The organism is Marinobacterium sp. BA1, assembly GCF_041155135.1.
GTDB lineage: Bacteria > Pseudomonadota > Gammaproteobacteria > Pseudomonadales > Balneatricaceae > Marinobacterium > Marinobacterium iners.
The window spans coordinates 634021-691691 of the sequence record NZ_BAAFHC010000001.1 but is presented as its reverse complement, the minus strand read 5'-3'; the positions used below and the strand labels follow the sequence as shown (position 1 = coordinate 691691).

Here is a 57671-nt window from a genome sequence, read left to right as displayed (position 1 = left end):
AGAAACCGTGTGCAGCGCCCTGCATATTCTCCCTGCGTCATTTCTCCGCTCCACTGCTCATGGTTAAGGTCTGAAGCGTGGTGGAGGTGAATTCCCGTCGATACAGGACAAAGACAATCACCATTGTCAGCAGCATGAAGCCCCAGGCATTCATGAACCAGCCCAGCACGGCAATGCTGAAATAGTAGGTGCGCAAACCGAGGTTGAAGTTGTTTGCGGCCATGGAAGCCATGGTGGCAATGCGTTCTGCGTGGGCACGCACCTGCTTTTCGGACGGGTTTTCTGCCGGCAGGGGGGCAGCACCGATCATCACCGATACAAAGCCATACTGGCGCAGGCTCCAGGTAAATTTGAAGAAGGCGTAGATGAACAGCACGATCAGAAGCAGAAGTTTAAGCTCCCATTCCTGCCGGGTTGCAACCACTACAAATGGCAGATCCTGCACCAGATTGATCGCCTTTTCAGCCGAACTCATCACCGTAATCAGACCCGCAAGCACCAGTATGGTGGTCGAGGCAAAGAACGCAACCGTACGCTCAAGATTGGCGATGGCGGTGGTATCGGCGATACGCACTTCACGCGTCATCATGCGCAGCATCCATTCGGTTCGGTACATGTGCAGCATGCTGACGAGGCAGGACGTGTGCTTGGCACGGCTGGCAGCGTAATACATATAGCCACGAAAGCAGAACAGAAACCAGGTGATTGCAAAAGCATTCAGCCAGTTGTTTTGGATCAGCAGCAGTAGTTTTTCCATGACCGGACCTGTGACTCAGTGCCTTGATTTCAAACCCTTAATCTACAGGGAATGAGGTCCTCTGTCTGTAGCTCACCGCCCGGCATCAGGAAGAACAGGTCAGATGGATTGCGGCAGCCCAGTCCGGTGGAGCATCAGCATAGGCACTGAATTCAGAGTGCTCATCGCCGGGATGGCGCAGTAGTGGTAGCAGTGCGTTCAGTGGACGGTAGTCGCCCTGATGAGCTTCGCGAATGACTTCTTCCGCCATATAGTTGCGCAAAATATAGCGCGGATTGACCGAGCGCATCTGTGCCTGACGGATCGGAGTGCTGGCCGCCTCATACTCAAGGCGCATCTCGTATTGCCGCAACCACTCCGCAACTGCCTTCTCCTGCCTCGCCAACGCAAGCAGACTGTTGGTAGAGGAGGTGTCGCCCGGCTGCCATTCACACAAGTGGCGCAGAAACCGGTTGTGATCCATCCGTTGTTCAGTCCAGATCGATTCCAGCCTGACAATCAGGTCGGCATCGTCCGACCGGGGGGCTTGCAGCCCTAGACGTGCCCGCATTCTCTTCAGCTTTGCCGCTTCATAGAGCTCTTCGAAGCGATCCAGTTCGGCCTCCAACCTTGATTTTTCTATCAGTGGCAGCAGCGCCTGGGCCAGCGCTGAGAGGTTCCACAGCACAATGGATGGCTGACGTGAGAAGGCGTAGCGCCCGGCATGGTCATTCTTGTTGGCTACATGAGCCGGTTCATAATGGTCCATGAACGTGAATGGGCCATAGTCGAAGGTCTCACCGATGATCGACATGTTATCGGTATTCAGCACACCATGCACGAAACCGTAGGCTTGCCAGAGTGCCACCAGCTCAGCACTGCGTCGCACCACTTCAGCAAACATCTGTGCCACGGGCTGCTCGGCTGATTGCAACTGTGGGTAATAGCGTTCTATACAATACTGGGCAAGCCGATGCAGATCATCATGCTGACCACTGTAATAGAAGTACTCGAAGTGCCCGAAACGGATATGGCTGGAGGTGACACGCAGCAACATGGCGCAGGGCTCCATGCCATTGCGCAGGGTGTACTCTTCACTTCCCAGCAGACACAGCGCACGTGTTGTCGGAATGCCCAAACCACACATTGCTTCTGAGGCCAGATACTCGCGAATACTGGAACGTAATACGGCACGACCATCACCGAAACGGGAAAAGGCGGTCTTGCCTGCCCCCTTAAGGTGCAGATCCAGCCGCTGCCCTTCTGGGCCAATCACCTCTCCCAGCAACAAACCGCGCCCGTCACCAAGATCCGGATTGTAGCTTCCGAACTGATGGCCAGTGTACTTCATCGCCAACGGCTCAGTACCCGGCCAGTCGACTTCACCACCACATACCTGTGCCAGCAGGCCTGGACTGACTCCACAGGGATCAAGGCCCAGTTGGCGTGCAACCGGCGGATTAAAGCTGATTAAATGGGCATGCTTCAGCGGACAAATACGTGTCGGTTGAAACCAGTGCCGCGGTAAGCGTGCATAACTGTTGTCAAATACCAGCCCGTCCAGGCCTTGCAAATGAGACATGACCACCCCCTAACGTTCAATGCCATTAACCTAGCATTTTGATCAGGTATTTTCACCCCTCAATTCCGCAGGGTTATTTTTAACGCCACGGCTGGTATTATGAGCCCCCCTTGAAGGAGACCTCTATGTGGATTGAGCTGTCTGATCTGTTCTGGCTGGCGCTGACAGCCTGTCTGTGTTTGATGTGGTGGCAGAATCTGAAGGTACGTGAGTATGCCACGCGCCAGGTACGGGCCTATTGCCAGCAACAGGACGTACAGCTACTGGATGAGAGTATCGCATTGAAGAGCATGAAACCGAGGCGCAATTCCAAAGGCCTTCTCGAACTGGAGCGCTGCTACCAATTCAGTTTCACATCAACTGGAGATGAGCGCTATAACGGCCTGATCCGCCTTAGCGGACGCCGGGTACAGGGTTTTGAACTTCCACCCCACCGTATCGGTTAACCCTTGCTTCGCAGCGCCTTGCTGATCAGACGGTCGAGCTGATTGGCAAAGGCCTGGCGGTCGGACTGGCTCATGGCCGCAGGACCGCCACTTTGTACGCCGCTGGCGCGCAACGTTTCCATAAAATCACGCATATTCAGCCGGACACGAATATTTTCTGCCGTAAACTGCTCGCCTCGCGGCGTTAGAGCCATCGCGCCCTTGTCCAGCAGCTCTGCCGCCAGTGGTATGTCACTGGTAATCACAAGGTCGCCGGCCTCACAGCGGCGTACGATCTCGTGGTCAGCCACGTCAAACCCACCGGAAACCTGGATCGCGCGGATATTCGCGGAGGGCGGCACCTTGATTGCATGATTGGCAATAAGTGTCAGCTCCAGCCCAGTCCGATCAGCCGCTCTGAAGAGTATCTCTTTAATCACCACCGGACAGGCATCAGCATCGACCCAGATCTTCATGTACTTTCCTCAACGCAACTGTCGTACACGGCAGCTGCGGCCCTTGATCTTGCCCTGAGACAGCTTACGTACCGCCTCTTTCGCCACCGGCCGACTGACCGCCACATAGGTACAAAAATCAAACACGCGAATTTTACCGACCTCATCACCCTGAAGCCCCTCGCCACCGGTCAATGCACCCAAAACATCTCCGGGGCGGATCTTCTGTTTTTTACCGATATCAAGTTGCAACGTTGCCATCGGTGGACGATAACTGCCATCAGCACGCGCGGCGGGCAAAGGCTCTTCCGTGGCAATTATATCCAGCTGAGCTTCAATGCCCGCAAGCTTGTGACCCTCCCGGTCGCTGAACAGGGTTACTGCCACACCACTCTGGCCGGCACGACCGGTGCGTCCAATGCGATGTACATGCACCTGAGACTCCTTGGCGGGACGGTAGTTAACCACGAGATCGAGCCCTTCGATATCCAGCCCCCTGGCTGCAACATCAGTAGCCACCAATACAGAAGCGCTTTGATTGGAGAACCGCACCAGGGTCTGATCACGCTGGCGCTGATCAAGATCACCGTGCAGAGCCACCGCGGCAATCCCCTCCTGCTGCAAAAAAGATTCCAGATCGCGCACTTCCTGCTTGGTATTGCAGAACACTACCGCCGATACCGGACGATAATGGTAGAGCAGTGCCGTCAAAGCCGCCTGACGCTCCTCTTCGGCAACGCGATGAAAATGCTGGCGGATGCTGCCGGACTGATGCAGCGAGGCCACTTCCACCCGAACCGGGTTGGTTAGAATACGGCTGGCAATGTCCTCAATCTCACGTGGATAGGTTGCGCTGAACAGAAGGCTTTGGCGCTTGGCCGGCGTCTGATCAACAATCGCGTCCACCGCAGCCTGGAAGCCCATTTCCAGCATGCGATCGGCTTCATCCAGCACCAGCACCTGCAACCTGTCCAGTTTGAGAGTGCCCTTGCGCAGGTGTTCCTCAAGGCGCCCAGGGGTACCGACAACGATATGGGCACCATGCTCCAGTGAGCCAATCTGTGGCCCCAGAGGCTGCCCTCCGCACAATGTCAGCGTTTTGACATTGGGGATCTGACGCGCAAGACGGCGCAATTCCTGTGCAACCTGATCAGCCAGCTCGCGGGTCGGGCAGAGCACCAGCACCTGAACATGAAAACGTGTGGGGTCAAGCTGCTGCAGCACACCCAGACCGAAGGCCGCCGTTTTGCCTGATCCGGTTCTGCCCTGAGCGATAAGATCCTTGCCGTCCAGAATCACGGGGAGACTCTCATGCTGAATCGGGGTCATCAAGTGATAATCAAGCGAGGCGAGATTGTCCAGCAGCTCGGCACGCAAGGGCAGGACTGAAAAGGGATGTTGACTCAAGGGAATACCTTCGGAATGTGTTTCTGAAGGCGCATTCTAGCAGAGGGCGGATAGGGGCGCACGGAAACAAAAAAGGCAGCCGAAGCTGCCTTTTTGAAAGAAACCCAAAGGCTCTTACTTCATTGCCCAACCGGTCACTTCAGACAGTGCCTTGCCGATATCGGCCAGAGAGCGAACTGTCTTCACACCAGCGTCTTCCAGAGCCGCAAACTTCTCGTCTGCAGTGCCCTTGCCACCGGAGATGATCGCACCAGCGTGGCCCATGCGTTTGCCCGGAGGTGCAGTAACACCCGCGATGTAAGAAACAACCGGCTTGGTTACGTTAGCCTTGATGTAGGCAGCCGCTTCTTCCTCGGCAGAACCACCGATCTCACCGATCATAACGATCGCTTCAGTCTGAGGATCGTTCTGGAACATTTCCAGGATGTCGATGAAGTTGGAGCCCGGGATTGGGTCACCACCGATACCAACACAGGTAGACTGACCGAAGCCAGCGTCAGTAGTCTGTTTAACCGCTTCGTACGTCAGAGTACCAGAACGGGAAACGATACCGACTTTACCCGGCAGGTGGATGTGGCCCGGCATGATACCGATTTTGCACTCACCTGGAGTGATAACGCCCGGGCAGTTCGGGCCGATCAGGCGAACACCCAACTCATCACACTTCACTTTGCACTGCAGCATGTCCATTACCGGAATGTGCTCGGTGATGCAGACGATCAGCTTGATGCCAGCATTAGCCGCTTCCAGGATGGAATCCTTGCAGAAAGGAGCCGGAACGTAGATAACAGACGCTTCAGCACCAGTCGCTTCTACAGCTTCCTTAACGGTGTTGAATACCGGCAGACCCAGGTGCTCAGTACCGCCCTTGCCCGGAGTTACACCACCAACCATTTTGGTGCCGTAGGCAATCGCCTGCTCAGAGTGGAAAGTACCCTGGCCACCGGTAAAGCCCTGACAGATGACTTTGGTATCTTTGTTGATCAGAACGGCCATGATTATTTACCCTCCGCTGCTTTGACTGCCTGCTGAGCAGCGTCAGTCAGGCTGGTTGCTGCAATGATGTCCAGACCGGATTCGGCCAGTTTCTGCGCACCCAGCTCAGCGTTGTTACCTTCCAGACGTACCACAACCGGTACGTTGACACCCACTTCTTTAACTGCACCGATGATACCGTCAGCGATCAGGTCGCAACGTACGATACCGCCGAAGATGTTAACCAGAACCGCTTTAACGTTCTTGTCTTCAAGGATGATCTTGAACGCTTCAGTTACACGCTCTTTGGTTGCACCACCACCAACGTCCAGGAAGTTGGCCGGGAAACCGCCGTGCAGAGACACGATATCCATGGTACCCATGGCCAGGCCTGCGCCGTTTACCATGCAACCGATAGTGCCGGTCAGTGCCACGTAGTTCAGATCCCACTCGGCTGCACGCGCTTCACGCTCGTCTTCCTGAGACGGGTCGTGCATGCCCTGCAGATCCTTATGGCGGTAAACAGAGTTACCGTCGATAACGATCTTGGCATCCAGGCAGTGCAGGTTGCCCTGGTCAGTGATGACCAGCGGGTTGATTTCGAGCAGTGCCAGATCTTTCTCTTCGAACATCTTGGCCAGGCCAAGGAAGATGTTGACGAACTGTTTGATCTGATCACCTTGCAGGCCCAGCTGGAACGCCAGCTCACGACCCTGATACGGCTGAGCGCCGGTCAAGGGATCGATGGTTGCTTTCAGGATCTTTTCCGGAGTCTCTTCAGCAACTTTCTCGATCTCGACACCACCTTCGGTGGAAGCCATGAACACGATGCGACGGCTGGAGCGGTCAACAACCGCACCCAGATACAGCTCGTTAGCGATATCGGTGCAGGTTTCAACCAGAATTTTGGTAACCGGCTGACCATTGGCGTCTGTCTGATACGTTACCAGACGCTGGCCCAGCCATTTTTCGGCAAATGCCTTGGCGTCAGCCGGAGAGTCAACCAGCTTTACACCACCTGCTTTACCACGGCCACCGGCGTGAACCTGGGCTTTTACAACCCACTTGTCTCCGCCAATTTTTTCAGCCGCTTCAGCAGCCGCTTCCGGAGTATCTACCGCGATCCCTTTGGAGACCGGCAGACCATATTCGGCAAACAGTTGTTTACCCTGGTACTCGTGAAGGTTCATGCTCTAATCCGTTGTATTTTCGGTTATACAGGTACCCCGACCAGAGTGCAGTCAGTCGGGATACACCTTTGCTCTGCAGATCGGCAAAAGCAGGATCTCTGCCCCACCGATTAACCCTTCAGGTTATCGCTTTTTGCGATTTGCAATGTGAATGGCGTGATTGTCCACGGCCAGTGCTGCTTCATGCACAGCTTCGCTGACGGTCGGGTGAGCGAACACCATCAGCTGCAGATCCTCTGCACTGGCGCAGAATTCCATCGCAATCACACCCTGAGCAATCAGTTCGGAGGCGATGCCACCGACCATGTGTACGCCCAGTATGCGGTCGGTCTCTTCGTCAGCAATGATCTTGACGAAGCCGTCAGTTGCATTGGCAGCCATTGCTCGGCCAGATGCAGCAAACGGAAATTTACCAACCTTGATTTTTACACCTTCGGACTTGAGCTGCTGTTCGGTCTTCCCGACCCAGGCCAACTCGGGGAAGGTATAAATAATGTTGGGGATGCAGTCATAGTTCAATGCAGCCTTGTGGCCAGCAATGATGTCAACGACCATAATCCCCTCTTCAGAGGCCTTGTGTGCCAGCATTGGGCCACGCACGGAGTCACCGATGGCGTAGACGCCTGGCGCATCAGTACGGCAGCTGTCATCAACGAAGATGAAGCCGCGTTCGTCCAGTTTGACACCGCTGTCTGCTGCCAACAGGCCCTGAGTCTGAGGACGACGTCCAACTGCTACGATCAGCTTGTCGAACACCATCTCCTGGTCACCGCTGGCATCAGCGAATTTTACCTTCACTTCCTTGCCATCGATGATCTCGGTGCCGGTGCAGCGCGCACCCAGCTTGATGTCCAGACCTTGCTTGGTAAGCAGTTTCTTGGCTTCCTTGGCGACATCAACGTCAGCCAGTGCCAGGAAGTCATCCATCGCTTCAAATACGGTTACTTCAGAGCCGCAACGCGCCCAGATGGAGCCCATTTCCAGACCGATGACACCTGCACCAATGATACCCAGACGTTTCGGGGTTTCATCGATATTCAGGGCACCTTCATTATCCAGAATCAGACCTTCAGTCAGCGGAGCCGGTGGGATCTCGACCGGTACGGAACCAGAGGCCAAAATCACGTTATCAGCAGCATAAACACTGCTGCTGCCGTCCTGAGCCGTTACTTCAACCTGCTTGTTGGCCAGCAGTTTGCCGGTACCCTGCAGCAGAGTCACGCCATTGGCCTTGAAAAGGCCCGCGATGCCACCGGTCAGGTTTTTGACGATCTGATCCTTGCGCGCCACCATCTGCTTGGTGTCCATGCGCACGTTATCAGCCACGATACCCTGCGCAGCAAACCCGTGCTGAGCCTCGTGCAGCTTGTGCGTGGTTTCCAGCAGTGCCTTCGACGGGATACAACCTACGTTCAGACAGGTACCACCGAGAACCGGTGTACCCTTGTCATCAACCCACTTCTCGACACAGGCAGTTTTCAGACCCAGCTGAGCTGCACGAATTGCAGCCACGTACCCGCCGGGGCCGGCACCGATAACAATGAGATCAAATTTATCTGACATTACTTAATCCTGTTTTTCACTCGTTCGATTGCGGGTCTGATTAGACATCCAGCAGCATGCGTGCCGGGTCTTCCAGCAGATCCTTGATGGTGACGAGGAATTGTACCGCCTCTTTGCCATCAATCATACGGTGGTCATACGACAGCGCCAGATACATCATAGGCAGGATCTCAACCTGTCCATTGACCGCCATTGGACGCTCCTGGATCTTGTGCATGCCCAGGATTGCAGTCTGCGGCGGGTTCAGGATTGGAGTGGACATCAGAGAACCGAACACACCACCGTTGGTGATGGTAAAGGTACCACCCTGCATGTCATCCATGCCCAGCTTGCCCTCACGACCACGTTTGCCGAAATCGGCAATAGTGCCCTCCACCTCAGCAAGGCTCATGGAATCCGTGTCACGCAGCACCGGTACCATCAGACCACGCTCAGTTGATACGGCAACACCGATATCCTGGTAGCCGTGATAGACCATGTCGTTACCGTCGATGGAAGCGTTGACCGCAGGGAAGCGCTTCAATGCTTCAGTAGCCGCCTTTACGAAGAAGGACATGAAGCCCAGACGCGTGCCGCCGTGAACCTTCTCGAACAGATCCTTGTACTGCTTGCGCAGCTCCATGACCGGCTTCATGTTGACTTCGTTGTACGTGGTCAGCATCGCCGCATTCTGCTGCGCTTCGACCAGACGCTTGGCGATGGTGGCACGCAGACGGGTCATCGGAACACGCTTCTCGGTGCGCTCGCCAGCCGGAATGTTCAGTGCCGGAGCTGCGGCTGCAGGAGCAGCGGCCGCCGGAGCTGCAGCAGGCTTGTTTTTCAGGAAGTTCTGTACGTCTTCCTTGGTGATACCACCATTCTTGCCGGTACCCGGAATTTTGGACGCATCCAGGCCGTTCTCTTCGATCAACTTGCGAGCGGCCGGACCAACCTTATCAGCGTCAGTGGTCACTTCCGCGGCAGGCGAATCGGCAGATTCGGCTGTGGGGGCCTTTTCAGCCGGTGCTGGCGCAGCCGCAGCCGCGCCCTCCTCGAAGATGGCAATAACTTCTTCGCTCAGAACAGTGTCACCTTCACCCTTGACGATCTCCTTGAGAACACCATCTGCCGGTGCAACCACTTCAAGAACGACCTTGTCGGTTTCGATGTCAACGATCAGCTCATCAGCTGAACATGCTTCACCCGGCTGCTTGTGCCAGGTTGCAACTGTTCCGTCAGCAACGGATTCAGGGAAAGTCGGCGCTTTAATATCGATGGACATGCTGTTTCCTTTATTAATGCTGCTCAGGTCTTGTATGCGAACCTGTCATTAACCGTTGATTGCTTCGTTGACCAGCTGCTCTTGCTGCTCAAGGTGAACCGAAATATAGCCTACTGCCGGTGCTGCGGCATGGGGACGACCCACACCCACCAGATGCAGCTTGGGATCATGCTGCTGCATCACATTGCGCATATGATGCTGACTGCAGTACCAGGCGCCCTGGTTCATCGGCTCTTCCTGACACCAAACCACCGATTCCAGATTGGTGTAATCAGCAATGGCATCTTTCAGGCCCTGTTCCGGGAACGGGTAGAGCTGCTCGATGCGAACGATGGCGACATCGTCCTTTTCCAGTTCGGCGCGACGGTTGTACAGGTCGTAGTAAACCTTGCCACTGCACATGACCACGCGTTTTACTTTCTTCGGATCCAGCTGATCCACTTCCGGAATCACCGGCTGGAACGTGCCTTCGGAAAGATCCTCAAGCGAACAAATCGCCTGCTTGTGACGCAGCAGAGACTTCGGAGACATCACAACCAGCGGCTTGCGCAGCGGACGCACGACCTGACGGCGCAGCAGGTGGAAAATCTGAGCCGGTGTGGATGGCACACACACCTGAATATTGTGCTCGGCACACATCTGCAGGAAACGCTCAAGGCGTGCGGATGAATGCTCAGGGCCCTGACCTTCAAAGCCGTGAGGCAACAGCATGGTCAGACCGCACAGACGGCCCCACTTGTGCTCACCGGAGGTAATGAACTGATCGATAACGACCTGCGCTCCGTTGGCAAAGTCACCAAACTGAGCTTCCCAGATTACCAATGCATTCGGCGTAGTGGTTGAGTAACCATATTCGAAGCCCAGTACCGCTTCCTCAGAGAGGAAGGAGTCATAGATATCAAAGGCTGGCTGCCCATCTGCAAGATTCTGCAGTGGAGTATAAGTGGAAGCATCCTTCTGGTTATGGATCACCGCATGGCGGTGAGAGAAGGTTCCACGCCCCACATCCTGACCGGTAAGGCGAATTGGATAGCCCTCAGCCAGCAATGTTGCATAGGCCATGGTCTCTGCGAAGCCCCAGTTGATCTCCATGGCGCCGGCGGCCATTTTCTTGCGGTCTTCGTAAATCTTCTGTACCTGACGCTGAACCGCCACCCCTTCCGGGAACTCACAGGTTTTATTGGCCAGCTCTTTCAACAGCTTGGCATCCACCCGCGTGTCACATTCGAAAGACCACTGATGGCCCAGGTAGGGGCGCCAGTCAACGAACAGCTCAGAGTTAGGCTGCAGCACCAGAGACTTGGCCACATGCTCACCGTTTTCCAGTGCCTTGCGGTAGTCCTGATCCAGCGCCTTGGATTCTTCAGCCGAGATAACACCCTCTTCGACGAGGCGAGCACCATACAGCTCTCGGGTTGTCTTCTGGGACTTGATTTTACTGTACATCAGCGGCTGAGTACCTGAAGGCTCATCCGCTTCGTTATGGCCTCGACGGCGATAGCACACCAGGTCGATAACCACATCCTTGTTGAATTCGTTACGATAGTCCAGTGCCAGCTGAGTCACAAAGCGGACGGCTTCGGGATCATCTCCGTTCACATGGAAAATTGGAGACTGCACCATTTTGGCCACATCTGTACAATACTCAGTGGAACGCGCATCTTCCTTCTTGGAAGTGGTGAAGCCCACCTGGTTGTTGATCACGATATGGACGGTGCCACCGGTCTTGTAGGCACGGGTTTGAGACATCTGGAATGTCTCCATCACCACACCCTGACCTGCGAAGGCGGCATCACCATGGATGGCAACCGGGATTACAGTATTGCCAACCGGATCATTACGACGGTCCTGACGCGCACGCACGGAGCCCTCAACCACCGGAGACACGATCTCAAGGTGAGATGGGTTGAACGCCATGGCGATGTGAACTTCTCCGCCCGGTGTCATCACATTGGATGAAAAGCCCTGATGGTATTTCACGTCACCAGAGGTTTCGATTACGCGCTTGCCTTCGAACTCGCCGAACAGATCCTGCGGATTCTTGCCAAACAGATTGACCAGCACGTTGAGACGACCGCGGTGTGCCATGCCGATCACCAGCTCCTTGGCACCGTCACGACCGGCACGCTGAACCAGCTCATCAAGGCACGGAATCAGGCTCTCGCCACCTTCAAGTCCAAAGCGCTTGGCACCGGCATAGCGTGAGCCGAGATACTTCTCGAGGCCCTCAGCCGCGACCAGACGCTCCAGAATGTGCTTGCGCTCATCATTGGTCAGTACAGGATGGCTGCGCACAGGTTCCATGCGTGACTGAATCCAGCGCTTTTCCTGTGTATCGACGATGTGCATATACTCAACGCCGACGGTAGTGCAGTAAGTTTTCTTGAGATCAGCCAGGATTTCTTTCAGCGTGCTCTCTTCGGGACCGAAAAACAGTGAACCCAGCTGAAAGCGGGTATCGAAGTCAGCTTCTGAAAGCTCATGAAAGCGCGGATCAAGGTCAGGCACCTGCTCACGCTGCATCAGGTTCAGTGGATCAATATCAGCGTGCTGGTGTCCACGCACGCGATAGGCATTGATCATCCGCAGAACGCGAACCTGTTTCTTTTCATGCTCAGAGCTGACACTGCTGCCGGATACCGGCATGGCGCGCTTTTGATTCTTGGAGAGGAGAAGGAAATGTTCCCGGATGGTGGAGTGAGGCACATCCTGCGTGATGTTATCACCAACCTTAGGGAGTCGATCGAACTCTTCACGCCATTCTTGTGGAACGGCATTCGGGTCCATCAGGTACGTTTCGTATAGTTGTTCGACATATGAAAGGTTGCCCCCATAGAGATGGGCATTCTTCCACATCTGCTCCATTATGCCATCTTGCATTATCATCTCACCCTGGCTCTGAGAGGGCACTGTAGCGATCAGGCTGCACTATTTCCTGACCCAACAGCCCGTTAACCCTCTGCTGATTACCGTTTTTTGTATCGTCCCGCAGCAACGACGGATCGCGTGCGGCCGCGGTCGATAATTCTACGCTTTTTATTGCGGCCTTAACACCGCTAGCAGGCGAGGATTCTATAAAATTATACCACATGGACGACATAGGCCTTTTGGCTATGACGCCCGAACCCTCCTGCCTGAGAACCAAAAAAAACGGCATCAAAGATGCCGTTTTTTTATACCTGAGAAAGATCAGGTTGCTTGCTGAATCAGCATGTTGCGAATTTTACCAATCGCCTTGGTCGGGTTGAGACCCTTCGGACACACGCTGACACAGTTCATGATGCCATGACAACGAAATACGCTGAACGGATCATCAAGTTCTGACAGACGCTCATTGGTCGCGGTATCACGACTGTCGGCCAGGAAGCGGTAGGCCTGCAGCAAGCCGGACGGACCCACAAACTTGTCCGGATTCCACCAGAAGGACGGACAGGCAGTGGAGCAGCATGCACAAAGAATACACTCGTACAGGCCATCCAGCTCAGCGCGCTCTTCCGGTGACTGCAAACGCTCGATCGCCGGCGGCGGCGTATCATTAATCAGGAACGGCTTGATCTTCTCGTACTGCTTGTAGAACTGAGTCATATCGATGACCAGGTCACGAATCACCGGAAGGCCCGGCAGCGGGCGCAGTACCAGCTTGTCATCCTTGACCACTTCAGACAGCGGCGTGATGCACGCCAGACCGTTCTTGCCGTTCATATTCATGCCATCCGAGCCACACACGCCCTCACGGCAGGAACGACGATAAGCAAGAGTCGTGTCCTTTTCTTTCAGCAGCTGGAGCAGATCCAGCACCATGATGTCCTTGCCACCCGGGATATCAATATGGACATCCTGCATGTAGGGAGCATCGTCCACTTCAGGGTTGTAACGATATACACTTACCAGCATCGCACCAGCCTCTTAATAGGTTCGTACTTTCGGCGGGAACGGATCCATTGTCTTGGGCGCGAAGTTGACTGCGCGCTTGCCAACGGACTTGTTCTGCGGGAAGAAGACGGAGTGGCACAACCAGTTTTCGTCATCACGCTCGGTGAAGTCGTTACGGGCGTGCGCACCACGGGACTCCTTGCGCTCCTCGGCCGCAATCGCGGTTGCTTCAGCAACTTCCATCAAGTTCTCAAGCTCCAGAGCTTCAATACGCGAGGTATTGAACGCCTGACTCTTGTCTTCAAGATGTACGTTGGCAACACGCTCACGGATCTCCTTCAGGAGGCCGAGACCTTTCTGCATGCTTGCGCCATCACGGAACACACCAAAGTACAGCTGCATGGTGCTTTGCAGATCCTTGCGCACATCCGCAACCTTTTCGCCACCAGTGCTGTTGTTGAGACGATTCAGACGAGACATCGCCGCTTCAATATCAGACTCGGTCGCTTCAGCCACGGAGTAGCCTTCACGCATTTGCTGCTCGATCTGCATACCCGCCGCACGACCGAATACCACAAGGTCAAGCAGAGAGTTACCACCCAGGCGATTGGCGCCATGTACAGATACACAAGCCGCTTCACCACAGGCGAACAAACCATTGATGATCCTGTCTTCACCGGTCTGAGCATCCGGAGAGATTGCCTGACCACCAATATTGGTCGCAATACCACCCATCATGTAATGGCAGGTCGGCACAACCGGGATCGGCTCTTTCACCGGATCTGCGGCAGCAAAGGTCTTGGACAGTTCGCAGATGCCCGGCAGACGTGAATGCAACACCTCTTCACCCAGGTGATCCAGCTTCAGATAAACATGATCGCCATTCTCGCCACAACCACGTCCTTCGAGAATCTCGAGAATCATGGAGCGCGCAACAACATCACGACCTGCAAGATCTTTGGCGTTCGGAGCATAACGCTCCATGAAGCGCTCGCCATCCTTGTTCACCAGATAGCCACCCTCACCTCGACAACCCTCGGTTACGAGGACGCCAGCACCGGCAATACCGGTCGGGTGGAACTGCCACATTTCCATATCCTGAACAGGCACACCAGCTCGCATCGCCATACCAATACCATCACCGGTATTGATCAGCGCATTGGTGGTGGATGCATAGATACGACCCGCACCACCAGTTGCCAGCACAGTTGCCTTGGACTTGATATAAACGGTCTCACCGGTTTCGATGCAAATGGCAATACAGCCAACCACATCACCATCGGCATTCTTGACCAAATCAACGGCATACCATTCATTCAGGAAAGTCGTACCGGCCTTCATATTGGCCTGGTACAGTGTATGCAGAAGCGCATGACCGGTACGGTCTGCCGCTGCACAGGTACGAGCTGCCTGTGTAGGGTTATCCGGCCCCTTGGACTGACCACCGAACGGACGCTGATAGATGCGGCCAATTTCGGTACGCGAGAACGGCAGCCCCATGTGATCCAACTCGAATACAGCCTGAGGACCTACGGAGCACATGTACTCAATTGCGTCCTGGTCACCGATATAGTCTGACCCCTTGACGGTGTCATACATATGCCAGCGCCAGTCATCGTTCGGATCAGCACTGGCAATCGCACAGGTAATACCACCCTGAGCAGACACAGTGTGAGAACGGGTCGGGAATACTTTGGTGACACAGGCCGTATTCAGGCCTGACTGTGCCAACTGCAGCGCAGCGCGCATGCCAGCACCACCACCACCGACGACGATCGCGTCGAAAGTAAGCGTACGCAGTTTAGACATGTTTTAGATACCCCACAGAATCTGGATGCCCCACACGACGTAAATAAACGCCAGCAGGCCGCATGCGGACTGGAACACGAAGCGAGCACCGGTCGCCTTGATGTAGTCAGTAGAAACAGACCACATACCGATCCAAGCGTGCGCCACCATGGACAGGACTGCCAGCAGGGTAAAGATACGCATGACCGTACCGCTGAACAGTTCTTTCCACTGGTTGTAATCCAGTTCCGGATTCATCAGCAGATAGCCGATCATAAAAATGGTGTAAGCCAGCAGTACAATTGCGGTGACGCGCTGCATCATCCAGTCATACAGGCCGCTACGACCAAAGCTTGTGATACTTGTTACCATATCCAGACTCCCGCAAGCAGGATAGCGATGCCCGCTATCACCAAAGTGACCTTGGCTGCCAAACGACCGCTATCCAGTTCTTCACAGTGGCCAAGATCCATGATCAGGTGCTTGATACCTGCAAAGAAGTGGTACAGCAGCGCTGACACCAGCCCCCATGCAATGAGTTTTGCCAGGAATGACTCCTGGAGCATCTCAGCAGCGCGGTCAAAACCGGCCTGAGATTCCAGCGACATACTTAATACATAAAGCATAAAGATGGCGCCAAAGAACAGCGCCACACCTGATACGCGATGCAGTATTGAAGTGATCGCCGGGAGTGGCATTTTTATGGTTCGCAGATCTAAATTTACAGGTCTTTTCTTGTTCACGGCTCTAGTTCACACTTTTCTGTCCAGTTGCAGGACAAGGTTGCTAGGAAGTGCTCAGAGAGTAGTACCTCGAGATGCCAGAACTGACACTTAACCAGTGGGCACGGTGCCAACTCAGGTGCGAGAGTATAGACAGATCACCCTTGGAATACAACGCGCCCAGCGCTACCTAAGGCTTAAGTCTAGTGTGAAGATCCAGACCTGCTGACTGGCTCGTATAATTATTTTCAGGTCGACATACAACTAATTATTTATTTCCCCAAAACAGCTGAATTGCTAGGAAAATTCTTTCTGTTGCGATGCAACATTTCACCCCCAAGGCTTAATTGACAATCCTGTTTCAAACTCTATAGTGGGTGGGTCCTTTTTCGGGCCATTTCCTATGAAGCGGCTCAGTAGCAAGCCGCAGCAATACAAAACAGAATGATAGGAGCCTCTGATGGCTGACAAGAAAGCACGTTTGACAGTCGATGGTCTGGACGAAGCGATCGAACTGCCGGTCTATTCCGGCACTGAAGGTCCCGACGTCATAGATGTACGCCCACTGACCGGCAAAGGCCTGTTCACCTACGACCCCGGCTTCGTGTCCACTGCGGCCTGCGAATCCAAGATCACCTATATCGATGGTGGCCAAGGCGTGCTGCTGCACCGCGGCTACCCGATCGAACAGCTGGCTGAAAAGTCCGACTACCTTGAAGTCTGCTACCTGCTGCTCAACGGTGAACTGCCCACGGCAGAAGAGAAAGATAAGTTCGTTAACACCATTTCTAACCACACCATGGTGCACGAACAGCTCAGCCAGTTCTTCAAGGGGTTCCGCCGTGACGCGCACCCAATGGCCATCATGTGCGGTGTTGTTGGCGCACTGTCAGCGTTCTATCACGACTCGCTCGATATCAACAACCCCCACCACCGCGAAGTCTGCGCGTATCGCCTGATCGCCAAGATGCCGACGCTTGCAGCCATGTGCTACAAGTATTCCATCGGCCAGCCGTTCATGTATCCGCAAAACGAACTCAGCTATGGCGCCAACTTCCTGCGCATGATGTTCGGCACCCCCTGCGCTGATTATGAAGTCAATCCTGTACTGGCTCGCGCCATGGATCGCATATTCATCCTGCATGCCGACCATGAACAGAACGCTTCCACTTCTACCGTTCGCCTGGCAGGCTCTTCCGGTGCAAACCCGTTTGCCTGCATCGCAGCCGGCATTGCCGCCCTGTGGGGACCGGCTCACGGTGGCGCAAACGAAGCAGTATTGACCATGCTGGATGAGATTGGCGATGAGGCCAACATCCCCGAGTTCATCGAAAAGGCCAAGGATCCGAACGATCCATTCCGCCTGATGGGCTTTGGCCATCGCGTATACCGCAACTTCGACCCTCGCGCCAAGGTAATGAAGAAGACCTGCGATGAAGTTCTGGCTCTGCTGGGTATCGAAAACGACCCTCAGCTGCAGATCGCCAAGAGACTGGAACAGATCGCACTCGAAGATGAATACTTCGTTGAGCGCAAGCTGTACCCGAACGTGGACTTCTATTCCGGCATCATCCTGAAAGCGATAGGCATTCCGACCAACATGTTCACCGTGATCTTTGCCCTCTCCCGCACCATCGGCTGGATCTCGCACTGGAACGAATTCCATTCCAGCCCGAACAAAATTGGTCGCCCGCGCCAGCTTTATACTGGTGCAAAGCAGCGTGATTATCCTGCCTGATTGCATTTAACCAAAAAGCCCTGCCTATGCAGGGTTTTTTTTGGTCCAAACAAACATTTAAATTAGGAAAAATTCCTACTGCTCATGACCTTTGGATAAGCTAAAGTGGTATCAGCAGGACGCTTGTACTCAGGAGGGATCCAACCATGGAACAGATATGCCAACACTGCCGCACTCTATTGAGCAGCGGAGTCCTTTCACGACACCATCTCAGCATCAGCAAAATCAGTGATAGTGAACTGATCAAATGCGATTTATGTGATGCATACCTGCTAAGCGAGCAGGACCACAGAGAGGTACTGAGTACGCGCCCAGCCACTGACGCAACATTGAATTTTCAGCATTGCACTTCAGGCGGCAGCTACAAGCAACTGCCACACTAAGGCATCCAGCCACAATTCACGCACACGCACTATACCTTACTCGACCCAGCCATTCGCTTTGCTTCAGACCAGAGCGTGCGCACCAGTCTTTTCAAGCCATCATCACCCTGAGTCAGCACGCCAACTTCAAGGCGCTTTTCCTCAAGATAACCCGCAAGCTCAACTTCCGAATTAAGACGACACAGGGATGAAAGACGGCATGCAATTTCGGCCAACTTGACACTATGCACATCCGTATCACCAGCCGCCAACCGCTGGCGGTCACGCCGACTACGCTCTTCACTCGAAATTGAACTATTGGCTGAGCCAGTCAGACATCGCACTCCGTCAGCAATTGAAGCGCCAAACGTACGCTCGACCTCTCGCAGCGTAACAGTTGTATCCTCAACCACATCATGCAACCAGGCCAGCGCTACCATCCTTGAGCCTGAGTTGTTGCAGGTCGCCACAAGCCCCGCAACTTCAGAAAGATGTTTCCAGTATGGCTCTGAAGTATGTCGAAGCCGCTGCCCTGCATGCGCCTCCATGGCAAATTCACGCACTTGCTGCAAACAGATTCCACCAGTGCTTTTACCCAACAACACCAATGCGCGAGAGCGGTCAAAAGCTTCAACATCAAAACCCACACTGGACCTGGCCTGTGAGCTGTCGACCACATCAACTGCAACTGTTTCGAATAGATCTGGACGAACTGCATCCAGATCTTCCTCCACACCTAACAGATCGCTCAAGCTTTCAAACGCTTGATCATCTTCCCTGTTCGACATACCCCCTCCTTTTCCCTAGAGTTTGTACAAGCCACATTCAGGTGCAGTGTAACAAAAAAAGCCACTCGGCATGACCCGTAGTGGCTTTTTTATAAATCTGGTAGGACTAGGCGGACTCGAACCGCCGACCCCCACCATGTCAAGGTGGTGCTCTAACCAACTGAGCTATAGTCCTAAAATGTGCTGCGTATTATATAGATGATGACTTTGGGTGCAAGCCCCTCAGAGGGTATTTTTCTTTTTTTTCATACGCCTGCATCAAGTCATTCAGCCGCCCGGGCCTGTCTGATGCTGTTGCAGGTGACGCATTAAAGCCGACTCCGGCATTGGCTTGGCAAGCAGATAGCCCTGTATCTGATCACAGCCGGCCTGCTGCAAAAATCTTAGCTGATGATCTTTATCAACCCCTTCGGCCACCACTTTCATGTTAAGACTTCGCGCCAACGCCAGCATAGCCAGAATGATCTCTTCATCGCCATGGTTTTGCCCAATACCCACCACGAAGCTGCGATCTATTTTCAGGTAGTCCGCTCGCAGGTTACGAAGATTTCCAAGTGATGAATAGCCGGTACCGAAGTCGTCTACCGACAGGCGTATTCCGGCAGCGGCAAAGGAGGCCAGATTGGCTTCAAACCTGTCATTCAAATTGATAATTGCCGTTTCGGTTACTTCCACTGTGATCTTGTGCGCCGGAATACCATACTGATCCAGTAGGCTTATCATGCAATTGGCGATTTCGTCACGCGCCAGCTGTACTGCCGATACATTAACACTAAGGTAAAAACGGCTGCTGTTGATCAATTCCCAGTCTGCCATACGCGCGATTACCTGCTCCAATTGCCAGCGACCAAGCTCAATGATCATGCCGCTTTCTTCAGCAACCGGAATAAATTCCGCCGGTGAAATCCACTCTCCCGCTTCAGTCTTCCAGCGCAGCAGCAACTCAGCCGCTACAGGCTTTAATGTCTGGGCATCGAATACTGGCTGGTAGTACATGCTGAAAACATGCTCAGGCCGCGTCAGCGCAAGTCTCAACCCCTGCTCGATATTCACTCTTCGGCTGACTTGAAAGTCCATCTCTGCATTGAATATTCGATATACGCTACGACCATCATGCTTGGCCGCATAGAGTGCAAGATCAGCCTGCCGCAGCAGGGTTTGGGGGTCGCTTTTACCCCTTGCCGTTAGAGCCAAACCTATACTGGCCGTCAAACTGAAGCGCTGGCCTGCAAGCTCAAAGGGTTCGGCCAACAGATCGGTTATTCTCTGTGCCAGTTGCGACGCCTGTTCGCGCCCCACATCCTGTACCATCACAATTGCAAATTCGTCCCCCCCCAAGCGTGCAAGGCACCCACCTGGCGGAATCAGGTTATTAAGCCGGGTTACCATGCCAATCAGCAACTCATCCCCTCGGCCATGCCCAAGCGTGTCGTTGACCGCCTTGAAGTTATCCAGATCGATATACAGCAGCGCGAGATAGGCAGGGCCATCTGGCTGCAGCCATTGACCCAACCGCGACAGCAGCTCACGCCGATTGGGAAGTCCGGTCAGGTGATCATGATTGGCAAGATAAAGCGAGCGCTGTTCGGCCGCCCTGCGCGCGGTAATATCTTCATGCACCGCTACAAAATGAGTCAGCTCTCCTTTGCCGCTTTTGATCGGCGTGATTGTCTGTTCAACCATGAGCTGCTTGCCATCACGGGTATGATTGACTACTTCACCACGCCAAACCTCACCCGCCATAATTGTGTCCCACAAGCGTCTGAAGAACAGTGCCGAGTGCTCACCTGAATTGAGAATGGCTGGCGTGCGCCCCAGAGCTTCTTCGGGCGCAAAGCCGGTCAGGCGCGTAAATGCCTGATTGACCCAGCGAATATCGCCACGGCTATCTGTAATCAACACGGCATTGGCCGTGGTACTGATCGCTGCGCCCAGCAAGTGCAGCTCATCTATCAAACGATACTGGCGGTAGCGCATCCAGGCGATCAGAACTGATGCCATAAGTATCAACACCAACACCACACCCACTATCAACCACATAGTCGCTACCGTTCTATACCAGGGTGCCAACGCCTGATTACGATCGATGGCAAGCGTTAACAATAACGGAAGCATGGAGGTAGCACGGTAGGCTGTTACATTGGCGTCAGGCTGTTCAACAGCGTGATACAGCCCCCACTCGCGTTGGCGCACCAGCTCCAGCAACTCCCCGGGTGCTGCAGCAAAGCCTTTTGCAGCGACCGGCAGCTCCACCAGCGCTCGGCCGTCATGACGATAAAGCTGCACCTGCGCCGGCAGGTTATCAATGATCGGCCGGAACAACTCACGCAACGCATCTGGGTTCAATACTGCAACAAGCCATGTCTGCTGCCCGGCCTCGGCCGAAAACAGCATGCATACCGGCAGCTTATACACTCCCTCAGGCCCGGTATCAGAGCCCAGGAAGCGCCCAGGCAGCGGCTCGGAAAAACGCAGCAATGCTGTAACAGGGGCACTTTCCGTGCAGGCAAGGGACTCAATATGACTGCCATCACGCGCTATCGCGGAGCTCGCCAACACGGTTAAGCGACCCTCTTGTCGCTGCAGCACTGCCAGCTCACGCAGCTGGGGCGTCATGGAAACCAGCATCTGCATCCGCTGCTGCAGCTCTAGCGGTTGTTGCAGTAACTCCTGACTGTGCTCCAACAGATCCTCCAGGGAGCGCAAGCGCCCCTGTACGTCCTGAACCGTTCGAGTGACACTGCTCTCAAGCGAATGCGCCAGCAGGGTGGCTTCCTTTTCCAGCTCAGCTACCGCCCGCTGTGTACCGAGGTTGACGACAACCAACTGCATCACCACCAACGTGGTAATCAGCAGCAGCCCCAACAGCAAAACAGACAAGCCCGTCTTCAGGCTATACCGGGGTTTATCATCTGCTATAGTGCTTGGCATCCCTTACTCTCTGGAGACGTTAAATGCAGGTCAAGGCACTGCTACCCCTTTCTTGGGTTGCCCTCACGACGCTATTGTGCACCAGCCTTGGCCTGAATGCACAAACGAACTCTCCTGATCGACTCAACCGGATCATGCAATCACAGACGTTGCGAGTGTGTATCTGGCCCGACTACTTTTCCATCAGTGCACGCCACCCCAAGACGGGTCGTCTTGAGGGGATTGATATCGAGCTGGCGCATGAATTTGCACGCGACCTTGATGTGGAACTTGAGTTTGTCGAAACACATTTCGGCCGTTTCATGGATGACCTGGAAGCGGACGCCTGTGACATCGGAATGTTTTCGATAGCAATCACGGACGCGCGCGCCCAGCGCATCGATTACAGTGAGCCCTACCTGGCCAGCCAGATGTATGCGGTCAGCACACGCACGCATCCTGGCATACAACAGTGGAGTGATATTGACCAGCCCGGCGCCATTGTCTGTGTGCAGGAAGGAACCTATATGGAGTCTCAAATGCGCAGCAGCCTGCAACATGCCGACATGATGGTAGTTAAAGACCCTCGAGAACGTGAGCAGGCTGTCATGTCAGGAATGGCGGATGTATTCATCACCGATTACCCTTACTCACGCAAGGTGCTTCGTTTCTATGACTGGGCTCGCCTGATTGAGCCTCCGGCATCAATGACTGAGCGCCCCTTCCGGTACGCATATGCCGTAGCCAAAGGGCAGCCTCAGTGGCTGGCACGGGTGAATCGCTTTGTCAGTGACATCAAACAAGACGGCCGCCTCAGGAAAGCAGCCGAGGCCAATGATCTTGGGCCCATTGTGTTAGAGGAGGTCGCGCCGCCTCACTGAACCAGATTGTGTTCCAGCGCATACCGCACCAGGCCTGCAGCTGTATGAATATTGAGCTTTGACTTGATGTTCTGACGGTGGGTTTCCACCGTCCGCACCGAAATTGACAGGGCACGGGCAATCTCCTTGTTGTTGTGCCCTTCCGCCAGTTGTCGCAACACCATGCGTTCCCGCGGTGTTAATTCCCCGGGCTCCTCTGCCGAATTCGCCGCCTCCGGGTCCGTGAAGTGACTGAACAAGGTCTGCGATGCACTGGCACTGAAGTAAGTACCGCCTTGGCAAACAGTTTCAATCGCCTTCACCATCTCGGCCGCAGAAACATCCTTCAGTATGTAGCCTCGGGCACCAGACTGAATCAGCTGTACCATATATTCCCGGTTGTCATGCATGCTCAGAATCAGCACTCGAGTTTCGGGTGAACGTGTACGCAGCTCACGCGTTGCCTCCAGTCCATTCATGATCGGCATGGACACATCCATCAACACCACGTCCGGCTTGAGAGACTGAACCAGCTCGATGGCTTCAAGACCATTGCCGGCCTGTCCAACCACTTCGATGCCACCCTCGTTTTCCAGCCGGGCCTGAATGCCATCAATAACCAGCGGATGGTCATCCACCAACAGCACCCTGATCGAGTCTGTCATCGCTCACCTCCTGTCTGCTGCAGGGACAAGCCAGCCAACAGTGTTGCCCCCTGCCCCTGCCGTGAAGACAGCCTGAACTCGCCACCCAGCAATTCGACCCGTTCGCGCATGTTACGCAAACCGATACCTTCAAATCGCTCCAGTACCTCGGGGTCAAACCCACAGCCATCATCCTGCATTTTCAACCACAGCTGACCGCTCTGCTGCCACAGACGTAAGCGTAGCAGCCCCGCACCTGAGTGTCGCTCCACGTTGGTCAGACCCTCTTGGACCAAGCGATAGACCGTAATTTCCACGTCCTCTGGCAGCCTTCCACCGGGCAAGCGGATATCCAGATCCAGTCGGATACCGGTTCGCTCCGTAAAGCGATCAAGCAAGCCTTCCAGCGCCGCCTCCAGGCCCAGATCATCCAGCAGAGTCGGTCTCAGGTCGTGAGAAATCCGACGCACTTCCTGAATCGCTTCATTCAGCACCTGATAGCCCTTGTCCAGGTCAGTCAATCCTTCCTGATCTCCCTGTTTCAGTTTGCGCTGCGCCAACTCAATCCGGTACAGCACTGATACCATCAACTGGTTGATGCCATCATGCAACCCCCGCGAGAAGCGACGTCGATCCGCCACGTTGGCCAGAATGGAACGATGCGCCAGCAGCCTCAGACGACTGTCAGCCAAACGATTCTCATGCAGGTTGATTGCAACTCCCAACAGGACCACCAACACCACAGCCACCGACATGATGACAAGCACGGTAAAAAAGGTGTTGCGAATGTTACGGTTGACCTCGGCACGGATCTTGGCAACCTCACGGCTGATATCATCCAGATACAGACCGGTTCCCAGCATCCAGTTCCACTTGGGCAACATCACCGCATAGCTGATTTTCTCTTCACGTGCCTGCTTGGAGGGCTTTTCCCACAGGTAGCGATGGAAGCCGCCGCCCTGTCGAGCGCGCTCCAGCAAATTGCGAATCACGTAATTGCCACGGGCGTCCTGCATGTCATACAGGTCCTGCCCGACCAGCTCCGGCTGTGTCGGGTGAACCAGATTGACCCCTTCAAGTGTGTAAACGAAGAAATACCCGTCCTGATCATCACCGAAAGTCATATCAGTCAGAATCTGCTTGACTGCACTTTTGGCCTGGGCATCATCGGGGCCTGCCGTATCAACGATATGGGCGATGGATGTCAGCGCCAGGCTGACATAGTTTTCCAGTTCTCGTTGCTTGGAGCCCAGCAAATGCTGCTCAAACAGCCGGATCTCTTCCTCTGACAGCTGACGCGCCTGATTCATGCCAAGCCAGGCAACAGCCGAGGTCACCAGCATCATCGGAAGAATGGAAAGAAGGAGGATCTTGATCTTCAGCGGCATTGAACTGCACCCGCACGGCCAGAAAAATAAAACGCCTGAACGGCATAGGGCCGAACAGGCGTTCGTTAAGTCTAAACCAGACCGTAGAACCCTGGGAACAGGAGAATCGAAATCACGATTGCCACCTGCATGATGATAAAGGGCACGACCCCCTTGTAGATGTCCAGGGTACGCACATTGGGCGGCGCAACCCCCTTGAGGTAAAACAGACTGAAGCCGAAAGGTGGAGTCAGGAAGCTGGTCTGCAGATTCATTGCGATCAAGATCGCAAACCACACCGGCGCTATGCCCAGAAGTTCTGCTGCCGGCAGCAGAATCGGCACGATGATGAAACTGATTTCAACAAAATCGATAAAGAAGCCAAGAATCAGGATTGCCAACATCGACAGCAGCAGGAAGCCCATGGCCCCACCCGGCAGATTGGACAGGTAATGCTCTACAATCTCTTCACCACCGGTATAGCTGAACGCCATGGAGAACGCCGTGGCCCCCAACAGGATGGCAAAAACCATCGCCGTAACTTTCACAGTCTCGATGGCAGAGTTGTATACCATCTTCCAGCTGAACTGGCGGTAGATCAGCGCCAGCAGCAGAGCACCTACGCCACCCAGCGCCGAGGATTCGGTCGGTGTTGCAATACCGGCAAAGATCGAGCCCAGCACCACCAAAATCAGTGCCAGCGGGGGAATAATCGCTTTCAATGCCTTGAAGACTTGCTCCCGACGTGTGCCATCGTCCAGATCCATCGGCAAGGCCGGAGCCGCTGAAGGTTTCAGGTAGGTATACACCAGGATGTACAGAACATAGGCACCGATCAGAATGAATCCAGGCATGATGGCCGCCTGAAACAGATCACCGACCGGAATCCCCATCACGTCACCCAGAATAATCAGGATGATGGATGGCGGAATGATCTGCCCCAGCGTACCGGAGGCACAGATCGTGCCGCAGGCCAGCTTTTTGTCATAGTTGTACTTGAGCATGACCGGCAACGAGATCAGACCCATGGCGACTACGGACGCACCCACCACACCGGTCGAAGCAGCCAGCAGAGCACCTACCAGTACGGTGGAAATTGCCAGACCGCCTCGTACGCCACCAAACAGTTTGCCCATGGATTCCAGCAACTGCTCGGCCAGACGGGTTTTCTGCAGCACGATTCCCATGAACACAAACAGAGGCACCGCCATGAGCACCGTGTTTTCCATGATGCTCTGGATACGGAACGGCATGAAGGCAAACATGTCCGGTCCCTCGGCATAGACACCGAACCAGAGCGCCACACCGCCAAAAATGAAGGCCACCGGGAAGCCGATCAACAGCATACCCAGGGCAACGAAAAACATTGTAATACCGATCATCGGGAATACCTTGTGCGTTAGTGCTGCATCGGGGTGTAGCCATCATCCCTGTGATGGCCTGCGAGCGTATTAACAGAATGAAGCATCATCCCGACACCACTGATGAAGGTGCAGAAAAAGGCAAAGGGAATAACTGCCTTAATCACCCAACGATACGGCAGACCACCGGGGTCGCCCGAGCCTTCACCCAGCTCAAAGGACTCGCGGGCGAAATCCACGCCATACCAGGCCACCAGCAGACAGAAGGGGAACAACAGCGTCAGGACACCGAAAAGGTCAATCCAGGCTTTCTTCTTCAGGCTCAACCCTTCATAGATCAGATCAACGCGCACATGGCCACCGACCCTCAGGGTAAACGGCACCCCAAGCATGAACATGGCAGCAAACAGATGCCACTCCAGCTCCTGCATGCCGATGGACACATCATTAAACAGGTAACGCGTGACCACGTCGTAGAAAACGTTGAACAGCATGATCACAAAAAGAACGGCAGAGATCTTGCCCAGCCAATCGGAAAAGGCGTTGATCGTCTGCTCAAGGCGTAACAGAAACATTCAGAATCCCTCGCAGCCCAAGGCTGTCAGATACATCTTCCGGATGCGGATCGAGGCTCCGCAACCGGAGCCTCGAAGAGAACAGGCTTACTCGAAGCTGTTCAGGTAGGCACGGTCTGCAATGTCAGTCCACTGACGTACCACACCCATGTACTCGGCCTGGGAGTCCAGAATCTCCTTGGCCAGCTCATCGTTGGCGGCATGCTCAGCCAGCAATTCATCGTTGGCCTTACTCAGCGCCTGGATGACTTCCGGCGGGAACTGCTTGACCTGAACATTCGGGAACTCCGCCTTCATGGTGGCCCAGTTCATACCGGACTCATGGTGCGACTGAATGGTCATGTCATAGGCCGCAACGCGCATGGCAGTGGTCAGGATTTCCTGAAGGTCTGCAGGCAGCTTGTCAAAGGTACGCTTGTTGACCAGGAACTGCAGTTCGGTTGCAGGCTCATGCCAGCCGGTGTAGTAGTAGGGTGCAATCTTGTGGAAGCCCATGCGCAGGTCCATGGAAGGCCCCACCCATTCCAGTGCATCGATGGTGCGACGTTCCAAAGAGGTATAGAGCTCACCCGGCGGAATGTTGGTCGGGTTGGCACCCAGCTTGGCCAGCACTTCACCCGCGAATCCCGGAATGCGCATTTTCAGGCCTTCCAGGTCTTCTACAGTATTAATCTCTTTCTGGAACCAGCCACCCATCTGCACACCGGTGTTGCCGCCCGGGAAAGACATCAGATTGAACGGCTCGTAGACCTTCTGCATCAGCTCCATGCCACCACCGTAGTAGAACCAGCCATACTGTTCGGTAGCGGTCATGCCAAACGGCATGGTGGTGAAGTACAGCGTGTTGGGCACCTTGCCTTTCCAGTAGTAGGACGCTGAGTGCCCCATGTCATACTGGCCGGCACGTACCATGTCGAAAACGCCAAAGGCTGACTTGTGCTTGTTGGCAGTATCGATACTGATTTCCAGACGCCCATTGGACATCTTGTTGGCCAGGTCTGCCATGCGGCGAGCCGGCTCGCTGAAAACGCCAAAATTCGTGGGCCAGGTTTCAGCCAGTTTCAGTTTGTGGACTTTCTCGGCCGCCTGAACGGGACTAACCATGACAGCGGCGCAGGCAGCAGCGGCCATCAGTTTGCGGGCAAAGGTAAATTTAAGCATTGTTGTTATCTATCCTCTGTTGTCGAGTCTGACAATGACTCAGACGAGTCATCAGCCATGACATTATCGACAGCAAAGGCACAGGCCGGTATCGGAAATACCACCCAGAGACGGGAGTGGTTCTACGCAGCCGATACCGCATACTACGCAATATGCGATACGTGTTTTTACGTAGGTGCCTCCCCTGGTCCTTCACACAGATCCACAAATGAATACGCATATTCAGGCGGGATCAGCAGATCAATGCTAACCCCATGGTCGGAGTGAATCTCAACCTGAGCATTCAGATGCCCTGCCCGCTCACGAATCCCCATCAAGCCAAAACCAGAAGTTTCGACTCCACCATTCTGTTCCGACATAAAGCCTACACCGTCATCGGCGATAGTCATACGCAGCCCGTCAGGTTCGTCTCGAAGGCGTACCAGTACCCAGCTTCCACCTGCATGGCGTGTCACGTTGGACAGTGCCTCCTGTGCGATGCGATACAAATTCGATACCAGATCAGGCTTGAGCGGCCGGCTCTGTTCAATATCAAATTCAACTGCGTAATCAAGCTGTTCCAGCAAGTTCACGGCCGGTAAACTGGTCAGACTCACACCGAGGCCAAAATCACTCAGCTCATAAGGCCTCAGCATCCTGATTCGGTTGTAGACCGTGTCATAGATATTGTCGATCAGCTCGGCGGCCAACTGCAGGTTCTGTTGCGGCAAGCGAGCCTGCTCCAGCTCCTGACGCTGCAATTGCAGGTGCATGCGTACAGCAACCAGCAGCTGCGCCATATCATCGTGCAACTCGTTCGACAGCCGCAGTCGTTCACGCTCCTGGGTTTGCATCAAGTGCTGAAGGATCTGGCGCTTTTCTTCAATGTTCTGTGACAGTCTCTGGTTGACCCCTTCCAGCGTTTGCTCTCGCTCTTTCAGGCGGTTAACGATCGCAATGATCTCTTCGCCTATAAGATTGAATTCCCGAATATAGCTTTGCGGCCAACGGGTGTTGCTCTGACGGTTGGCCAGACGGGTAAGGCTGATTAATTGCTGCAACTGCCGGTCAACCGCCGATGACAACAAAAAGGACGAGAGCAGCGAGACGACCAGTGCCAGCAGACAGCCATACAGCAGCGTTTCCGCCAGCGCATCGCGTAATTGACGCTGCGCACTGGCATCAGCCAGCAAACCTATCCGCAGCTGCGGCCCAAGCGGAGTAAGTCCGTTCGAGAGCACCAGATCTTGGGCCATAACCGAATTACTGGATTCGAGTTCCGGCTGGAGCCGACTCAGCACTCGGTCACCATCAAAAAGCGCCAAATGACGTAAATTGTCACTTTTGACCAGAATGGAGCTCAGCAAATAGCGATTCCCACCCAGGCGCATCCCCGACAGTAGCTGGCCAACGATCTTGCCACTGTCGTGCAGGTAAAGCGGCACCGAATATACGGCAAGCTGTTCACCACCCACCTCAAGCAGTTTCCAGCCCTTGTACTGAAAACTGCCATGCTGTTTGATCAGCTGTTCACAGGGCAACTGGTTAAGTTCAGGGGTATAACTGAGCGACAACAGGCAACGCCCCGACTCAAAAAAAGAGAGCGCCACAAAATCATAGCGACGGTTTTCGTGGCTTTCCTCCCACCGCTCAAAGCCGGTTTCAAGCCGGCCAGGGCTTTGGGTGTAGAGTGTTTCAATGCGGGTACGATCGGCCGCCAACGTCAAGACTTCGGTTTCAATTCGCTGCAGATAGTCCGTTACACGCTCTTCATAGCGCAGAGCAAGGCTGCGATTGAGTGTATATGCCTGCTCCTCAATCACACTGCGTGACTGGATGAAGGTAACGACCAGAAACACGGCTACAAATATCAGCGAGATGCCCAATGTCAGCCAAAATGTCAGCGTTTTGAAGCGCAGCCTGCCCATGCGACTAATATCCGCCTGCGCTGTAGCGCCTCGCCTGCGCCTCGTACGCCTGTATTTCTTCCACACTCATGCTGTCATCCAGCACGACAAAATCGCTGGAGTAGATCAACGGCTGTGGCTTGCCCTCAAGGTCACGCTTGATCGCTTCCGCGATGGCGATGGCATTGTCATCATTCATGCGCATCAGAACTGCTTTAAGCCCCCCCAGGCGCAGCTGCTCAATCTCGGCGGGACTGCCACCCCAGCCGTTGACAACCACATCAGCTCTTCCCAGCTCGGCCAGGGCATCCACTGCTCCCAGCGCCACGTCAGTAGAGCAGGCATAAATGTAGTCAAGCTCGGGGTGTTCACGCAGCATCTGCAACGCCGCCTTGCGCCCTCCAACTCGACTGGAATCGGTGTAATAACTGCTGCGCAGACGGTGACTCTCGGGCACCGATTGAATGTAGGTCATTCCGCGCAACTGACTGATCAGACCCTGGCTACGAAACAGCACACCGTAGTCGGCACCCTGAGGAAAACGTTTCTCAAAGTGATCAGCCAACAGACGCGCCCCTTCAGCATGATCGAAACCGACATACATGTGTGGCTGGCGGTCACCCCATGCCTTGAGCGGCGTAGTGATGTTCTGCAGAATCAGCCGCGTATCCGTATTTTGGATCAGTCGCTCGATGATCGACTGCTGGCGCGATGAATCAAGGGTATAAAGGAGGTAATCCGGCTGCCAGTCCAGCAGTTCACGTATCTGGTTTACCTGCTCGACCAGCTGGATATTCGGCTCGGTATAGCGTGCTTCCAGATGATATCGAATACCGAGCTGGTTCAGCCGCTGCTGCAGGGCCCGTTCGCTGTCCGGCCAGTAACTTGATGCCTGCAGAGAGGGATATACCATGGCGATGCGCAGCGGCCTCGCCTGCAGGTCTGTCTCAACAGGCTCAGCGCGCTGGCGAACCGCTTCAGTCAACTCAGCCAGCCAGGGCCTCTGCTCAGGATGTTGCCGGTAATACTCGTCGTAGTGCCAATAGTCACTGATGCCTGCAGCCGTCACCACGGTCGTCACCAACAGCAATACCAGCCCAAACACGCCTGCTCTGACCAGGCAGAGTACCTGTTTCACTCCCTGCATGATTCGCCACATCCTTTTTGCTTGGTTTACAATTTTCAACCTGCACCCTCATGCACGCAGGGAAAATACCACTGTCATCATCAGACCCACAACTACGACTCCGCCCTTGACCCAGGCAACCGGCAACAGGCGCGACAGGGCAGCACCCTGATAGCCGCCCAGCGTTGCCGCAAGCATCATCACCAATGCTTCAACCCAAAGCACCTTGCCGGCGATGGCAAAAGCCACAACGGAAATCATCGACAGTACGAATGACAGCCAGTTTTTCAGGCCGTTCATCAGTAACATATTTGCCATGCCGGCGGCTGCAAACATCGCCAGCAACATGATTCCCAGCCCGCCATTAAAATAGCCCCCGTAGACTGCCACCACAAACAGGCCTGGCAGCAGATGCAGGGGGTTTTCACTGTTGCGCACCAGGGCCAGCAGCTTCTGACCAAAGGCAAACATCAAGGTTGCCAACAGCAACAACAGCGGCACCACTTTCGAGAACAGCTCGGCCGGTGTCACCAGCAGCAACAGCGCTCCTGCCAAGCCGCCAGCCAGACCCACAACCGACATCTGCACATGCTCTCGCATGGACAGACTGCGCAACTCCTTGCGAAACCCGGCCGCACCGCCCAGATACCCGGGCAATACGGCCACGGCACTGGTGGCATTTGCCGTTATCGGGGGCACGCCGGCCCAAACCAGCGCCGGAAAGGTCAGAAAAGAGCCGCCTCCGGCAATTGAGTTCAGCACCCCTGCCAGATATCCAGCCACTATTAATACACTCCACTCCAGCATCGGATACCCTCAACCGCTGTGCTTCAAACGTTCCAGCTCGTCCCGGTAGCGGGCTGCCTGCTCGAACTCCAGATTTTTGGCCGCTTCGTACATTTTGTCTTCCAGACGCGTGATGGTCTTTGCCAGCTCTGCAGGGCTGAGCAGCTGGGCATCAACCCGGTATTCGGCATCCGGTTCGGCAGCCTTGCGCGCGCCGCCCTTGCCACGCTTGCCGGGAATCTGGCTGGCACCCTCCATGATATCGGCCACGGACTTGCTGATGCCTCTGGGTGTAATGCCATGCTCTGCATTGAAGGCGATCTGTTTATTGCGACGCCGCTCTGTTTCATCAATGGCGCGTTGCATCGAACCTGTCATGCGATCAGCATAAAGAATGGCACGCCCGTTGACGTTACGCGCCGCGCGACCGATGGTCTGGATCATGGAGGTTTCCGAACGCAGGAAGCCCTCCTTGTCGGCATCCAGAATGGTCACCAGTGATACCTCCGGCATGTCGATCCCTTCACGCAACAGGTTAATACCAACCAGCACGTCAAATTCGCCGATGCGCAAATCGCGAATAATTTCCACGCGTTCAACCGTATCGATATCCGAATGCAGATAGCGCACCCGCACATTATGCTCGGCCAGATACTCAGTGAGATCCTCAGCCATTCGTTTGGTGAGTACAGTTACGATCACCCGCTCCTTGCGTGCGACCACAAGGTTGATTTCGGTCAGCAGATCATCCACCTGATTGCTTGCAGGACGTACTTCAACCTGCGGGTCCACCAGTCCGGTCGGCCGTACCACTTGCTCTACAATCTGCTGAGCATTCGCGGCCTCGTACTTGCTGGGCGTGGCGGAAACGAAAATCATCTGTGGCGCCTGTTGCTCCCATTCCTCAAACTTCATCGGCCGGTTGTCCAGCGCTGAAGGCAGCCTGAAACCGTATTCAACCAGGGTTTCCTTGCGCGAGCGGTCGCCCCTATACATGGCGCCTATCTGCGGCACGGTGACATGAGACTCGTCGAGCACCAGCAGCGCGCTGTCAGGCAGGTAATCGAACAGGGTGGGCGGTGCCTGTCCGGGATCACGACCGGACAGGTAGCGCGAGTAGTTTTCGATGCCGGAGCAATAGCCCAGCTCCATGATCATTTCAATATCGTACAGGGTACGCTGTTCAAGTCGCTGTGCTTCCACCAGCTTATTGTTGTCGCGCAGCTGCTTCAGCCGCTCGCGCAACTCCTCCTTGATATGCTCGGTGGCTTCAAGCAGCGTTTCACGCGGTGTGACGTAGTGGGTTTTGGGGTAGATGGTGGCGCGTGGCACCTTGCGCAAGACTTCGCCGGTCAAGGGATCGAACCAGGCGATCTGATCCACCTCGTCACCAAACAGCTCAATACGGATGGCGTCCCTGTCCGATTCAGCCGGGTACACATCAATCACGTCACCGCGTACCCGATAGGTACCACGATGGAATTCGATATCGTTACGGGTGTACTGCAGCTCTGCCAGCCTGCGCAACAGATCACGCTGATCGATCACATCGCCTCTGTCCAGGTGGAGCATCATCGACAGATAGGACTTGGGGTCGCCCAAACCATAAATGGCAGATACCGTTGCCACGATGATGGCGTCATCCCGCTCCAGCAGCGCCTTGGTAGCGGACAGGCGCATCTGCTCGATATGATCATTGATCGAGGCGTCCTTTTCGATGAAGGTATCAGACGCCGGCACATAGGCCTCCGGCTGGTAATAATCGTAATAGGAGACAAAGTATTCAACCGCATTGTCCGGGAAGAACTCCTTGAACTCGCCATACAGCTGTGCCGCCAACGTCTTGTTGTGCGCCATGATAATGGTGGGGCGCTGCACGGCGGCGATCACATTGGCAATGGTGAAGGTCTTACCCGACCCTGTCACGCCCAACAGGGTCTGGGCTGCAAGCCCCGACTCCAGCCCGTCAACCAGCTCACTGATTGCCTTCGGCTGATCGCCGGCGGGCGCAAATGCCGACTGTACTCTGAACCTCTGTTTCATTTTTCCACCTGTTTCAAACCAGCCGCCGATTATACCTGTTTTGATGCAACACACAGAAACCAGCCTGCAACGCCCGCCGATACGCATTTTTTCATAACGGGGCATTCAGACCCGGTGCGTTATGCTGTATGCTCTTTTGGCTATGCATTGATGGATTCCTTGCACCGATTACAGAGAGGACCAAGGCTTGGACGTGCAACTTTCCGACCGCGTTAACAGCATCAAACCTTCACCCACACTGGCCGTCACAAATCGTGCTGCCGAGCTGCGTGCTGAAGGCAAAGACATCATCGGCCTCGGCGCCGGCGAACCCGATTTTGACACCCCGGAACATATCAAGGCGGCGGCGACCAAAGCCATTCAGGACGGCTTTACCAAGTACACTGCCGTTGATGGTACCCCGGCGCTGAAGAAAGCGGTGATTGCCAAATTTGAGCGTGAGAACGGTTTCAGCTACGCCCCCAACCAGATTCTGGTTTCAAGCGGTGGCAAGCAGAGCTTTTTCAACATGGCGCTGGCTCTGTTGAACCCGGGCGATGAAGTCGTGATCCCTGCCCCATACTGGGTATCTTACCCGGATATGGTTCTTGTGGCCGAAGGCAAGCCGGTGATCATCACCACCACCCAGGAGCAGCGTTTCAAGATCACGCCGCAGCAACTGGATGATGCCATTACCGAGCGTACCCGTCTGGTCGTACTGAACAGCCCCTCCAACCCATCCGGCGTGGCCTACACACTGGAAGAGCTTAAGGCTCTGGGCGAAGTGTTGAACAAGTACCCGGAGGTACTGGTTGCCACTGATGACATGTACGAGCACATCCTGTTCACCGATCAGCCGTTCTGCAACATCCTGAACGCCTGCCCTGAGCTGTATGATCGCACCATCGTGCTGAACGGCGTTTCCAAGGCCTACTCCATGACCGGCTGGCGTATCGGTTACGCGGCAGGCCCGGCCAAGCTGATCGGCGCCATGAAGAAAATTCAGTCGCAGAGCACGTCCAACCCGAACTCAATCGCGCAGGTGGCCGCTCAGGCAGCACTGGACGGCCCGCAGGACTGTGTCGCCATGATGGTCGATGCGTTCAAGCAGCGTCATGACTTCGTGGTCAATGCACTGAACGAGATCGACGGTGTCGAGTGCATCCGGGCGGACGGTACTTTTTACGCCTTCCCGAGCTTCCACAAGGTGATCGACTCTCGCCCCGAGTTCAATGATGACATTGCATTGGCCGAATTCCTGTTGCAGGAAGCCGGTGTAGCACTGGTGCCTGGATCGGCCTTTGGCACACCCGGCAACATGCGACTTTCTTTCGCTACCAGCCTGAATGTGCTTGAGGATGCAATCGGCCGCATCAAGGCGGCACTGGAACGCTAAACACAAGCCCCGGCACAGTCCGGGGCTTTTTGTATCCCCTATCCTGATCGAACACTGCCATGAAAACCAGAATTCTGACTCGACTGCTCACCGACACATCCGCTCCAGCCCTGCTGCTGAAGGACTCCAAAGCCGAATGGAGCAACGAGGCCTTTGAACAGTTGCCGAAAAAGCAGCGCAAGAGCATTTTGGACTGGAGCAGTGACAGCAAAAATAACGACATTCTGATCAGTCAGGGCGTGATCTTTGAGCGCCTGAAAACGGATGAGCACTACCTGATATTGGCGTGCGGGCACCGTGCCGGACAACAGCAGCGAGCTTTGCTGCAGGAACTGATGCCTGCCCTGGCCTCAGGCAGCGATCCGTTCTTTATTCTGCCGCAACTGCTGGCATCCCTTCTTGACTGGCCCGAGGCGGCTGGCTGCAAGCTGCAGGGCACTGATAAGCTAGCTCTGATGGGACACTGGTCCGGACAACAGCTGTTGCCACCGCAAACATTGGAGCTAAAAAACAGCTCAGCCGCTCCGCTCTACCAACAAGGCCAGCCCGGCACCCTGATTCTGGAATGGGACCGAAACGAAGCCAGAGTGCGCGATCCCCTGCTTGGGGATCAGGGACTCTGGATTGCACAGCGCGTGGATTCCCGCAATGGCAACCCATTGGGACACCTGAGCCTGTGGGGGGCCGAGAAAACAGCCAGCCTGGCTGACAGTATCCATCTGATGCAACTCTGCGCCGATCTTATCAGCGCCTGGCAACCGGAACAGCTGGAGAGCAGTGAGCGCAGCCCTGCTCTCCAGCTGGACCCTTTAACACAACTGCCCGGACGCGACGCACTCGATCACACCCTTGCCGGCAGCGAACAGGAGCGGAAGCAGTCCGGCCGTGACTGTCTGCTGGCACTGATCGACATCGACAGCCTTTCGGCAATCAACAATCTGCACGGCCAGCACGAAGGAGACCGCGTCTTGTGCCAGTTTGCCGACCGTCTGCGCCACATCTGCCGTCCTGATGACCACTTGTTCCGTTTTGGCGGCGACGAGTTCGTCCTACTGCTTCCCGTCAAACACACGCCACCGCCTTTACAACAGCGCCTGGATCAGATCAACCGCGCCATGACACAGACATTGGGGTCAGCCTTTCATGCCAGTGCCGGCCTGGCTCTGCTGTCAGAAGTCAACGGCAGTGGTGATGAGCTGCTGCTGCTGGCGGACAGCCGCTTGAGAAAAGAAAAGAAACAGCGCGGGATTTGAGTGACAGATTATTGAACTGGCCAGTCTGTTAATGCACAATGACGCCTTTCTGGAATGATCGGTTCAATTAAATGGCACGAGGCAGACCCCCGGTACACAGCCGCGAAGCCTTGCTGGATCTTGGCAACCACCTTTTCCAGCGCCACGGCTATCACGGCACCAGCCTGAGCATGATTCTGGATGCCTGTGACGTTTCGCGTGGTTCCTTCTACAATTATTTCGGCGGCAAGGAATCATTCGCCATCGAAGTCATCGAACACTATCAGGCACTGGAAATGGACCTGTGGCGCGAAGAATTCAGCCGCATTCAGGGCTCCCACGCCGACAAGCTGCGAACCATGATGCTGCGCCTGATCGAAGACTTTTCTGATGAAAACGAGCGCATCGGCTGCCTGCTGGCCAACCTGTCCGGAGAGATGGCTCTGGCCTCACCGGATTTTCGGCACGCCATTCGCGATGCAATCCAGCGTGTTATCGATGCCATAAATGACGATATGCTGATCTGTCAGCAGGAAGGCAGTGTCCGCACCGACCTCTCTGCCAGTGCCCTGGCGCGCCTGATCTGGGACTACTGGCAAGGCGCACTGCTGCGGATGAAAGTTGAAGATAGCCGCCAGCCACTGTATGACGCAATTGATATGCTGTGGCAGCAGATTTTGCCCGCTCCGGAACCCAACGACCGGCCCGTACATCACACAAGGGAAGTATTGCACAGTGAAACGCATTAAACGGAAACTCATCCCGCTGCTGGCCCTTGCCAGCTTCAGCAGTGCACCTGCTGGTGCAGCGGCTCTTGCCGATCTGTACCGCATGGCACTGGATAACGACCCTCAGCTCAAGGCCGCAGAAGCTCGCTACCTGGCCGGGCAGGAAGCAGAGACTCAGGGGCTGGCGCAACTGCTGCCACAGATCAATGCCGGTGGCAGCTACACACACAGTAATGATGGCTATCGTGACCAGAGCGCAGATGATCGCGCCTGGCAGGTCTCTCTGGTACAGCCGGTATTCGACACTGCCAAGTGGTTCGGTTATCAGAAAAGCCAACTGATCACAGAACAGACATCGCTTCAATTCGATCTTGACCAGCAGCAGCTGATCCAACGCACGGTTGACGCTTACCTTGGCGTTCTGCGTGCCATGAGCACGCTGGAGACCGCTCAGGCCCAAGAACGCGCATTGCAGCGCCGACTGGAGCAGGTAAACGCGCAATTTGAGGTTGGCGTGATTGCCATCACCGATGTACAGGAAGCCCAGGCTTCCTTTGATAATGCTGTCGTACAGCGAATCGATGCTGAAGGCGCCCTGACCAACAGCTATGAAGCACTGGAGCGACTGGCGGGACAGCAATTTACCACGGTCGACCTGCTGCGCGAGGATTATCCGATTGAGCCGATTACACCGGCTGAGCCCGCGCCATGGCTCGAAAAGGCACGCAGCGGCAACTTGGCCCTCAAACTCAGCGAGCTTGGCATTGAAACCAGCCGCCGCGACAGTCAGATTGCACGTGCAGGCCATCATCCGCGCGTGAATCTCGAAGCCAACTATGGCTACAGTGAATCTGAATTCAATAGTCGCCCCTGGGAGGATAGCAGTTCGGTAGCCCTGACTCTGAGCGTACCGCTGTTCAGCGGAGGCGCCACAAGTTCTCAGGTACGCGAGGCGCAACAGAACCTGTATGCCGCCCAGTATGAGCGTGAGGACCGGTATCGCGAGGTCACGGAACAGACCCGTTCACTCTTGCGCAACCTGCAAACCAGCGTCCAGAGCGTGAAAGCCCGGATGCAAAGCATCAAATCACGCGAGACGGCCCTGCGTGCAACTGAAGAAGGCTTCAACGTGGGTACCCGCAACGTGGTGGATGTGTTGCAGGCCGAACAGGCGCTGTATCAAGCCCGACTGGACTACGCAACTGCACGATTCAATCATGTGTCCACCTTGTTCCGTTTCAAGCAACAGCTGGGCACGCTGAGCCCCGATGACCTGCTGTCACTGGATGAATGGCTGAAGTCATCGACCGCAGCTCAATAAATACCGACCTTGAATACGTAAAAAGCCGGCAGTTGCCGGCTTTTTACTATTATACTTTTGTGATACCGAGTCGCCGGCACATTGCAAGCCACTCAATGCAGCGTGGGCGCATCTTCATCCGATTCAGGCAAAATCAGCTGGCCAGCACTGTCCAGCGGCAAGGCACCCTGCTCCTGAGCCAGTTCCAGCAATTGCTGCAGCAGCATTTCAGTCAAGTGGGCACTGATGATCAGCCCGGCAGGCGGATCACCTTCAAACATGTCTTCATCTACCAATTCGTCGGCACGGAGTCCTAACAGAAGCGGGTTTTCCTGTATCAGCGGTGCCAGATCATCCGGCGCAAACACCACATAATCCGAAGATACCTGCAGCGCCAGCTGATAGGCATCATGAGGGGCTTCCCCCAACTGCTTGAGATAGGCTTTCTCGGCCGCATTAAACAGCACAGACAACTGGCTGTTCTGGCGCTGACTAAGATCAGGTGGAGCCACATCACTGTAGTCCACACTTTTAACTTCGGGAATGTTGTCCAGCTCCCACGCATCGACCAGAATACGGTCATCGCTGTCGATCTGGAGCCACTCACGATTGACTGCCACTGCCAGCAGCCCCTCAAGCGCCGCCGCACAGATATTGCTGGTCACTATTACGCCAATACTTGGGTTTTCAATCTCGGCAGGATCTTCCACCAGCTCACCGGCACGTGCTGACAGCAGTTTCGGATCTTCCGCAATCAACTCCGCCAGAGCTAACGGTGAAAGATTGAGCATCTGCTGACACACCCGGTGTGCCGTGATGTAAGGCTCACGCTGACCACTTTCCTGCATGGTGCGTACATAACGTTGCCGCACCCTGTCCATAAGATCTGCCAGCCGACGACTCATGCCGTGCCTCCGCCCATCTGCAGGATAAACCCTGCTTAGTGAATGGTAATACCCACAGGTTTAACGTCATCTTTCAGCTTGTCAAACTGCTCACGCAGCTGCAGCAAGGGTATCAGACCAAAATCGAGTGGCTCTGCCGGCAGTTCGCACCAGTCCAGCGCCCAGATCCGGGTCATCAGCTCATATTCGCCAATCAGAGCATCCATGAAAATCATCACCGCCTCAACCCGCGGATCCATCTCCAGTATTTTGGGAGAATCCTGCAGATAGATGGCCAGGTGCAGCTTGCCTTCGATCACGCGCAGTGAACACCAGAACTCTTCAATATCACAGTACTCTTCACCCAGGTTGACGCAGGACGGTACTGGATCATAGCGGTGATTGAAGGCACGAAAGTTGATGCCACTGAGCTCAGGCGCAGCACCCACCACACTGAGTACAGCATGGATCGACTCAGGATAGCCGTCACAACCAAAGATCATCTCGACCGGCCCTTCTTCATGCTCGCGCTCAAAGTGGAAGGTCAGATTACGGTCGATTTTCTGCAGCGAGACACGGTAGGTATCGAGCAGGTTGTCGGCATCAAACTGCATATCCTGCTGACTATCCAGCAGCTGATCGAGTGTTTGTTCAATCTGCTGCCAGAAAGCGCGGATCTGATTCAAATCAGGATTGGAATTCATGTACACCAATGATGTTAAAGCGTGTCAGGTTCGCGGAACAACAACACCCGTCTGTCCCTGGTATTTGCCACTGCGATCTTTATAGGAGGTCTCACAAACCTCATCTGCGCCGAGAAACAGCATCTGAGCTACGCCTTCATTGGCATAGATACGGGCCGGCAGTGGCGTCGTGTTGGAGAATTCGAGGGTTACATGTCCTTCCCATTCGGGCTCCAGCGGTGTCACGTTAACGATGATACCGCAGCGAGCATAGGTACTTTTACCCAGGCAGATCGTCAGTACGTCTCGCGGGATACGGAAGTACTCGACCGTACGTGCCAGTGCAAACGAGTTGGGAGGAATAATGCAAACGTCAGACTGCACATCAACAAAGCTGCCCTGATCGAAGTTCTTCGGATCCACGATGGAGGAGTTGATGTTGGTGAAGATCTTGAATTCGTCCGCACAGCGAACATCGTAACCATAGCTCGAGGTCCCGTAGGACACAATCGGCTGATCATTGGCACGTCGTACCTGACCGGCCTCGAACGGCTCAATCATGCGGTGTTTGTCCGCCATCTGGCGAATCCAGCGATCCGACTTTATACCCATAGCTGCCTGTTCACCTGAAAGTCTGTTGGCAAATCAACGCACCATTCTATACGTTTTGGGCAAAAAAAACCGCCCCGGTGTAACACTGGGGCGGAAAATTTCATCTCGCTGTACTAGTCACTATTGACCTGAATAGTGGGAATTGAGTTCCCCGCTGTAGTTAATTTTTTTGCCAGCCGCGCGCCCATGCTCCGAGCAATTTCTCGATAGCGCTGGGCATGGCTACTTTCGGGGTCGGCAACCACCGTCGGCTTGCCGGCATCGGTCTGCTCACGAATCGCAAGCGCCAGCGGCAACTGCCCCAGCAGCTCTGTCTCGTACTGTTGCGCGATGCGCGCGCCACCATCAGCACCAAACAGCGCTTCTTCATGGCCACACTGACTGCAGATATGCACACTCATATTCTCGACAATTCCAAGCACCGGAATATCCACCTTGCGGAACATCTCGATCCCTTTGCGGGCATCCAGCAGAGCAATATCCTGTGGCGTAGTGACAATGACCGCCGCGCTGACCGGTACCCGCTGCGCCAGCGTCAGCTGGATATCGCCGGTGCCGGGCGGCATGTCGATCAGCAGGTAGTCCAGATCCTGCCACAATGTCTGGTTCAGCAACTGCTGCATGGCGCCACTCACCATTGGTCCTCGCCAGACCATGGGTGTGTTTTCATCGACCAGATAGCTCATCGACATGGACTGAATGCCATGCCCCACGATCGGACGGAAGTATTTCTCTTCCGCGGTTTCGGGTCGCTGTCCTTCGGGAATTCCCAACATCATGCCCTGGCTGGGGCCATAAATATCCGCATCCAGAATACCCACCCGTGCGCCTTCCGCTGCGAGCGCCAGCGCCAGGTTTACGGTGGTAGTCGACTTGCCAACCCCACCCTTGCCGGAAGCAACGGCGATAATATTGCGAACTCCTTCAAGGCCAGGTAGCTTTTTAGGGCTGGGGTGTGCCTGAATCTGCTGGCAAACCTGGATCTCAACGGTATGCCCTACATACATCTCGCTAACCGTCTCATTCAAGCCATCATGCAGCCTCGAGTGCTGGCTGGCACAGGCAAATCCCAGCTCAACTACAACCCTGATGCGGCTGTCATCAATTTCTATCGGACCAACCCGGCCAATGTCCGCCAGGGCCAGCCCGGTATCGGGATCAATCCAAGCCTCAATGGCTGCACGTATCTGCTCGGCATTTGCTGCTGTCATGGAAACTCCTTGAACGATCTGAGCCTGATAATAACCCAGTACTATAGTCGGAATTATGCCTCAGATATGCCTTGCTGTTCCAGTGCAAGCTGCCGCAGCGCGGGAAGATCCATCTTGCCACTGCCCAGCAGCGGTATTTGATCAACGGTATACACCCTTGCAGGCCGACACAGCGGCGCAATTGAAGATTTCCGCAAGCGCGACTGAATCGACTCGGAATCAGCCCCCTCCACCAGCAATACAATTTGCTCGCCCTTACGCTCATCCGGTACAGCAACCGCCGCCAGCACCAGCTCCGGCTGATCCAGCTCTGACTGCACGGCTCGCTCTACGGAGCTGAGCGAGATCATCTCGCCCCCTATCTTGGCAAAGCGTGAATAGCGATCAATGATGGTAAGGAAGCCATCTTCATCCAGGTACCCCTTGTCACCAGTCTTGTACCAACGCAAACCATCCGCCTCAATGATCACCTCGGCAGTACGATCAGGTTCGTTGAGGTATCCCTTCATGATCTGACTGCCTCCCAGCAGGATCATTCCGCTATCACCAACTGGTAACGGCTTCAGCGAAACCGGGTCTACGACTCTGAACATGGAGCCAGGCAGTGCCATGCCCACGGTCCCTTCGCGCTGCCCCCGCTGCAGGTGCCACCACTGTGTATCGAGGTAATCCGGCAGGTTTACGCTGGCCACCGGCGTGGTTTCTGTACAGCCATATCCTTCCAGGACCGGAACGCGAAAGCGCGCCTCGAAGCCGGATTTTATCTGCGGCGAGAGCTTCTCGGCTCCTGCCACCACCAAACGCAACGAGCTGAACATCAGCGGATGCAGTTTCTGGTTGCGCACATAAATGCCAAGAAAGGTGCTGGTACCGCAGAGAATCGTGGCACAATAGCGCGCTGCCGCCTTGCCGATATTGACCGCATCAGTCGGATCCGGCTGGCACACCAGCGGGATTCCCTCCACCAGCGGCATCATGCAGGTAACGGTAAGACCAAAGGCATGGAACAGGGGCAGCGTTGCCAGTACACAGTCATCCTCCTGAACGTTCAACACAGCCGCGATCTGTTTAAGGTTTGCCATCATGTTACGGTGGCTCAGCATGACCCCTTTGGGAGCTCCCTCGCTGCCGGATGAAAACATGATCGCGGCGGTTTCATCCAGATCAGACGCCCCCCATAACGCCAGTGCAACGCCCATACCGGCATCAGCACTGCTTGCATCAGAGTCAGCAGCGACTCTGGCTTGCCGATCCCGGCTTTTACATCTTCCAGGATGATTACATTCATTCGCTCCAGCAGCTGCCTGAAACTCAGGCCTCGCTGCTCCAGCTTGCGCAGAAACTGTGACGAGGTCACCAATGTGCGTACACCGGCCCGCTCGGCACAACCCAGCAACACGTGCTCCGGTGATGTGTAGTTCAGGTTGACCAGCGTCTTGCCTGACATCAAAAGCGCCATATTGGCAATGGCACCACCGGCCGCCGTCGGCAACAACAGCCCAACATTTTGCTCTTCAATCTTTCTAAGCCGGCGACTGAACAGGATACAGGCCGTCAACAGCCTGCGATGGTTAAGCACAGGGCCGTTAAGATCGGTCAAAGCCCATTCAGAGGGTGCCGCCCTGGCTGTACGAATAAAGGCTCGCGGCAGCGTTTCTAGGCTGTCGGTGTACTCATTCCAGGCATGAATCGATAGCTGGGCAACCGTCTGCTTGACCGTTTCAGCACGGGTATCAAGCGGCAGCGGTTCACCAAATGCCACTATCACATCACGTTTGAGCCCACGGTTGTCAAATCCCTGCAGCCGCTCACTGGAGCGAGAAAAGCGACTGCCCCACAACCCCCGCAGATAAAAAGGTATGATCCGCGCATTCGGAACCGGACCATCCCCGCTTTCACGAGCGACCCGCTCAAAGCCACGTTTGAACTCGCCCAGCTGACCGCTGTAACTGATGGCGCCTTCCGGGAACAGACACACGACTCGGCCATCAGCCAGCAGCTTGCGTACCTGGCGCATGGCGCTGCGCGGGCCTCGCGCAGAGATGGGAATGACACGATACAAATCCAGGAACCAGCGCAGATACCAGCGCTCATAAATCGAGCGTTCCATCACAAAATGGATATGACGCGGGCAAGCCATCTGCAGCATGGCCCAGTCCAGCCAGCTGATATGGTTCCCAAGCAGAAGAGTCCCTTCTCCGCTCACCGGCAGGTGCTCGAACCCAAGCACCTTCAGGTTGTAGCGACGTCGAATCAGACTTGTCGCCATAAGACGTACAAGCGCTTGTGGCAGCAAGATCACCGCATAGATTGCACCACATACCGCCACCAGCGCCAGCAGCCAAAGCACCCAAGTTGAGGGTACCGATAACAGTGCACTTGTCACGGTCAGCAGCAGGAAACTGAGCATGGAAACGTTTTGAACAAAATTATTGCCAGCCAGTACGCGACCCAGACGCGACTCTTCAGCGTTAAACTGAATCATGGCGTTGAGCGGGATAATCATCATCGCACCGCTGGCCCCGATCAGCAGAAAGGCCAGCGCACAGAGGGCAATACTGTTCAGTTGTGGCAACAGCAGCAGCCCCAATGCCACACCACAGGCACCCAGGGGAATGAGTCCGGCATTGATGTAGTGTCGTGACAGGCGACCCGCGATGACAGAGCCAATCATGATGCCGACCCCTGCCAGCGCCATCGCTCCCTGAATAATGAATGTGTTGTTCTGGTCCAGGTGCTCTTTGGCATAGGCGGGAAATACAGCCAGCATCACCTGACTGATTGACCAAAACATGGCGAGGCCAAATATGGACAGGAGAATGGTGCGTACACTCGCCAGCTCGGCCAGGTTACGCCACAGACTGCGCCCACTGACGTAATCCCGCACGCTAAAACATTGTCGAGGATCGGTTTGGCTCAAGGCCGGCAGACGCAAGGTCAGCAGTAGCTGCAGGGCTGCTCCACCCACCAGAACCCAGCCAAGTGAGGCCACGTTTGGCAGAATTTGGTTTGGGCCATGCAGCGACTGCCCGGCCAGCATCCACTCGAACAACGCCGAAAACACCACTATGCCACTCAGTATCGCCACAATGGTAACAGCCTGAATCCAGCCGTTACCTTCGCTCAAACGCTCAACACCGAGCAGTTCCCGAATAAAACCGTATTTTGCTGGTGAATAAATCGCACTTTGCACAGCCAGAATAAAGGTCAGCGCAAAGGCGGGGATGAACAGGCCAGCATAGTAGCAGGCTGTAATAGCCAGCGTAATTAACAGTGCCGCCACTGCGGATAGCTGCATGACACGGTGTTTGGGGTACTTGTCGGAAACAAAACCTGCAGGGGTAAACAGCATAATAAAAGGCAGCAGGATCAAGCCGTTTACGATAGCCGTCAGCAGAATTTGCGTTTCACCATCATAACTTTTGAAAAGGGTGTTCTGGATGGTGACCTTGTGCCCCAGATCGATAAACGCATTGATAAACGCCACCAAAATGAACGCCGGAAACCCCCGTATCTTCAGTAATTCCGTCATTCCAACACCCTCTCCCACACCCTCAGCGAACCGACAACCCGTGACTCTATTTTCCCGGCACGGTTGTAATCAGTGCCTCAACCCTTACCATTTCAGGATCTTACCCGATAAAAGGAGGATAGTGCATTGTATAATCAGGCACAGGCAGGCCCGTTCAAGGGGATGAACGCGGGGATGAGCACCATCGCCATCCTGATGGTTCTGGCGACGGTGGTAGCCGGTGTTTTCTTCACCGATGAAAGTGCTGCCGCAATCGGTCAGCTGCGCAGCTGGCTCAACCCCTTTCTGGAATGGTATTACGTCCTGCTGGTTGCCTTTCTGCTGTTCTTCATGATCTGGCTCGGCACTGGACGCTATAAGAATGTGCGCCTGGGCAACGATGCTGAGGTACCCGAATTTACCTTTTTCTCCTGGGTCAGCATGCTGTTTGCAGCCGGAACCGGGGTCGGGATTCTTTTCTGGTCGGTGGCACAGCCGATTCTTCAGTTTCAAGACAACCCTTTTGTTGAGTTTGGCAGCGCCGATGCCGACGCAGCCATCATCGCCATGCGGCTCTCGTTTTTTCACTGGGGCATCAACGGCTGGGCCATCTTCTCCTTTGTCGGGCTCACCATGGCCTACTTTGCCTTTCGCCACGACCAGCCATTGACTGTACGCTCAGCCTTGCGCCCACTGCTGGGCAACCGAATTCATGGGGCCTTTGGTGATCTGATCGATCTGCTGGCGGTATTCGGCACTGTGTTTGGCATTGCCACAACACTGGGCCTTGGCGTTCAACAGATGAACGCCGGGCTTAATCGTGTATTTGGCATAGTCAATTCCACCGAACTGCAGTTGACCGTGATCGCAGGTATCATGATGATCGCCACCGTCTCGGTGGTATCCGGTGTTTCTCGTGGTGTGCGGCTGCTATCGGAAATGAACTTCTGGCTTAGCATTGCCGCCGTCTTCTTCATGCTGATTCTAGGCCCTACACAGTATCTGATCGGCGTCACCATTGAAGCCACCGGCGACTACATCCAGAATTTGTTGCCCCTGAGTTTCCACACCAACGCCACCCATGGTGGCCACTGGCAAGCAGAGTGGACTGTGTTCTTCTGGGGCTGGTGGCTGGCCTGGAGCCCGTTTGTTGGCATGTTTATCGCCCGAATTTCACGCGGTCGCACCTTCCGTGAGTTTGTCACCGGTGTACTGTTGGTTCCTACCGGCATCACTATTATCTGGATAGGCCTGTTTGGCGGCACCGCATTGTATCAGGAGCTGTTTCAAGGCGGCGGTGTCATTGAAGCCGTGTACAACGATATCTCTTCGGCCCTGTTTGTCATGATTGAGGGCATGTCATTGGGTATCATGACCCCGGTTGTATCCACTCTGCTGATTGTGTTGATCGGTACCTATCTGATCACCTCCGCCAATGCTGGTACACTGGTGATTACCACTATTCTGTCTGGCGGGGATACTGACCCGCCCTCTGGGCACCGTATTCTCTGGGGAGTTTTTCTGGCTCTGCTGACGGCAGTCCTGCTGTTGGCCGGCGGACTCGAAACCCTGCAGGCAGCTGTTATTACCGCTGCCTTGCCGTTTTCACTGGTGGTGGTGGCCATGGCGACCGGTTTGCTGCGTGCGCTGCGTAAAGAGCGCTATGCTGCTCGCACCGGTGAGCGCAAACTGGCTCCGGCAGAACCCTGGGCGGTAGCGGAAGATGTGATCGAAGAGCCCGCGACCAAACGCAGAGCACAGGATTCGGCCGGTCTATGACCGGCCCATTGCCTGATCAGTCGGGCAGTTTCTCGAAATCAACCTTGGGCAGACATTCAAAGCCCGGTTTGGCAAAGTAGTAGCCTTGCATCAAGGTCACGCCGTGTTGGAGGAAATACTCCATCTCGGCGGCGGTTTCGACCCCCTCGGCCAGAATACGAATATCGAGCTGGTTACAGATATCGATCAATCCACCCACGATGATCTGTTTAACCCGACTTCCGTCGATATCGCGCACCAGTTCCATATCCAACTTCAGCGTATGCGGAATGAAGCTGGCCATAAGATTGAGCCCGGCATGGCCAGCCCCAAAATCATCCAGTGCCGTGATAAACCCTTGCTGACGATAACACTCAAAGATCCGAGTCAGATGATTGGCATCGTGCACCCGCTCCGACTCGGTAATCTCAAACATGATCCGATCAATGGGGAAGCCATGCTCCCGTGCAGCCTGAAGGGTACTGCGAATACAGTGCGCAGGCTCATACACGGCATTGGGCAGAAAGTTGATGCTCAACACCTGCTTCATGCCAAGCCGGGCAGCCAGAGCTATCGCCTTTACCCGGCAAGCCTGATCGAAGGCATAGCGGTTTTCATCATTCACCTTTGACAGTACGGAGAAAGCACCCGCCCCATCCACGCCGCGCACCAGCGCTTCGTATCCATAGATTTCGCCACTGGACAGCTCCACTATGGGCTGGAAGGCAAAGGTAAAATCAAAATCCAGCGGCAGCTGACATCCGGCACAGCCGGGAAGTGTCTGCGGGGGCATGGTGTATCCTTGCATAAGGCACGACTCTGTGGGTTTACAGTATTCTAGATCAAAAAAAGTGTAGCGCCAGGGTGTCACTCTTGAAAGTTACTGTATCTCACGACTTTCAACCGAGTGCTCAGTGGTTATAATCGCAGCGATAACCAAGGAGGACACTATGCTCAAACCATTGCTGCTTGGCTTGGCACTTCTGCCAGCCACTTTTATGCCTGCCCACGCCGAAGACACGATGCCCCGAGTCTTACTGAACACCACACTGGGTCCGATCGAACTGGAGATTAACGCCGACAAGGCCCCCATTACTGCGAAAAACTTCCTGCAATACGTGGACAAGGGCCACTATGACGGCCTGATCTTTCATCGCGTAATCCCGGGCTTCATGATCCAGGGCGGCGGCTTCACAACCGAGATGGAGCAGGTTGAAACAGATGCACCGATCAAGAATGAATCAGACAACGGCTTGAGCAACCAACGTGGCACCATCGCCATGGCCCGCACACGGGATCTGGACAGTGCCACAGCCCAGTTCTTCATCAATACAGCTGATAACGTTCGGCTTGACGGTCGCAATGGACCATCCGGTTACACCGTGTTCGGTAAAGTGATCAGCGGCATGGACACGATCGATGAAATCAGTGCAGTTAAAACCGGCCGCCAGGGCATGCACGGGGATGTACCGCTGACACCCGTGGTGATCGAAAGCGCCGTGCGCATGGTCGAACCAATGCCCGATAACACATCGAGCGAAGAGTAGAAACGCAAACGCCCCGCATTGGGCGGGGCGTTCTGGTATAACCCGACGTGGTATCAGCGCTGATCGAAGTCCAGCACCACCTCGTCCGAGATCGGGTGTGCCTGGCAGCTGAGCACGTAACCGGCCTCGATTTCATGTTGCTCAAGGCCATGGGAGATATCCATCTCCACCTCACCCTTGGTCAGTTTACACTTGCAGGTGGAGCACACACCGGCCTTGCAGGAGTACGGCAGGTCCATACCCGCATCCATACCCGCATCCAGGATGTTCTGGCCCACGGTAGCCAGATCGAACATCACGGAGCGGCCATCGGCAACCACGGTCACCTTGCTCATCTTGTCTTCGCCGTACTGCGCTACGCGCGCCTGTGCCTTCTCCAGCATCTCCTTGGAGTCTGCAGATGAAGTGGCGAAGAGTTCGTAGTGAATCTGGCTGTCACTCAAACCTTCCATACGGAAGCCACGAGAGACTTCGGTCATCATCGCCTCAGGACCACAAATGAACGCTTCATCGGTGCTCTTGATATCGATCAGGCCGCTCTTCTGCAGTGCATAGCCTTTCTTGTTGTCGATACGACCGTTGAGCAGATCCGCGCCCTGATCTTCATAGTCCATGATATTGATCCACTGGAAGCGATCCATATAACGGTTCTTGATGAAGTTCAACTCGTCCTTGAACATCACGGTGTTGCTGCGCTGGTTACCGTAGATCAGCGTGACCTTGCTGTTGGCTTCGGTTGAAAGCACGGACTTCATGATCGAAATCATCGGCGTAATGCCGGAGCCCGCCGCGATGCACATGTAGTTCTTGGCGTTATCCGGGTTCAGCTCGGTGTAGAAGCTGCCCTGAGGCGGCATGACTTCAACCTCAACGCCCGGCTTGAAGTGGTCGTTGGCGTAGTTGGAGAAACGACCATCCTGTACACGCTTAATGCCGACACGCATGTGGCCATCGTTCACGCCGGAGCAGATGGAGTAGGAACGACGCACATCTTCGCCATCAATCATGGCGCGCAGGGTCAGGAACTGGCCCTGGATAAACTTGAACTTCTGTTTCAGTTCTTCAGGTACTTCGAAGGTCACGCAGATCGCCGAGTCCGTTTCCGGCTGGACTTCGGCCACTTTCAGCGTGTAGAAATTGGTGTCAGACATCGCTTCACCTATATCTTCTTAAAATAGTCAAAAGGCTCGTTGCAATCATTGCACTGGAACAGCGCCTTGCAGGCGGTGGAGCCAAACTCGCTTATCCGACGGGTATTGCGCGAGCCGCAGTGCGGGCACTTGGCATGGGCATCCGGGGTCAGGCCATCCGCATCAATATCGGCATCTTCCGGCGGTGCTACGCCGTAGTTGCGCAGCTTGCGGCGTCCTTCCGGTGACATCCACTCCGAACTCCAGGCCGGCGACAGAGTCATTTTGACTTCAACATCGTCATAGCCGTGTCGGTTGAGCTGAGCCACCACGTCAGCGGTGATAGTGTTCATCGCCGGACAGCCGGAGTAAGTCGGAGTGATGGTGACCATAATACGGTCACCATCACGCTCCACGTCACGCAGAATCCCCAGATCCCAGATGCTCAGTACCGGGACTTCGGGATCCTTCACTTCATCGAGCAAATTCCAGAGTTCCTTTACGTCCGGGGCGTTGCGCTGTTGCAAACGGCGATACTGCTCTTCCGGCATCAGTGAGATTTCATTCATGGCGCGTTACCACTGGCATCCGGGGTGAGAGCGATGCACGATCTGCATCTCGGTCAACATGTGACCCAGATTCTCGGTGTGGTAGCCGGTACGACCACCACGTACGGCCCAGCTGTCTTCCGGTACGGTCAGAGTCGCTTCGGTCAGAATATCGCTGACCATCTTGTGCCACTCATCGCGCAACTTGGATACGTCGACACCGATACCGTTGTCAGCCAGCAGTTGCTCGGTTTCATCCATGTCGAACATCTCGTGGGTGTAACCCCAGAGTGCATCCACGGCCTTTTGAGTACGCTTGTGGCTCTCTTCAGTACCATCACCCAAGCGCAGTACCCAATCGCGGCTGCGACGCAGGTGATACTTGGTTTCCTTGATCGCCTTGGAGGCGATTGCGGCCAGCGTTTTGTCCTTGGACTGCTCCAGATGCGGCAGCATGATGGTGTAGTACACATCCGCGAACAGCTGACGAACCTGAGAGTAGGCGAAATCACCCTTGGGCATTTCCATCAACAACAGGTTGCGGTATTCACGATCGCTGCGCATGTAGGCGAAGTCATCTTCGGTGCGACCATCGTTGGCCAGCTCGGCTGCATAGGTATAGAACATGCGAGCACGACCGATGTAGTCCAGTGCCACATTGCCGTAGGCGATGTCTTCTTCGAGGAACGGACCGTAGCTCACCCACTCGGAGATACGGTGGCCCAGAACCACGGAGTCATCACCCAGACGGGTGGCATATTCAAGCGTTGCCGCCTTGATTGCGTCACTCATTACTCTATCTCCTCACCAATTACATGTTGTTGACGGGATCGGGCAGCACGTAATAAGTCGCGTGACGGTAGGGCTTGTCATCGTTCGGATCGTAGAAGCAATCCGCATCATCTTCCTGAGAGGCGCAGATGTCGCTGGACTTTACGACCCACAGGCTGACGCCTTCGCTGCGACGGGTGTAGCAGTCGCGGGCGTACTCCAGTGCCTGTTCAGGATCTTCAGCGTGCAGACTGCCGACATGTTTGTGGTCCAGACCACGCTTGGAGCGTACGAAAACCTCAAACAGTTCCAGTTTTTCTGTTGGCTTTGTCATTTCCAATTACCTCTTAAGCTGCACGCTGTGCTTTTTTGGCGCGTTTCTTTTCGTTGTATGCAGTAATGGCGTCACGAACCCATTCGCCTTCATCGTGAGCGGCAACATGGTGCTCGATACGCTGACGGTTGCAGTGACCGTTACCGTTGATCACACTCCAGAACTCGTCCCAGTTCAGATCGCTGCTGTCGTAGTGGCCACGCGCTTCGTTCCACTTGATGTTGGCGTCCGGATGGTCAAGACCCAGCACTTCAATCTGCTTGACGGTCTGGTCAACAAATTTTTGGCGCAGATCGTCATTGGTCTCGCGCTTGATCTTCCACTCCATGGACTTCTGGGAGTGGGCAGATTCGGTGTCGTGCGGACCAAACATCATCAGGGCCGGCCAGTAAAAGCGATTCAGGGCGTCCTGAGCCATCGCCTTCTGTTCCGGAGAACCCTTGGCCAGAGCCAGCATGGCTTCATAGCCCTGACGCTGGTGGAAACTCTCTTCCTTACAGATACGGATCATGCCGCGTGAGTACGGACCGTAAGAGGTACGCTGCAGGGATACCTGGTTCACGATGGCAGCACCATCAACCAGCCAACCTATCGCCGCTACATCAGCCCAGGTCAGGGTCGGGTAGTTGAAAATCGAGGAATACTTGGCTTTACCGGTCTGTAGCTGCTCGATCATTTCGGAACGAGAAATACCCAGGGTTTCGGCTGCGCTGTAGAGATAAAGGCCGTGTCCCGCTTCGTCCTGTACCTTGGACAGCAATACCGCCTTGCGGCGCAGAGAAGGTGCACGGGTGATCCAGTTGCCTTCCGGCTGCATGCCGATCACTTCAGAGTGAGCGTGCTGAGAGATCTGACGGATCAGGTTCTTGCGGTATTCCGCAGGCATCCAGTCCTTGGGCTCGATCTTCTCTTCCGCTTCGATCTTACGCATGAAATTCTTTTCTTCGGGCGTCATCGTTCTGCTCTCCGATCTTGGTTCATTCTGTCGCACTGTGTAACTTATTTTTCTAAGCCAGAGTGTTTTTTGTATCGCTCTAGCCACTTACAGCCTGTTTAGCTGTACCGCTTCAGGCACAGATACAACAGGATACGCTCACCAACATGCGATGGATTAAATGTACTACCAAATTTACTTAAATGATACATAAAAACAAAACTTTTTTTGAATTAGTGTATCACTTGAAGCAATGATACTGCGGGTGCAGTCATACGGATCAGTCTAGTCAATAAATACGACAAGTGAGGGCGTAGCTCCGAGTCAATGCTGAAATTGATTCACGTCAGTTAAGGTATCGCCGAACAGATACTGCAGATGTGCCGAAAACGACTTGAGTTCAAGAGTGACACCGCACCGATTGCGGTTCAGTGAGCCGAAATCACAAACAATTCGCTGAGTTCGATCGCAGTAATACGCGGGGTATGAGTACGGCTTTCAGGCTTCAGCGGCTGTTCAAACAACGCAGCCCCCGTATCAATATATATGCCGTTGCCACGTCGCTCGACCCTTGGCACAACCACATGGCCATGTACCGTCAGGTCGATCCCCTCCACATGGTGGACAAATTCAGGCTGCTTAATGGGGCGTTCCCACAACAAGGCTTCCTGCAACGCAGGCTCAAACGGTAGCCTCAGGGCGAGGTCTTCCCATTCATCCAGCGGGAAGGTGCTGTGTGAGATGCCGATTCTGCGCCCATCACCCACCTCAAGCTCAATTACCCAGGGCATTTGCTCTGCCAACATCTCAGCATGCTGGCGCAGCTTCGCATGGCGAGCAAAGTAGTGTTCCGGACCGGTGCCCAACCAGGCTCTGCCGCCGTAACGCAGCCATGTTTCCACATCCACAGCCTCAGGCTGTTTCAGCCAGTTGAACAGTATTTGCTCGTGATTTCCGCGCACCGCATAAAACCAGGGTTCTTGAGTCAACAGCAGGCAACGTTCTGAATCCGGCCCTCGATTGATCAAGTCCCCCACTGAAAACAGCCGATCCCGGGCAGGGTCAAAACAGACCGCCTCCAGCTCAGCCATTAAGGGTCCGTACCAGCCGTGAATATCACCCACCACAAAATCGCGCCCACGCTGATTAGCTGCCACATGCTGGATTACATTCATAACATTCCCGCTCCCTGATGATCGACATCAACGCTCTTCGCCGCGCTGCTATTGGCTAATGTGCCACATTCACGCTTTATTGATCCAGATCCGTATACGCCCGTGGCTGCAGCTCTACACTCGAAACATGATTCATTTTCGAACAAGACCTTTAATAAAAAATATCATCTTGTCATGGAGCGCCCAATGACCGCCGCCGAACAGGTACGTAACCCACAGGCCATATTCATTTCCGGCAACGAAGCGGTAGCGATGGCTGCACGCGATGCCGATTGCCGTGTGGCAGCAGCCTACCCCGGGACACCATCCACCGAAATACTGGAATATCTGTCAGCCTATCCAACGGTCTACTCAGAGTGGTCGATCAACGAAAAGGTGTCACTTGAGGTCGCGATTGGCGCTTCGCTGGCCGGAAGCCGGGCCCTTTGCGCCATGAAGCACGTCGGACTCAACGTGGCATCCGATGCTTTGATGACTCAAACACTGATTGGCGCGGTTGGCGGACTGGTCATTGCAGTGGCGGATGATGTGGGCCTTTCCTCGTCACAGAATGAGCAGGACTCTCGCTACTGGGGTCGGTTCGCCCATATTCCGGTTCTGGAGCCTTGTGACGCGCAGGAAGCCTACAGCATGACCCGTTTTGCCTTCAGCCTGTCGGAACAGTTTTCAGTACCCGTGCTGCTGCGCCTAACCACCCGTATCTGTCACGTCAAGGGACTGGTCCGAACCAATGCACCCGACAAAGCGGTTGCACGGCTCTTCAATAAGGACAGCAGCCGCTACGTAATGGTGCCGGGCAACGCACGCAACCGCATACCGTTGATGATGCAACGCGATAAAGAGTTGGCGCAGTTTTCAGAAGACTGTGAACTGAACCGGTTCGAGCCAGGCCGGGATCGGCGGATTGGCTTTGTCACCTCAGGAGCCGCCTATTGCCATGTGCGCGAAGCATTTCCGGAAGCACCCGTTCTGAAGCTTGGGCTGAGCCACCCTGCCCCCATTGAAACAATCAGAGCCTTTGCTCAGGGGGTTGACCAGCTTATTGTGGCAGAAGAGGTCGAACCCCTGCTCGAAACCGAGTTGAAAGCGGCCGGCATCCAGCTCAGCGGCAAGGATATCCTGCCCCGGATCGGAGAACTGACGCCTTCCGTCCTAAAGCCCGCATTGGCCCCGCTCACCGGCGACACCTGTACCACAACCCCTGCAACTCAAAACGACCTGTTTCCGCGCCCGCCAACCCTGTGCGTCGCCTGCCCTCACATGGGCATCTACTACTGCCTCGCACACGTTAAAAACACCATTATCTCCGGCGACATCGGTTGCTACACGCTGGGGGCCGGCCAGCCATGGAATGCACTGGATACCTGCATCAGCATGGGGGCTTCGCTAAGCGTTGCCCAGGGGATCGACAAGGGACGCAGTGAAGCGGATCAAAACAAGAATGTCATTGCGGTCATCGGCGACTCCACATTCCTGCATATGGGCATGCAGGGACTGCTGGACATCACCTACAACCGCGGCAACGTCACCATTCTGCTGCTGGACAACCGGGCGGTAGGCATGACCGGCGGACAGAACGCACCCTCTTCGGGCCTTGATCTTCACGGCGAGCAAACCGTGCAGGTTGACTTCAGAAAGCTGTGCGAGGCCCTGGGGGTCAAACCCGAGCGGATCCATGAGGTCAATCCATACGAACTGCCCACACTGTTCAAGGCGTTGCGTGAAGAGGTGAAGCAAACCGGGCCATCGGTCATCATCACCAATCAGCCCTGCGTCCTTACCGAGCGATACAGCCAACAGCCGGCACTGACGGTAGATACCGACAAATGTACCGGCTGCAGCAACTGTCTTGACGTGGGCTGCCCGGCCATTCTGGTTGAACGGCGTGAAACGGTGATCAAACCCAACGGTCGTGAAAAACAACTGGCATTCGTGAAAATCGACAGCGCAGCCTGTACCGGCTGCAATCTCTGCATCAACACCTGCGGCCCGGATGCCATCATTCCGCTGAGCCGCGACAGCCGAATCAATGCCGTGGAGGTAAGTGCATGAGCCACGTAACCAATATACTGGTGGCCGGGATTGGCGGACAAGGCGTCATGACCGCAGCGGACATTATTGCTCAGGCTGCCATTCGCGCCGGCCATGATGTGAAAAAGACAGAGGTAGCAGGCATGGCACAGCGCGGTGGTGTTGTAACCTCCCACGTCCGCTTTGGTGAGCACGTATACTCCCCTTCCATAACACCCGGACACGCCGACTTGCTACTGGCGTTCGAGCCAGCTGAGGCACTGCGCTGGGCGGGACATCTGCGCACAGGTGCAGCTGCATTGGTCAACACCTTTGCACAAACTCCACCGGTTGTATCTTTAGGGTTGTTTGAATATCCGGATGCACCACTGGAACAGCTGGCCCGGTATCCGATCAGCGTCAGCAGCTTGAATGCCGGGGATATGGCCATTGGCATGGGGGATCGTCGATTGGTAAACAGCCTGATGCTCGGTGCCGCAGCCAGACATCTGCCTTTCGATAGTGGCTTGCTGAAACAGGCTTTGCTGGACCGTTTTGCCAACAAGGGTGGAAAAATACTGACTCTTAATGAGCAGGCTTTTGATGCCGGTTACAGAGAACCTGGAAAGATATAAGAGGATGGTGGAGCCTAGCGGGATCGAACCGCTGACCTCAACACTGCCAGTGTTGCGCTCTCCCAGCTGAGCTAAGGCCCCACAATCAGGCGAATGCCTGTAAAAATGGCGTCCCATAGGGGGTTCGAACCCCTGTTACCGCCGTGAAAGGGCGGTGTCCTAGGCCACTAGACGAATGGGACGCAGTGTATGACGATTTGGTGGAGCCTAGCGGGATCGAACCGCTGACCTCAACACTGCCAGTGTTGCGCTCTCCCAGCTGAGCTAAGGCCCCTCGTCAAAGGACGGGGCGTATAGTAATGGCCCCACCCTGTGCTGTCAAACGTTTTCTTGCAGGAAATTTGACAATTTGCACAACTGAATCAGTCAGTTAGCGCCTTGTATTCCTTTTCGAGACGCTTGGTTTCCTTCTTGGACGGCGTACCCACTACTTCAAGTGCATGGCGCAGACGGGCGCGGCTCATATCCGGTCCCAAAATGGACATGGCATCCACCACTGAAACACTTTGTGCCGTACCGGATATGGCTACGAACAGCGGGAACAGGAAATCACGAATCTTGATATCCATACCATCAGCCAGTTTTTTCAGCTCGGCGAACAGGCTGTCACGGTCCCACTGGCCCTGCTGATCCATATGCCAAACACTGAACTGCAGGATGCGACGCACCTCATCAAGCTCGACTTTCTTGTGCTCAAAATCCGCCTCGGTGATCGACAACATTCCGCTGAGGAAAAAACCAGCCAGCGGTGCGATGTCGGTAAATTTCTCGACGCGTGGCTGAATCAGCGGAATGATCTGCGCCAGATACTCGGGGTTCAACGCCCACTTCTGTACCTGTGCCGCAAACTGCTCTGGGCTCAGCTCTTCACGAATCCAAAGGCCATTGAGCCAACTCAGCTTTTCCTGATCAAATACGGGCCCACCCAAAGACACACGTTGAATATCGAAGTTGGCAAACATCTCGTCACGATTAAACTTCTCGCGTTCATCCGGCATCGACCAGCCCATGCGACCAAGATAGTTCAGCAGCGCTTCCGGCAGATACCCCATGCGCTGATAGTACAGAATACTGGTCGGGTTCTTGCGTTTGGAGAGTTTGGATTTGTCCGGGTTGCGCAGCAGCGGCATGTGGCACAACTGCGGCATCTCCCAGCCAAAGTACTGGTACAGCAGCTTATGTTTGGGCGCTGAGTTGATCCACTCTTCGCCACGAATCACATGTGTGATCTGCATTAAATGGTCATCGACCACGTTGGCCAGATGGTAGGTCGGCATGCCATCGGACTTGAGCAGGATCTGAGCATCAACCTGCCCCCAGTCCAGCTCGATCGGGCCGCGCAGCATGTCGTCAATCACGCAGACACCCTCTTCGGGTACCTTCATGCGGACCACGTAGGGCATTCCCGCCGCCATGCGACGCTCAACCTCATCCTGAGGCAACTCAAGATCACTCTGCTTCAGGGCCGTATGCTTGCCATCGGCACGACGGGTTTCACGCAGCTCATCCAGCTCTTCGGCGGTACGGAAACAGAGGAACGCCGTGCCCTCTTCCACCAAACGCATGGCAAAGTCCTTGTACATATCCTTGCGTTCGCTCTGGCGATAAGGACCATGTGGACCGCCCACATCAGGGCCTTCGTCCCACTCCAGCCCCAGCCAGCGCAACGAGTCAAGGATCGCCTGTTCAGACTCGGCCGTACTGCGGGT

50 protein-coding genes and 4 tRNA genes (2 of these 54 only partly in view) are annotated in these 57671 nt (G+C 55.0%); 11 read left to right on the top strand and 43 right to left on the bottom strand.

Going from position 1 to position 57671, the window contains the following annotated elements; genetic code table 11:
• From ACAM29_RS03385 to ACAM29_RS03375, 3 genes are all read right to left on the bottom strand, one after another.
• Window positions 1–41: the beginning of a PaaI family thioesterase gene (locus ACAM29_RS03385; protein WP_091823339.1), read on the bottom strand. It extends 445 nt beyond the left edge of the window; 41 of the gene's 486 nt are visible here — the first part of the coding sequence; it begins with the start codon at window positions 39–41; its stop codon lies off the left edge, out of view.
• The gene (locus tag ACAM29_RS03380) at window positions 38–757 is read right to left on the bottom strand and encodes a DUF599 domain-containing protein (RefSeq protein WP_091823342.1); all 720 of its coding nucleotides are present in this window, start codon (window positions 755–757) and stop codon (window positions 38–40) included. Before ACAM29_RS03380 ends, ACAM29_RS03385 begins: the two co-directional genes overlap by 4 nt.
• A gap of 85 nt (window positions 758–842) precedes the next feature.
• Window positions 843–2318: a YdiU family protein gene (locus ACAM29_RS03375; protein WP_369623199.1), complete on the bottom strand. Its 1476-nt coding sequence runs from the start codon at window positions 2316–2318 to the stop codon at window positions 843–845.
• Between the two features lie 125 nt (window positions 2319–2443).
• Between ACAM29_RS03375 and ACAM29_RS03370 the strand changes: the two genes are divergently transcribed.
• Window positions 2444–2764, top strand: a complete 321-nt coding sequence (locus ACAM29_RS03370; protein ID WP_091823349.1) for a DUF3301 domain-containing protein — start codon at window positions 2444–2446, stop codon at window positions 2762–2764.
• Here ACAM29_RS03370 and ACAM29_RS03365 read toward each other — a convergent pair.
• The 11 genes from ACAM29_RS03365 to sdhC all read right to left on the bottom strand — a co-directional run bounded on the left by ACAM29_RS03365 (window position 2761) and on the right by sdhC (window position 15998).
• Window positions 2761–3219 (bottom strand): YaiI/YqxD family protein, encoded by a 459-nt coding sequence (locus ACAM29_RS03365; RefSeq protein ID WP_354405986.1) that lies wholly within the window; start codon window positions 3217–3219, stop codon window positions 2761–2763. The two genes, ACAM29_RS03370 and ACAM29_RS03365, sit on opposite strands and share 4 nt — an antisense overlap.
• A gap of 9 nt (window positions 3220–3228) precedes the next feature.
• Complete coding sequence (gene dbpA / locus ACAM29_RS03360) at window positions 3229–4605, bottom strand: ATP-dependent RNA helicase DbpA (RefSeq protein WP_091823355.1); 1377 nt, start codon at window positions 4603–4605, stop codon at window positions 3229–3231.
• 114 nt (window positions 4606–4719) lie between these two features.
• On the bottom strand, window positions 4720–5601 hold the full coding sequence (gene sucD / locus ACAM29_RS03355; RefSeq protein WP_091823358.1) for a succinate--CoA ligase subunit alpha: 882 nt from the start codon (window positions 5599–5601) through the stop codon (window positions 4720–4722).
• Between the two features lie 2 nt (window positions 5602–5603).
• Window positions 5604–6770, bottom strand: coding sequence for an ADP-forming succinate--CoA ligase subunit beta (sucC, locus tag ACAM29_RS03350; RefSeq protein ID WP_091823361.1), 1167 nt, complete (start codon window positions 6768–6770; stop codon window positions 5604–5606).
• Window positions 6771–6893: 123 nt separating this feature from the next.
• The gene (gene lpdA, locus ACAM29_RS03345) at window positions 6894–8333 is read right to left on the bottom strand and encodes a dihydrolipoyl dehydrogenase (RefSeq protein ID WP_369623198.1); all 1440 of its coding nucleotides are present in this window, start codon (window positions 8331–8333) and stop codon (window positions 6894–6896) included.
• Between the two features lie 40 nt (window positions 8334–8373).
• Window positions 8374–9594: a 2-oxoglutarate dehydrogenase complex dihydrolipoyllysine-residue succinyltransferase gene (odhB, locus tag ACAM29_RS03340; RefSeq protein WP_091823368.1), complete on the bottom strand. Its 1221-nt coding sequence runs from the start codon at window positions 9592–9594 to the stop codon at window positions 8374–8376.
• Between the two features lie 48 nt (window positions 9595–9642).
• Complete coding sequence (locus ACAM29_RS03335) at window positions 9643–12474, bottom strand: 2-oxoglutarate dehydrogenase E1 component (RefSeq protein WP_091823371.1); 2832 nt, start codon at window positions 12472–12474, stop codon at window positions 9643–9645.
• Window positions 12475–12783: 309 nt separating this feature from the next.
• Window positions 12784–13488 (bottom strand): succinate dehydrogenase iron-sulfur subunit, encoded by a 705-nt coding sequence (locus tag ACAM29_RS03330; protein WP_091823375.1) that lies wholly within the window; start codon window positions 13486–13488, stop codon window positions 12784–12786.
• A 12-nt stretch (window positions 13489–13500) separates the two neighbouring features.
• On the bottom strand, window positions 13501–15276 hold the full coding sequence (gene sdhA / locus ACAM29_RS03325; protein ID WP_354405980.1) for a succinate dehydrogenase flavoprotein subunit: 1776 nt from the start codon (window positions 15274–15276) through the stop codon (window positions 13501–13503).
• A 3-nt stretch (window positions 15277–15279) separates the two neighbouring features.
• Entirely contained in the window at window positions 15280–15627 is a 348-nt protein-coding gene (sdhD, locus tag ACAM29_RS03320) for a succinate dehydrogenase, hydrophobic membrane anchor protein (protein WP_091823381.1), read from the bottom strand.
• Entirely contained in the window at window positions 15621–15998 is a 378-nt protein-coding gene (sdhC, locus tag ACAM29_RS03315) for a succinate dehydrogenase, cytochrome b556 subunit (RefSeq protein ID WP_091823384.1), read from the bottom strand. Before sdhC ends, sdhD begins: the two co-directional genes overlap by 7 nt.
• A gap of 439 nt (window positions 15999–16437) precedes the next feature.
• On the opposite strand from sdhC, the gene gltA reads away from it, so the two are divergent.
• Window positions 16438–17715: a citrate synthase gene (gene gltA / locus ACAM29_RS03310; protein ID WP_206834450.1), complete on the top strand. Its 1278-nt coding sequence runs from the start codon at window positions 16438–16440 to the stop codon at window positions 17713–17715.
• A gap of 412 nt (window positions 17716–18127) precedes the next feature.
• Here the strand turns inward: gltA and ACAM29_RS03305 are convergent, their stop codons facing one another.
• The 3 genes from ACAM29_RS03305 to ACAM29_RS03295 all read right to left on the bottom strand — a co-directional run bounded on the left by ACAM29_RS03305 (window position 18128) and on the right by ACAM29_RS03295 (window position 21796).
• On the bottom strand, window positions 18128–18865 hold the full coding sequence (locus ACAM29_RS03305; protein ID WP_369623197.1) for an HD domain-containing protein: 738 nt from the start codon (window positions 18863–18865) through the stop codon (window positions 18128–18130).
• Window positions 18866–18963: 98 nt separating this feature from the next.
• Window positions 18964–19040: transfer RNA gene (locus ACAM29_RS03300), tRNA-Val, on the bottom strand.
• A 92-nt stretch (window positions 19041–19132) separates the two neighbouring features.
• Complete coding sequence (locus tag ACAM29_RS03295) at window positions 19133–21796, bottom strand: putative bifunctional diguanylate cyclase/phosphodiesterase (RefSeq protein WP_369623196.1); 2664 nt, start codon at window positions 21794–21796, stop codon at window positions 19133–19135.
• A gap of 23 nt (window positions 21797–21819) precedes the next feature.
• On the opposite strand from ACAM29_RS03295, the gene ACAM29_RS03290 reads away from it, so the two are divergent.
• The gene (locus tag ACAM29_RS03290) at window positions 21820–22656 is read left to right on the top strand and encodes an ABC transporter substrate-binding protein (protein ID WP_091823557.1); all 837 of its coding nucleotides are present in this window, start codon (window positions 21820–21822) and stop codon (window positions 22654–22656) included.
• Here the strand turns inward: ACAM29_RS03290 and ACAM29_RS03285 are convergent.
• From ACAM29_RS03285 to uvrB, 9 genes are all read right to left on the bottom strand, one after another.
• Complete coding sequence (locus ACAM29_RS03285) at window positions 22650–23300, bottom strand: response regulator transcription factor (protein WP_091823560.1); 651 nt, start codon at window positions 23298–23300, stop codon at window positions 22650–22652. The genes ACAM29_RS03290 and ACAM29_RS03285 overlap by 7 nt on opposite strands.
• On the bottom strand, window positions 23297–24667 hold the full coding sequence (locus tag ACAM29_RS03280) for a cache domain-containing protein (protein WP_369623195.1): 1371 nt from the start codon (window positions 24665–24667) through the stop codon (window positions 23297–23299). The genes ACAM29_RS03285 and ACAM29_RS03280 overlap by 4 nt, the downstream gene beginning before the upstream one ends.
• Window positions 24668–24738: 71 nt before the next feature.
• Window positions 24739–26028 (bottom strand): TRAP transporter large permease subunit, encoded by a 1290-nt coding sequence (locus tag ACAM29_RS03275; protein ID WP_206834455.1) that lies wholly within the window; start codon window positions 26026–26028, stop codon window positions 24739–24741.
• A gap of 17 nt (window positions 26029–26045) precedes the next feature.
• On the bottom strand, window positions 26046–26582 hold the full coding sequence (locus ACAM29_RS03270; RefSeq protein ID WP_369623194.1) for a TRAP transporter small permease subunit: 537 nt from the start codon (window positions 26580–26582) through the stop codon (window positions 26046–26048).
• A gap of 87 nt (window positions 26583–26669) precedes the next feature.
• Window positions 26670–27743 carry a TRAP transporter substrate-binding protein gene (locus ACAM29_RS03265; RefSeq protein ID WP_091823572.1) on the bottom strand — a complete coding sequence of 358 codons (1074 nt, stop codon included), beginning with the start codon at window positions 27741–27743 and terminating at the stop codon, window positions 26670–26672.
• Window positions 27744–27910: 167 nt separating this feature from the next.
• The gene (locus ACAM29_RS03260) at window positions 27911–29650 is read right to left on the bottom strand and encodes a sensor histidine kinase (protein WP_369623193.1); all 1740 of its coding nucleotides are present in this window, start codon (window positions 29648–29650) and stop codon (window positions 27911–27913) included.
• A 4-nt stretch (window positions 29651–29654) separates the two neighbouring features.
• A complete protein-coding gene (locus ACAM29_RS03255) occupies window positions 29655–30776 on the bottom strand; it encodes a substrate-binding domain-containing protein (protein WP_369623192.1) in 1122 nt (373 codons plus the stop codon).
• 48 nt (window positions 30777–30824) lie between these two features.
• Window positions 30825–31538, bottom strand: coding sequence for a sulfite exporter TauE/SafE family protein (locus ACAM29_RS03250; protein WP_369623191.1), 714 nt, complete (start codon window positions 31536–31538; stop codon window positions 30825–30827).
• 33 nt (window positions 31539–31571) lie between these two features.
• Complete coding sequence (uvrB, locus tag ACAM29_RS03245) at window positions 31572–33584, bottom strand: excinuclease ABC subunit UvrB (RefSeq protein WP_369623190.1); 2013 nt, start codon at window positions 33582–33584, stop codon at window positions 31572–31574.
• Window positions 33585–33771: 187 nt separating this feature from the next.
• Between uvrB and ACAM29_RS03240 the strand changes: the two genes are divergently transcribed.
• The 4 genes from ACAM29_RS03240 to ACAM29_RS03225 all read left to right on the top strand — a co-directional run bounded on the left by ACAM29_RS03240 (window position 33772) and on the right by ACAM29_RS03225 (window position 38240).
• Window positions 33772–34959 carry a pyridoxal phosphate-dependent aminotransferase gene (locus ACAM29_RS03240; protein ID WP_369623189.1) on the top strand — a complete coding sequence of 396 codons (1188 nt, stop codon included), beginning with the start codon at window positions 33772–33774 and terminating at the stop codon, window positions 34957–34959.
• A 59-nt stretch (window positions 34960–35018) separates the two neighbouring features.
• Complete coding sequence (locus ACAM29_RS03235) at window positions 35019–36212, top strand: GGDEF domain-containing protein (RefSeq protein ID WP_369623188.1); 1194 nt, start codon at window positions 35019–35021, stop codon at window positions 36210–36212.
• Window positions 36213–36283: 71 nt separating this feature from the next.
• The gene (locus ACAM29_RS03230) at window positions 36284–36940 is read left to right on the top strand and encodes a TetR/AcrR family transcriptional regulator (protein ID WP_369623187.1); all 657 of its coding nucleotides are present in this window, start codon (window positions 36284–36286) and stop codon (window positions 36938–36940) included.
• Window positions 36927–38240 carry a TolC family outer membrane protein gene (locus tag ACAM29_RS03225; protein WP_354405956.1) on the top strand — a complete coding sequence of 438 codons (1314 nt, stop codon included), beginning with the start codon at window positions 36927–36929 and terminating at the stop codon, window positions 38238–38240. The genes ACAM29_RS03230 and ACAM29_RS03225 overlap by 14 nt, the downstream gene beginning before the upstream one ends.
• A gap of 92 nt (window positions 38241–38332) precedes the next feature.
• On the opposite strand, the gene ACAM29_RS03220 is transcribed toward ACAM29_RS03225, so the two are convergent.
• The 6 genes from ACAM29_RS03220 to ACAM29_RS03195 all read right to left on the bottom strand — a co-directional run bounded on the left by ACAM29_RS03220 (window position 38333) and on the right by ACAM29_RS03195 (window position 45141).
• Window positions 38333–39124, bottom strand: a complete 792-nt coding sequence (locus tag ACAM29_RS03220; RefSeq protein ID WP_369623186.1) for a hypothetical protein — start codon at window positions 39122–39124, stop codon at window positions 38333–38335.
• A 35-nt stretch (window positions 39125–39159) separates the two neighbouring features.
• Entirely contained in the window at window positions 39160–39807 is a 648-nt protein-coding gene (locus tag ACAM29_RS03215) for a hypothetical protein (protein ID WP_091823596.1), read from the bottom strand.
• Window positions 39808–39831: 24 nt separating this feature from the next.
• Window positions 39832–40398 (bottom strand): dCTP deaminase, encoded by a 567-nt coding sequence (dcd, locus tag ACAM29_RS03210; protein ID WP_091823599.1) that lies wholly within the window; start codon window positions 40396–40398, stop codon window positions 39832–39834.
• A gap of 113 nt (window positions 40399–40511) precedes the next feature.
• Complete coding sequence (apbC, locus tag ACAM29_RS03205; RefSeq protein WP_369623185.1) at window positions 40512–41609, bottom strand: iron-sulfur cluster carrier protein ApbC; 1098 nt, start codon at window positions 41607–41609, stop codon at window positions 40512–40514.
• A gap of 53 nt (window positions 41610–41662) precedes the next feature.
• Window positions 41663–42808, bottom strand: a complete 1146-nt coding sequence (locus ACAM29_RS03200) for an AMP-binding protein (RefSeq protein ID WP_369623184.1) — start codon at window positions 42806–42808, stop codon at window positions 41663–41665.
• Window positions 42706–45141 carry an MFS transporter gene (locus ACAM29_RS03195; RefSeq protein WP_369623183.1) on the bottom strand — a complete coding sequence of 812 codons (2436 nt, stop codon included), beginning with the start codon at window positions 45139–45141 and terminating at the stop codon, window positions 42706–42708. The genes ACAM29_RS03200 and ACAM29_RS03195 overlap by 103 nt, the downstream gene beginning before the upstream one ends.
• A 126-nt stretch (window positions 45142–45267) precedes the next feature.
• Here ACAM29_RS03195 and ACAM29_RS03190 point away from each other — a divergent pair, with 126 nt between their 5' ends.
• On the top strand, window positions 45268–46899 hold the full coding sequence (locus ACAM29_RS03190) for a BCCT family transporter (RefSeq protein WP_369623182.1): 1632 nt from the start codon (window positions 45268–45270) through the stop codon (window positions 46897–46899).
• 16 nt (window positions 46900–46915) lie between these two features.
• On the opposite strand, the gene ACAM29_RS03185 is transcribed toward ACAM29_RS03190, so the two are convergent.
• On the bottom strand, window positions 46916–47671 hold the full coding sequence (locus ACAM29_RS03185) for an EAL domain-containing protein (protein WP_369623181.1): 756 nt from the start codon (window positions 47669–47671) through the stop codon (window positions 46916–46918).
• 205 nt (window positions 47672–47876) lie between these two features.
• Between ACAM29_RS03185 and ACAM29_RS03180 the strand changes: the two genes are divergently transcribed.
• Window positions 47877–48425: a peptidylprolyl isomerase gene (locus ACAM29_RS03180; protein WP_369625115.1), complete on the top strand. Its 549-nt coding sequence runs from the start codon at window positions 47877–47879 to the stop codon at window positions 48423–48425.
• A 53-nt stretch (window positions 48426–48478) separates the two neighbouring features.
• On the opposite strand, the gene paaE is transcribed toward ACAM29_RS03180, so the two are convergent.
• The 6 genes from paaE to ACAM29_RS03150 form a co-directional block, all read right to left on the bottom strand.
• Window positions 48479–49576 (bottom strand): 1,2-phenylacetyl-CoA epoxidase subunit PaaE, encoded by a 1098-nt coding sequence (gene paaE, locus ACAM29_RS03175; protein WP_091823614.1) that lies wholly within the window; start codon window positions 49574–49576, stop codon window positions 48479–48481.
• 8 nt (window positions 49577–49584) lie between these two features.
• Window positions 49585–50124 (bottom strand): 1,2-phenylacetyl-CoA epoxidase subunit PaaD, encoded by a 540-nt coding sequence (gene paaD / locus ACAM29_RS03170; RefSeq protein ID WP_369623180.1) that lies wholly within the window; start codon window positions 50122–50124, stop codon window positions 49585–49587.
• 6 nt (window positions 50125–50130) lie between these two features.
• A complete protein-coding gene (paaC, locus tag ACAM29_RS03165) occupies window positions 50131–50895 on the bottom strand; it encodes a 1,2-phenylacetyl-CoA epoxidase subunit PaaC (RefSeq protein WP_091823620.1) in 765 nt (254 codons plus the stop codon).
• Window positions 50896–50914: 19 nt separating this feature from the next.
• Window positions 50915–51208 carry a 1,2-phenylacetyl-CoA epoxidase subunit PaaB gene (paaB, locus tag ACAM29_RS03160; RefSeq protein WP_091823623.1) on the bottom strand — a complete coding sequence of 98 codons (294 nt, stop codon included), beginning with the start codon at window positions 51206–51208 and terminating at the stop codon, window positions 50915–50917.
• Window positions 51209–51221: 13 nt separating this feature from the next.
• Entirely contained in the window at window positions 51222–52163 is a 942-nt protein-coding gene (paaA, locus tag ACAM29_RS03155; protein ID WP_091823626.1) for a 1,2-phenylacetyl-CoA epoxidase subunit PaaA, read from the bottom strand.
• Between the two features lie 407 nt (window positions 52164–52570).
• A complete protein-coding gene (locus ACAM29_RS03150) occupies window positions 52571–53317 on the bottom strand; it encodes a metallophosphoesterase (protein WP_369623179.1) in 747 nt (248 codons plus the stop codon).
• A 186-nt stretch (window positions 53318–53503) separates the two neighbouring features.
• On the opposite strand from ACAM29_RS03150, the gene ACAM29_RS03145 reads away from it, so the two are divergent.
• Both ACAM29_RS03145 and ACAM29_RS03140 read left to right on the top strand, forming a co-directional pair.
• Window positions 53504–55369 (top strand): thiamine pyrophosphate-dependent enzyme, encoded by a 1866-nt coding sequence (locus ACAM29_RS03145; protein WP_369623178.1) that lies wholly within the window; start codon window positions 53504–53506, stop codon window positions 55367–55369.
• Window positions 55366–55962: an indolepyruvate oxidoreductase subunit beta gene (locus tag ACAM29_RS03140; protein WP_369623177.1), complete on the top strand. Its 597-nt coding sequence runs from the start codon at window positions 55366–55368 to the stop codon at window positions 55960–55962. Before ACAM29_RS03145 ends, ACAM29_RS03140 begins: the two co-directional genes overlap by 4 nt.
• A gap of 5 nt (window positions 55963–55967) precedes the next feature.
• Here ACAM29_RS03140 and ACAM29_RS03135 read toward each other — a convergent pair.
• From ACAM29_RS03135 to gltX, 4 genes are all read right to left on the bottom strand, one after another.
• Window positions 55968–56043 (bottom strand) — tRNA-Ala (locus ACAM29_RS03135).
• A 25-nt stretch (window positions 56044–56068) separates the two neighbouring features.
• Window positions 56069–56144 (bottom strand) — tRNA-Glu (locus ACAM29_RS03130).
• A gap of 16 nt (window positions 56145–56160) precedes the next feature.
• Window positions 56161–56236 (bottom strand) — tRNA-Ala (locus ACAM29_RS03125).
• An 88-nt stretch (window positions 56237–56324) separates the two neighbouring features.
• On the bottom strand, window positions 56325–57671 hold the 3' portion of the coding sequence (gene gltX / locus ACAM29_RS03120) for a glutamate--tRNA ligase (protein WP_354405940.1). Its footprint extends 138 nt past the window's final position; only the last 1347 of its 1485 coding nucleotides appear in the window; its start codon lies off the right edge, out of view — the gene reads right to left on this strand; the stop codon is at window positions 56325–56327.

What these genes read in the sequence shown, in the direction of transcription:
- lpdA (WP_369623198.1), bottom strand. Translation starts at nt 8,333, where the DNA reads ATGTCAGATAAATTTGATCTCATTGTTATCGGTGCCGGCCCCGGCGGG.
- ACAM29_RS03285 (WP_091823560.1), bottom strand. Translation starts at nt 23,300, where the DNA reads ATGACAGACTCGATCAGGGTGCTGTTGGTGGATGACCATCCGCTGGTT.
- sdhD (WP_091823381.1), bottom strand. Translation starts at nt 15,627, where the DNA reads ATGGTAACAAGTATCACAAGCTTTGGTCGTAGCGGCCTGTATGACTGG.
- ACAM29_RS03280 (WP_369623195.1), bottom strand. Translation starts at nt 24,667, where the DNA reads ATGCCGCTGAAGATCAAGATCCTCCTTCTTTCCATTCTTCCGATGATG.
- ACAM29_RS03195 (WP_369623183.1), bottom strand. Translation starts at nt 45,141, where the DNA reads ATGACGGAATTACTGAAGATACGGGGGTTTCCGGCGTTCATTTTGGTG.
- ACAM29_RS03330 (WP_091823375.1), bottom strand. Translation starts at nt 13,488, where the DNA reads ATGCTGGTAAGTGTATATCGTTACAACCCTGAAGTGGACGATGCTCCC.
- ACAM29_RS03145 (WP_369623178.1), top strand. Translation starts at nt 53,504, where the DNA reads ATGACCGCCGCCGAACAGGTACGTAACCCACAGGCCATATTCATTTCC.
- apbC (WP_369623185.1), bottom strand. Translation starts at nt 41,609, where the DNA reads ATGACAGCAGCAAATGCCGAGCAGATACGTGCAGCCATTGAGGCTTGG.
- sucD (WP_091823358.1), bottom strand. Translation starts at nt 5,601, where the DNA reads ATGGCCGTTCTGATCAACAAAGATACCAAAGTCATCTGTCAGGGCTTT.
- ACAM29_RS03255 (WP_369623192.1), bottom strand. Translation starts at nt 30,776, where the DNA reads ATGCAGGGAGTGAAACAGGTACTCTGCCTGGTCAGAGCAGGCGTGTTT.
- ACAM29_RS03215 (WP_091823596.1), bottom strand. Translation starts at nt 39,807, where the DNA reads ATGAATTCCAATCCTGATTTGAATCAGATCCGCGCTTTCTGGCAGCAG.
- paaE (WP_091823614.1), bottom strand. Translation starts at nt 49,576, where the DNA reads ATGTCTGACACCAATTTCTACACGCTGAAAGTGGCCGAAGTCCAGCCG.
- paaA (WP_091823626.1), bottom strand. Translation starts at nt 52,163, where the DNA reads ATGACGCCCGAAGAAAAGAATTTCATGCGTAAGATCGAAGCGGAAGAG.
- ACAM29_RS03270 (WP_369623194.1), bottom strand. Translation starts at nt 26,582, where the DNA reads ATGTTTCTGTTACGCCTTGAGCAGACGATCAACGCCTTTTCCGATTGG.
- ACAM29_RS03275 (WP_206834455.1), bottom strand. Translation starts at nt 26,028, where the DNA reads ATGATCGGTATTACAATGTTTTTCGTTGCCCTGGGTATGCTGTTGATC.
- sdhA (WP_354405980.1), bottom strand. Translation starts at nt 15,276, where the DNA reads ATGTCTAAACTGCGTACGCTTACTTTCGACGCGATCGTCGTCGGTGGT.
- dcd (WP_091823599.1), bottom strand. Translation starts at nt 40,398, where the DNA reads ATGGGTATAAAGTCGGATCGCTGGATTCGCCAGATGGCGGACAAACAC.
- ACAM29_RS03370 (WP_091823349.1), top strand. Translation starts at nt 2,444, where the DNA reads ATGTGGATTGAGCTGTCTGATCTGTTCTGGCTGGCGCTGACAGCCTGT.
- gltA (WP_206834450.1), top strand. Translation starts at nt 16,438, where the DNA reads ATGGCTGACAAGAAAGCACGTTTGACAGTCGATGGTCTGGACGAAGCG.
- ACAM29_RS03235 (WP_369623188.1), top strand. Translation starts at nt 35,019, where the DNA reads ATGAAAACCAGAATTCTGACTCGACTGCTCACCGACACATCCGCTCCA.
- ACAM29_RS03140 (WP_369623177.1), top strand. Translation starts at nt 55,366, where the DNA reads ATGAGCCACGTAACCAATATACTGGTGGCCGGGATTGGCGGACAAGGC.
- paaB (WP_091823623.1), bottom strand. Translation starts at nt 51,208, where the DNA reads ATGACAAAGCCAACAGAAAAACTGGAACTGTTTGAGGTTTTCGTACGC.
- ACAM29_RS03365 (WP_354405986.1), bottom strand. Translation starts at nt 3,219, where the DNA reads ATGAAGATCTGGGTCGATGCTGATGCCTGTCCGGTGGTGATTAAAGAG.
- ACAM29_RS03230 (WP_369623187.1), top strand. Translation starts at nt 36,284, where the DNA reads ATGGCACGAGGCAGACCCCCGGTACACAGCCGCGAAGCCTTGCTGGAT.
- ACAM29_RS03375 (WP_369623199.1), bottom strand. Translation starts at nt 2,318, where the DNA reads ATGTCTCATTTGCAAGGCCTGGACGGGCTGGTATTTGACAACAGTTAT.
- odhB (WP_091823368.1), bottom strand. Translation starts at nt 9,594, where the DNA reads ATGTCCATCGATATTAAAGCGCCGACTTTCCCTGAATCCGTTGCTGAC.
- ACAM29_RS03305 (WP_369623197.1), bottom strand. Translation starts at nt 18,865, where the DNA reads ATGTCGAACAGGGAAGATGATCAAGCGTTTGAAAGCTTGAGCGATCTG.
- ACAM29_RS03200 (WP_369623184.1), bottom strand. Translation starts at nt 42,808, where the DNA reads ATGGGCGTTGCACTGGCGTTATGGGGGGCGTCTGATCTGGATGAAACC.
- ACAM29_RS03290 (WP_091823557.1), top strand. Translation starts at nt 21,820, where the DNA reads ATGCAGGTCAAGGCACTGCTACCCCTTTCTTGGGTTGCCCTCACGACG.
- ACAM29_RS03335 (WP_091823371.1), bottom strand. Translation starts at nt 12,474, where the DNA reads ATGCAAGATGGCATAATGGAGCAGATGTGGAAGAATGCCCATCTCTAT.
- ACAM29_RS03220 (WP_369623186.1), bottom strand. Translation starts at nt 39,124, where the DNA reads ATGAGTCGTCGGCTGGCAGATCTTATGGACAGGGTGCGGCAACGTTAT.
- paaC (WP_091823620.1), bottom strand. Translation starts at nt 50,895, where the DNA reads ATGAGTGACGCAATCAAGGCGGCAACGCTTGAATATGCCACCCGTCTG.
- ACAM29_RS03180 (WP_369625115.1), top strand. Translation starts at nt 47,877, where the DNA reads ATGCCTGCCCACGCCGAAGACACGATGCCCCGAGTCTTACTGAACACC.
- ACAM29_RS03260 (WP_369623193.1), bottom strand. Translation starts at nt 29,650, where the DNA reads ATGGGCAGGCTGCGCTTCAAAACGCTGACATTTTGGCTGACATTGGGC.
- ACAM29_RS03265 (WP_091823572.1), bottom strand. Translation starts at nt 27,743, where the DNA reads ATGCTTAAATTTACCTTTGCCCGCAAACTGATGGCCGCTGCTGCCTGC.
- sucC (WP_091823361.1), bottom strand. Translation starts at nt 6,770, where the DNA reads ATGAACCTTCACGAGTACCAGGGTAAACAACTGTTTGCCGAATATGGT.
- ACAM29_RS03295 (WP_369623196.1), bottom strand. Translation starts at nt 21,796, where the DNA reads ATGCCAAGCACTATAGCAGATGATAAACCCCGGTATAGCCTGAAGACG.
- paaD (WP_369623180.1), bottom strand. Translation starts at nt 50,124, where the DNA reads ATGAATGAAATCTCACTGATGCCGGAAGAGCAGTATCGCCGTTTGCAA.
- ACAM29_RS03380 (WP_091823342.1), bottom strand. Translation starts at nt 757, where the DNA reads ATGGAAAAACTACTGCTGCTGATCCAAAACAACTGGCTGAATGCTTTT.
- uvrB (WP_369623190.1), bottom strand. Translation starts at nt 33,584, where the DNA reads ATGAAACAGAGGTTCAGAGTACAGTCGGCATTTGCGCCCGCCGGCGAT.
- ACAM29_RS03185 (WP_369623181.1), bottom strand. Translation starts at nt 47,671, where the DNA reads ATGCCCCCGCAGACACTTCCCGGCTGTGCCGGATGTCAGCTGCCGCTG.
- ACAM29_RS03150 (WP_369623179.1), bottom strand. Translation starts at nt 53,317, where the DNA reads ATGAATGTAATCCAGCATGTGGCAGCTAATCAGCGTGGGCGCGATTTT.